Genomic DNA, 57,671 nt, shown 5'->3' with positions numbered 1-57,671 from the left:
ACGTGTGCCTCAACGACGGCGCGCTCGAAGGCTTCGCCTGTCGCGACCTGCCCGCCTTCTGCGTGCAGTATCACCCCGAGGCGAGCCCCGGCCCGCATGACTCGCGCTACCTCTTCGATCGCTTCGCCGACCTCATGTCGTCGTTCTGGGGCAGCGCTCGCCGGCCCAACGGTGCTGCCAGTCGTCTCGGAGGACGCGCCGATGGGTGAACCCTCTCGTTGCCGTGCCTACTGTTTCGCGCTCTTGTTCGCTGTCGCTCACGGGCCGCTCGGGCCACGGCTGTGCCTGTCGGCGCAGCCTCTTGGGGGATCGAACTGATGCCGCGCCGCGACGACATCAGCTCGATCCTCATCATCGGCTCGGGGCCGATCGTGATCGGCCAGGCCTGCGAGTTCGACTACTCGGGCACCCAGGCTTGCCGTGTCCTGCGCGAAGAAGGCTACCGGGTGGTGCTGGCCAACTCGAACCCGGCCACGATCATGACCGACCCCGAGTTCGCCGACGCCACCTACATCGAGCCGCTCGACGCCGCGGTGCTCGAGGCGATCATCGCCCGCGAGCGCCCCGACGCGCTGCTGCCCACCTTGGGCGGTCAGACGGCACTGAATCTCGCCACCGAGCTCGCCAACAGCGGCGTGCTCGACCGCTACGGCGTCGAGATGATCGGGGCGTCCGAGCAGGCCATCGACACCGCCGAGGACCGCGACCGCTTCCGCCACGCGATGACCGAGATCGGCCTGAAATGCGCCCGCTCGGCCATCGCCCACAACATGGACGAAGCCAGCGAGGCCATCGACGAGATCGGCCTGCCGGTCATCATCCGCCCCGCCTACATCCTGGGCGGGGAGGGCACCGGCTTCGCCACCACGCCCGAGGAGTTCGCCGCAGCCGCAGCGGCGGGCCTCGACGCCAGCCCGATCAGCGAGATCCTCATCGAGCAGTCGGTGAAGGGCTGGAAGGAATTCGAGCTCGAGGTGATGCGCGACCGCGCCGACAACTGCGTGGTGATCTGCTCCATCGAGAACTTCGACGCCATGGGCGTGCACACCGGCGACTCGATCACCGTCGCCCCCACACAGACCCTGTCAGACGTCGAGTACCAGGAAATGCGCGACGCGGCCTTTGCCTGCATCCGTCGCATCGGCGTCGAGACCGGCGGCTCGAACGTGCAGTTCGCCGTCAACCCCGCCAACGGCACCCAGATCATCATCGAGATGAACCCCCGAGTCAGCCGCAGCTCGGCCCTGGCGTCGAAAGCCACAGGCTTCCCCATCGCCAAGATCGCCGCCCGACTCGCCGTGGGCTACACGCTCGATGAGATCACCAACGACATCACGGGCGAGACGCCTGCCAGCTTCGAGCCGACCATCGACTACGTCGTGACGAAGATCCCGCGCTGGGCATTCGAGAAGCTGCCCGGCGCGTCCGGTGTGCTCGGACCGCAGATGCAATCGGTGGGCGAGGTGATGGCCATCGGCCGCACATTCCCTGAGAGCCTGCAGAAGGCGCTGCGCAGCCTCGAGCAGGGCCGCTTCGGCCTCAACGCCGACGCAGGCGAGGCGCAGTACGCCAAGCGCTCCACTGCCGAGCTGGCAGATGCGATCTGCACGCCCACGCCCGAGCGAATCTTCGAGATGGGGGAGCTGCTGCGCCGCGGCGCTGATCCCGACGAGATCTGCGCCGCCACCGGTGTCGACCCGTGGTTCGTCGACCAGATGCTCGCCATAGTCGACGAACGTGCCGCGCTCGAGGCCGCCGGCAGCCCGGGCAAGCTCGGGCGCCGCGCTTGGCGCCGGGCCAAGCAGCTCGGCTTCGCCGATGCGCAGCTCGCATGGCTGTGGGGAGTGAGCGAAGCCGACGTGCGCGCAGCGCGCCTCGATGCGGGCGTGCGCGCCACGTTCAAGACCGTCGACACCTGCGCAGCCGAATTCGACGCCCGCACGCCGTACCACTACTCCACCTACGAGGACGAGGACGAGATCCGTCCCGGCACCCGCCCCCGCATGATCATCCTGGGCTCAGGCCCCAACCGCATCGGCCAGGGCATCGAGTTCGACTACTGCTGCGTGCATGCCAGCTTCGCCCTGCGCGAGGCCGGCTATGAGACCGTGATGGTGAACTGCAACCCCGAGACGGTCTCCACCGACTACGACACCTCCGATCGCCTGTACTTCGAGCCGCTCACAACCGAGGACGTCCTCAACATCATCGATGCGGAAGACCCGGTCGGCGTCATCGTGAGCCTCGGCGGCCAGACGCCGCTCAAGCTGGCCGCTGAGCTCCCTGCGGCGCTGGTCTGCGGCACACCCGCCGACTCCATCGATCTGGCCGAGGACCGCGAGCGCTGGAACGCGCTGTGCGCGGCGCTCGCCATCCCGCAGCCGCCCGGCGGCACCGCGGCGGGTCCGGCCGAGGCGGCGGCGATCTGCGCGCAGATCGGCTTTCCGGCGCTCGTGCGCCCCAGCTATGTGCTGGGCGGTCGGGCCATGACCATCGTCTACGACCACGACGAGCTCGCCGCCACCATGGCCGAGCTGGCGGAATTCTCCTCGCTCGGGCGCGAAGGCGGGCTGTCGGCGCAGCGGCCGGTGCTCGTCGACCACTTCCTCGAAGACGCCATCGAGGTCGACGTCGACTCGCTGCGAGACCGCACCGGCGCCTGGATGCTCGGCGGGATCATGGAGCACGTCGAGCAGGCCGGTGTGCACTCGGGCGACAGCGCCTGCGCGATCCCGCCGCAGAGCCTCGGCATCGAGACCCAGCAGACCATCGTCTCCCACACCCGCCAGCTTGCCGAGGCGCTGGGCGTGGTGGGGCTGCTGAACGTGCAGTTCGCCGTGAAGGCCGGTGAGGTCTTCGTGATCGAGGCCAACCCCAGGGCGTCACGCACCGTCCCGTTTGTGGCGAAGGCAACCGGGGTGTCGCTTGCGAAGGCAGCGTCGCGCGTGATGGCGGGCGAGACGCTGGACGAACTCGAGGCGGCGGGGATGCTGCCCGGGTGGGCCTGCAACGGCCAGCTTCACGCCGCGGCGGGAGCGCCGCGCCATGTCTCGGTCAAGGAAGCCGTGCTGCCCTTCGGCCGGTTCCCCACGGTGGACACCGTGCTCGGCCCCGAGATGCGCTCGACCGGTGAGGTCATGGGCATCGACGCCAGCTTCGGTCTGGCATTCGCCAAGAGCCAGATCGCTGCGGGAGACGCACTGCCCTCGAGCGGCACTGTGCTGCTCACCCTCGCCGACCGCGACAAGCCCGAAGGGCTCGAGGTGGCACGCGTGCTGATCGGGCTCGGCTTCGAGATCGCCGCCACATCGGGCACTGCGGAGTACCTGCGCTCCAGCGAGGTCAGCGTCGCTGTCGAAGTGGCGAAGCTGTCGGTGGACGGCCACGAGACTTCGCCCGGCGAGGACGCTGTCCAGCTGATCTCAGCCGGCCGGATCGATCTGATCGTCAACACGCCACGCGGCCGTGGCGCCCAGCTCGACGGCCGCCACATCCGCGCGGCGGCGAGAGCCCACCACATCCCCTGCCTGACCACGGTCGCCGCCGCCCGAGCCGCTGCGACTGGCCTGCGCGAGTGGCTCGCCAGCGACTTGCAGGTGCGGCCGCTGCAGGAATTCCACGCAGAGTTCGATGCGTCGATGCGGCGCGACCATGCCTAGAGGGCGGGCCGCCCTGCCAATCGACATGACCGTGCGGATCGGCAGCGTGGAGCTGCCCAGCCCCGTCATGACTGCCTCTGGCACTGCCGGCTACGGCACCGAGATCGGCGCCTACGTCGACCTTGCCTCGCTGGGCGCGGTCGTGACCAAATCGCTGTCCCCGTTCGACTGGGCAGGCAATCGGGCGCCGCGGGTGGTGGGCACGCCTGCGGGAATGCTCAACGCGGTGGGCTTGCAGAACCCCGGCGCGCAGGCATGGCTCGAGCATGAATTGCCGCGCCTGCAACGCACGGGCGCACGCGTCGTAGCCAGCATCTGGGGCCGCACCGTGAACGACTACGCCGCCGCAGCCCGAACGCTCGCGGGCGCCGGCCTCGCTGCACTGGAGGTGAACGTGAGCTGCCCGAACCTCGAAGGCCGAGGCCAGATGTTCGCCTGCGACCCCGTCGCCACCGCTGAGGCCGTCAGCGCATCCGGCGCGGCAGGCGTGCCGGTGTGGGCCAAGCTCACCCCCAATGTCACCGATCTCGTCGAGATCGCTGAGGCGGCCCTGGGCGCAGGCGCCGAGGCGCTCACGCTCGTCAATACCGTTCTCGGGATGTCGATCGACCCCGAGACCGCGCAGCCCACGCTCGGCAATGGCGGCGGCGGGCTGTCGGGCCCGGCCATCCGGCCCGTGGCGGTGAGGGCCATTTACGACGTGCGGGCGACGCTGGGCGACGTGCCGATCGTGGGTGTGGGCGGAGTGGCCAAGGGGGAGCACGCCGCCGAGCTCATGGCAGCCGGCGCCAGCGCCGTCCAAGTCGGCACCGCATCGTTCTGGGACCCCAGGGCGCCTCGAAACGTGGCAAACGAGCTGGCTCGCTGGTGCCGGCGCCACAAGTTCTCCCGCGTCGCGAGCCTGACCGGCCGCGCCCACCGGCCCGGCATCGAGCCGCAGCCGTGAACTTGACCGCACGCGACCGCTTGGCGCTTGCGCTCGACGTTCCCGACCACGCCGCCGCCATGGCACTCGTCGAGCGTTTCGGGTCCGACTTCGGGGTGATGAAGGTCGGCCTCGAACTGTTCGTCGCCGAAGGCCCCAGGATCGTGCGCGACATCGTGGCGTCGGGCAGTCGGGTGTTCCTGGATCTCAAGCTGCACGACATACCCAACACGGTGGAGCGGGCGGCTCGACGCGCGGGGGCATTGGGCGTGTGGCTGCTCACCTTGCACACCCAAGGCGGCCCCGACATGGTGGCCGCCGGCGCCCGCGGGCTGAGCGAGGGCGCCGCCGGCGCCCGCCGGGGCGCGGCCGACTCCGAAGCGGGCTCGGGCGCCGTTGTGCCGATGGCGCTCGGCGTCACGGTGCTCACTTCCGACGCCGAGGCGCTGCCCGACGCACTGGCCGAACGCGCCACGCTGGCCGAGCGCGCAGGCTGCGGCGGCGTCGTGTGCGCGGCGCCCGACCTTGCGACGGTGTCGAGTGCGGCGCCCGGACTGCTCCGTGTCGTGCCGGGCATCCGTCCGGTCGGGGCGCAACAGGCCGACCAGCGCCGAATCGCAACCCCAGCCCAGGCGCTGGCCGCAGGAGCCGACCTGCTCGTCATCGGCCGGGCGATCACCGAGGCACCCGATCCCGACGCTGCGGCAGCGGCCATCGTCGCCGAAGCGGCCGCCGTACATGCTGAGTCGAGCCCGGTCGCAGGCTGAGCCGACAGGCGAAGCCGTGGCCCGGCCAGCCCGTGAGCGGCAGCGAACACGAGCGGGAAACAAGCAGACCTGCGAGAGCACGGAATCGGGCGCGCTCGTGCGTATCGTCCCTGAGGTCGCGAAAACTACAATCGCCCTTGCGTGAGCGCCGGGGGCGGTTACAACATCTGTCCCCTCGCTTCGGTGGCCCCGCATCGAGAACGGAGATGCCCGCAATGAGCAACTCTGAGAACTGCCCGCAATGAGCAGCTCTGAGAACACAGACAGCTTTGCTTCGCCGAGCGATGGGCGAGATGCCTCCGGCGCGGCGGGTCACTTCGGCGACGCTGAAGAAGGGGGTTTGCCGACGGCGCCCCCAGCACGCAGGCGTGCCCGCAGGGCCATGTCGCCGACGACGCGTCGGCTGTTGCTGATCCTCGTCGGTGTGGTGCTGTGCGGCGCCAGCGTCACGGCGTTCATGGTGACGGCGAGCCGACTCGACGACCGAATCCAGGTGGTCGTCGCTGCGTCGCACATCGATGCCGGCCAAACCGTCGATGCGTCACATCTGACCTCGGCGCGGGCGGTCCTCGGCGACATCCCCCATGTCGAGTGGTCGTCGTCGGCGGTCGAATCGTTTGCGGGGCTGCTCGCTGCCCGCCCGATCGCAGCAGGAAGCCCGATCACCGCGGACGACATGCTCTTCCCCGATGAGGGGCCCACCGGCGGCCAGCTCGAGGTCATCGTGCCGCTCGACACCGCCTTGGCGCCCGACGGCGTCGTCGAAGGCGACGAGATCTTGCTGGTCGCTCCGGCGACGGAGGCCACCGACGACTCCCCGGCACGGCCTCGCCGAGTGCTTCGCTCGTTCCAGGTCGTCAACTTCGACGGCGAGTCGATGAGGATCTTCGCTGAGCCGGCCGAGTACCAGGCGTGGCGCAACGACCTCGCGGACGCCGGCGGCCGGTTCGAGGCCATTCCGCTGACGGTGGGCCAAGACGCCGAACAGCTCGCAGTCGAGCTCAACGCCGTGTGGTTCGAGGAGTTCCAGCAACGAGCGCCGGTGATCGTCGAGACCGCGGCGCCGGTGGATCCCGCGCCCGGCCCGGGTCAGCTCGAAGCCGTGATCGAGCTCGACTTGCGGTATGCGCCCTCGGGCATCGCGAGCGGCGACACGGTGCTCATCGTCGACCCCGGCGCCGAGCCCACGCCCGACTCCGAAGGCCGGCCCCCTGCGGTGCTGCAGTCATTGACGATCGAGCACCTCGAAGGCAACGCGCTGACGCTGTTCCTGCCGCCCGATGCGTGGGCATGGTGGCTCGGCCTGCCGAGCCGATTGGGCGCAGCGCCCCAAGCATTGCCCGTCCCCGAGGGCACCGACATCGAGCAGATGTCCCGAGATCTCGACGCAGTCTGGGCTGCCGCTTGGGGGGACCGAGTGAGTGCGGTCTTCCAAGGCAGCTTCGGCGCCGATGCCGGTTCGGACTCCGGATTCGGCTTCACGGTGCAGGACCCGGAGGAGTGATGCCCCAGGCGAATGGCGACTGCGGCACTATGCAGGCCGGCCGATGATCACGACCCTGCTCACTGCACCGCTGGCGGCGACCAGCGCCGCTTCTCTGGCGATTGCTTACGCGCGGCGGCTCAGTGCTGCCGGCGAGCGGACGCTGGTGATCGACGCCGATGCGTCCGGCTCGACGCTCGCCGGGCGGCTCGGCGAAGCCACCGGCGAGAGCTACAGCGCAGCGCGTCGCGGGCTGCCGTCGCTGATTGCCAGCCGCAGCGAACTGTCGCCGGAGTTGCTCGGCGCCCATGTCGAGTTGCTCGACTACCCGTCGGCGACGGTGCCGGTCCTGCTGGGGGCGTCGCACCCCAACGGCGGCCGCTACGGCATCGAGTGGCTTGCGGGCCGAGTCGGCGAGCTGGCAGCCGCACTCAGCTCGGCAGGCGTCCACGCCGTGATCGCAGCCACGCTGCGCACTCCGGTGCCCGAGCTCGGCATCCTGCTGCGGGCGGGGCACACCCTCCTTGTCGCTCCGGCGACACCGCTGGACCTCCTGCGAGGCGCGGCGGGCTTGCTCCGTTTCGTCGTGCCCGAAGCCGGCCACGAGACCGGTGCGCCGACGATGCTGGTGGTCGAGGGCCTTACGAAGATCGCCGGTGACCATGTGCATGCCGCTGTGGGTCTGGAGGTCGCCGGAGAGATTCCGCTGGTGAACGACAACATGCTGCTGGCGCGCAACGCCGGGCGCAGGGGCCGGGAACTGACCCGCTCGCTCGACTCGGTGATCGAGACGATGCGGGCGAGCATGCTGCGCGCAGCCGAGGCCACCCGATTCCGCGCTGACGCGTTGACGCCGAGCGAGCTGCCCGCAGAGGTCGACGAAGTGTGCGCCGCGCCGTCGGCTGGCGCACCATTGGGCGAGACCGCTGTCCGCGGCAATTCTTGAGGTCGCACATGTCGCTGCGAGACGAAATCTGGGCTGAGGTGTATCCCCAGATGCAGCTGCTTCGGCTCGAATTGTCGAGAACCGGCGAGGTGCCGCACGAAGCTTGCGCGAGGCTGCTCGACCGCGAGGTCCGGCGGCTCGAGGCAACGGCACTCGATGAGCACGGGCACAGCCTCGACGACGCCGACATCGACTGGCTGCGCGGCCAGGCCGACATGCTGCTCGGAGCGGGCCCCCTCGAGCCGTTCCTGCAGCGTGCCGACGTCGAGAACATCTACTTCTTCGGCCCGCACTTCGGCTTGCTCGGGCTCAGCGGCGGACGCAAGGAGCGCATCTCCGAGCAGGTGTTCGCCGACGAGGCGGAGATGATTCGGTTCATCGCTCACTTGGCGTCGACCCACGGGCAGACTGGCCGACGCTTCGATTCGGGCGCTCCGATGCTCGATCTGCGCCTCAGCAGCGGCGAGCGGCTCTTCGCCGCAATGGAAGTCAGCCAGGAGCCGTACCTCACGGTGCGCTGCCATCGGCACCGCCGGGTCCGTCTCGAAGACCTGGTGGAGGCCGGCTCGCTGACTGACCAGGCCGCAGACTTCCTGCGAGCTGCTGTGCGTCCGCCTGCGCCGGCCAATCTCGTGGTGGGCGGGGCCTTGGGCGCGGGCAAGACGACCATGCTGCGGGCACTGCTGGCCGAGATCGGGCCGTCGGAGATCGTGTGCACGCTGGAGCAGACCTTCGAGCTGTTCCTTCACGAGTCCCATCCCCTGACGTTCGCAGCCGAGACGCGCGAGGCGAACAACGAGGGCCTCGGCGCGGTCGAGATGCCGGAACTGTCGGTGCGCAGCCTGCGCTCGGGCGTGGATCGCGTCGTGATCGGCGAGATCCGAGGACCTGAGGCGGCGGCATTCCTCGCAGCGTGCGGCACCGGCTCGGACGGATCCATGAGCACCATCCACGCATCGACGCCCCGCCAGGCGCTCTCGCGCTTGCTGCGCTATTGCCTGGCGGGCTCGGGCGCCGACCTGCGGATGTCGCTGACCCAGGAGATTTCCGACGTCATTCATTTGGTCATCTTGATGCGCATCGACATGCGCTCGGGCTTTCGCGGGGTTCATGCGATCGCCGAGGTCGTGCCCAGCGACAGCGGCCTCGAGACGCGCGACATCTTTCGGCGCACTGATCGCCGCGGCGGGCTCGCCTATGTGGCTGCGCCGCGCAACGTCGAGCTGCTCGAGCGTCTGCGCGAGGGCGGGCTGGACATGTGCGACTGGCAGCCGGAGTCATGATGCCCGCAATCGGGCTGTCTGCAATCGGGAAGGCCGCAATCGGGAAGGCCGCGGGGTAGCAGGTGACGATCGTATTCGGCGTACTGTGCGCGGCGGGGCTGTTCGCCATCGCGGCATCGGGGAGGCTCAGCCGCCTGCACCCATTGCGCAGGGCGCGCCGTCGCCGCGCCGAGCGCGATGCGCCGCGCGTGTCGCTGCTTCGCCGGGTCCGCGCCGGCTTGCGGATCGGGCGGCTGTGGCCGTCGCAGATCGCCGCAGCGACGCTGGGCGCGCTGGCCGGCTGGCAGGCAACCGGGCTGGCCGGCTTCAGCGTGCTGCTCGGCGGCCTGGGCGTGCTGCTGCCGCCCTTCATGGCGGCGCCGTCGCGTCGCCGGCGTGAGACCCGCATCGCTCTGGCGTGGTCCGTGTGGGCTCGCCAGCTCGCTGAGCTGGCACGCGCCGGCTTGGGGCTGCCCGCCGCGGTGTCGGCAAGCGTGCCCCATGCGCCCGTGGAGATCGCTCGAAAGGTGGCTGATCTGGCTGCGACGGCGGCGACGCAAGGGCTCGGCCCGGGGCTGCGCGACCTCGCTGCCAAAGGGCCGGTCTGGGAGCCCGAGATCGCTGCGGGCCTGCAGATGGCGGCCACCTCGGGCGGCAGCGTGGCCGAGCCGTTGCTCGATCTGTGCGGGCGCATCGACGACGCGGTCGAGATGCACCGCACCCGCACCGAGGCCGTCGTCTCGCTGTGGGCCCAGACCATCGCGCTCTTGTCGCTGGCGGGGGGCGTGGTCGTGCTCATGTACCGGAACAATCCCGCGTACTTCGAGCCGTACCGAGTCGCGACGGGCCGCACGGTGCTGATCGGCATCGCTTGCGTCCTGCTGGTCTCGACGAGCGTCCTGGTGTTCAATTCGGTCGTGCGCACCAAGAACTCGGTGCTGATCCCGCCCAAGGGCCGCCGCAAGACCCCGACGCCGATCTGATGCCTTCGGTGCTGGTGATCTTGACGGCCATCGCCGCAGGCGCCGGCATGATGGCGATCCTCGTCGGGTTGGCCGGCTGGCGCTGGCCCGTCCGAGCCCCACAGCAGCCTCCGCGCTCCCGCCTCGGCGAGGGGCTCGTGAAGCGCCTTCCCGGACTGTTCGGCGGCGATGTCGCGAGCCTGCGACTGACGGGCACCACGCCGCAGCAGTTCGCCACCCAGCGATTTCTGGGTCTGTGCGTCGGCGCCGCGGGGGGGCTGATCGCCGGCACCGTGGCCGGCTGGGGCACGGCGGGGCGGATCGGGGCCGGACTGGCCGGCGGCGCCATCGCCTGGATCGTGCCCTTGCTGGGGCTTCGAGACTCCGCAATGCGCGCCCGCTCGGAGATGGACCAGACCGTGAGGCTGTGGATCGCCCTGGTCGCCCAGCAGGTCTCGGCGGGCACGACGCCCTCCCAAGCGATGCTGACAGCAGCTCGCGTGGGCCAGCGCGATTCGTGGGAGGTGCTGTACCGCCTGTTGCTGACCGCTCAGCAGGAGTCGCGCCCGGTGTGGACCGGTCTCGAGGAACTCGTAGACCGTTACGGCGTGCAGTCGCTGGCGCCGGTCGTCTCGTCGCTGGGTCTCGCCGCCCAGCGTGGCACGAGGCTGTCTGAGGCGGTGCTGGTGGCCGCGGACACGCTGTGGCGCGACGCGCTGGCCCGCGAGCGCGAGAAGGCGGCGACGCGCTCGCAGGTCATCGTGTTCCCCGCGACGGGCATCGCATTCGGGCTGGCGGCCATCTTGGTGTACCCGCCGTTCACTGCGCTGACGGGCGGCGGGCTCGGCGGGCCTTGACGCGCGCATTCGCCGGGTCCGGCGCAGTTCGTCGCGACAGCCGAGCAGGGCAGTCGACGCTGGACTGGCTGTTGATCGTCGGTGCCATCGCCGCGATTGCCGCAACCACGGCATTGGTCGCTCAACGCGTGTTCGATGAGGGCGCCGAGGTCGAGCGGCCCGAAGAGGCGCGCCGGGCGCTGCTGCTCGAAGCCGACATCCTGGCAGCGGAATACGAAGATGAGGCCAGCGACGCCCTGTGGCGGTTCTGCAACCCCAAGCAGGCAAAGTACACCGATCCCAATCCCAATTCCATTGTCAGGGACCCTGCTGAGGACGGCAGGCCCTGCGACGGGGTGCCGACGGACGACACCATGCCGTCTGACCTCGGACCGATGCAGAAGTGCAAAGAGCTCGCTGATCCCGACGGTCCGTATTCGAGCGTGGTCGAGAACGCGCAATGGGAGGAACCAGATCTAACCTTGAAACAGAGGTTCGAGCGAGAGCGGGACCGTCTAGAGTGGGAGGACCTAGAGCGGGAAGACCTAGCGTGGGAGGACAAGGGACCTTCGATGTCGCCGGTGCGTGCGCGCTGCCGGCTCACGAAACGGTGAGCAAGCTCACGCGATGAGCGGTGCGCAGCGATCCTCGGGTGCCCTGACTGTGCCCCTGCGGCTTCGACGCCCAGCCGTGGCCCATGCGGCCATGAAACTCAGCCGTGCGGCCGGTCAGCTGGGGCACACATGAAGACACGGCGTCGCATCCTGTGCGTCGGTGCATTCTTGGGGCGGCGTCCACGCCTCATCGCTGTCGTCTTGGCCTGGGCCGGCAGCTGCGAGTACTGCTGGCCCTTCGGCGACTGCGTAGACCGTGTCGAGGCGTCCCGGCCACAGCGCAGAGAGCGGGCCGTTCACGGTACCTTCGATCTGAACTCGAACCCAGCCGCTCTCCACCGCGTCGGTTGGGGCCGCGTCCCCGCCGCAGTAGGTGCTCCACACGGTGGCGATGTCGGGGCGCCACCAGCGCCATCCCTGCGTGCTCGCCGCGGCCTCCGCGACGGCTGCGTGGGCCGTTGCCGCCAGCGCGCCGCCGCCGTCGAGGTCCGGGTCGAGGCCGGTCGTGGAACGCCACGCCGCGCGCAGCCCTTCCGACGCGGCGACGGACGCCTCAGCGCGCGCGCTCGACACGATGAACGCGTGCACCAACAGCAGCAGGATGAGCACGATGAGCCCCGGCCACAGCACCACGAACGCCAGCGACTCCCCGCGCCGGTCGCTTCGGCGCCGCTGGATCGCAGCAGTGCGGCGACAGCCAAGCACCGTCGACCGGCGCGCACGCAGCATCATCGGCGCCGCGGCACGATGCGGTCTGGGCGGCACGATGCGGTCCTGCTGTCTGGTCTGTCCACTCCCAAGGCCCTTGACAGTCTCGCCCTGACCCGCCACATCGTGAACCAAGGATAGTTTCTAGCTATGGCACATCGACTGCGCGCGATGATCACGGCCGTCATGGCGACCTCGGCGCTGCGCGGCCCTGCAGGCGTTGTCGCCAGGGGGCGCGCCGCTGTCGGCCGAGGTGCGGGTGTGCGGGCCCGCAGCGGCCCCAGGCGTGGCGACCGTGGCGGGGCGGTGGTGCTGTGGTCAGCGTTGATGGTGCCGGTGGGCGTGCTGGGCGGCGTGGTGGCGCTGGCGGTGCCGCAGTGGCTGGCAGCCGATGTGTCGGCGCGCGACGCGGCGGCTGATGTCGCGGGTGTGGCGCTGGCGTTGAATGCGGGCGGCTCGGGGCCGGTGGTGTCGGTGGATGAGGCGTGCGATCCGGTGATGCTGGGCGACGACGCGAAACTTCTCGACGGTGTGGCCGAGCGCAATTCGAACTACGTGGCGGGATTGGCTTCCGGCGTCTTGGCATGGCGGCAGGCCGCGCTTGCGGAACTGGGTGCGAACCCGGAAGCCGTCGCTGCTGTATTCGATTTCTATGCCAGCGACGAGGATCTGACGGCTTGGCTGACGAAATGGGATCTGCCTGCCGACGCAAGCGCGTGGGAAGCCTTGCTGAGAGATGCGGCGGTACTCGATGACGCGGAGGTGCTTGGCGACGCCGACCCGAGCACGCTGGCAACCGTTCTGCAAACCTTCGACCCCCGCTTGAAGAAACTTGAAGATGGCAAGCTGAGCGCGCAGGAGTCGAGCAAGCGTTGGGATGAATTGAAGTCTCAGGCGAGCTTGCTGGGCACGCTGCTGGATCTCATCGGCGATGAACAGGTGGTGGGCGAAGATGCTGTTGTCCCTGTCGCCGCAGGTTCGCCCGCGCGCGAGGTGTCGGCGCGCAAGTGGCCCGGTCATCTGCCCGGTGAGAGCGACGGGAGTGGCGCGGAGTTCTCCTATGTGTGGGTCGACGACCCCAAACCGCCGTACGAGCACTGGTCGGCTCGGGCGCTGCTGGAGAATTTCTGGATCCATGAGGTCGAGCCGGCTCGCACGCTGGTGACCGCCGAGCAGGCGCATCTGTGCGTGGAGCTGATGGAAGCGGTGTACCGCGACCTGGGCTTCTCGGGCATCGACTCCGTGGGCGGCTATCACACGAATCCGCTGGGGGTGGCGATCTCGGCTGGAGCGCAGCGAGACTCGGCGGGCCGCTGGTACGTGTGCGGTAAGGACGACGCTGCTGCCGCGGTGTACGTGACATTGGCGGGGACGTGGGAGAGCGCGGGGTGGGCTGCTTCGCAGGTGTGGCCTGACGGCCGGCAGTTCAGTGCTGAGGGCGCAGCTGCGACCGATGTCAGCGAGAGCGGCGCCGACGACGGCGAGAGCGACGCAGGCGGCCAGGCGCCGTCGCAGGTGTGCCACAGCGCCGACTCCGGACTCGGGGGCGACGACCGCGTGTACGACGCCCGCGAATATGTCGCCGAACTTGCCATTGCGGATCGCTACCCCATCTCTGTGGTCGCCGCGGGCGCAGCGGACGCAGACCCCCTCAGGCAGCTGTACACCGACGGCCCAGGCGATCCGGGCGTCCCGCCCGAACGCCCCCCGGGCACGCTTGAGCTGAACGTGACCTGCCAGTCGGGCGACGAGCCGGCAAGCGCCACCGAGCCCCCCGATTCCTCCAACACCGTGAGGTGCGAGTTCGCAGCGCCGCCGACGCAGACCACAGGTGCGGTAGATGTGGCGTACACGACGATGGAGGCCGCGACCGCCACGTCGCCCGCGTCGCAGGCCGAGTCATGCACCAACACTGACGGCACGCACGACTATGTGCGCAAATCGGGGACCGCCAAGCTCGATCTCGATGCCGACCCGCAGGTCCGCACGGCGACCGTCGAGGTGAAGATCTGCCACGACACCGTCAGCGAGGGAAAGGCGCCCGAGACGCTGGCATTTCGCTGGACAGCCGAGAAAGCCGAGCCGACCCCCGCCGACATCGCGTGCGCGACCGCAGCGCCCTCAGTCCGCAGCACGGCCTGCACGTCGTCGGATCTCCAGAGCTGGAACATGGCCGCGGCGAGCATCAATGCCGACGCTGCGCCCACCCTGAGCGTGACCTGCGACGGCCCCCCCACGGAGGGCCAGGACGATCCGTTCGAGTGCGAGTTCACGCTGTCGGAAGGACTCGATCGCGATGTGCCCGTGGCTGTGACGGTCGGCGAAGGCGCCGACGACACGGCCAAGGTCGGCGCAGCGGGGCCGTGCCCCGCCAGTTCAAGCCCCTTTGACTTGTATGTCGCATCCCAGCCGGCAAAGTTCGCGGCGGCGAACTCCGCGGCAGACGACAAGCTCGCCGTCAAGATCTGCGACGTCGCAGACGACGACAACAAGACCTTCACCGTCGCGTGGACGGCGACGCTGGGCGGTGGCTGGGCCCCTCTCACCGGGAGCCGAACGTTCACCATCGGGGCGAATGTGATCTTCTCCTGCGACACATCGGTCAGCGAGCCGCCGTCGGGCCGCACACAGTCGCTCCGGTGTACGCATTCGACGAGGATCGGTTCGGGGGACAGTTCGACGCGAGCGTCCCGTGTCATGTACGTGACGCTGCCGAAGTTCCCGGCCTCTCAGCTGGCCTCCGCGCAGTCGCCTTGTACGCACAACTCGGCGGACATGCGCAAGAGTGCCGCCCATCAGGCCGTCTCGAGCAGCCAGAACGTCTGGCGGACGCTGGTGACGGTGTGCGATGACGATCTGCACGAGGGCGACGAGCAGTTCGAGTTGGCCCTCTACCGGCAGGCCGACGCCACCGCGCAGAGTCCTCAGGCACGCTGCGTCCAACAGTTCGGGGCGGGCACCACCACCGAAGCCTGCCTGGTCATGTTCGACACCTGGGACAAGCACACGGTCACGATCGTGGACACCGACCGGCCGTCCATCTCGATGTCGTGCACGCTCGCCGACGGGTCGGCTGTCCCGGCGGGCCAGCTGAGCGAGGGCGACGAGTTGGCGTGCGGGTTCTCGACGACGGTGCTCAGCGTTCATGACACGACGCTGTGGGTCTTTGTGGCCCCAGACGGGTCCGACAGCACCGCGGAGCGCGGAACGTGCGCCAACAAGAAGGACCTCGAGAGAGTGTCGTCCCCAGGGCAGATCGCAGCGATGTCACGCGATTCAGCAGCGAAGCTGCGGCTGCGGGTGTGCAGCGAAGACGGCTACGAATCGGCCACCGAGGAGTTCACGGTGAAGTGGGAGGCGAGGCAGGGCGTTGTCGTCGAAGCCGGCGAGCTCAAAGAGAGGGGCCACGTCATCGACAGCGGCACGCAGCGCTTCAGCATCGCCCCCAACGCTCCGTCGGTGACGGGGTGCGGGAATCAGGCGCTGATCGAAGGCCAACCGGCGAGGTGCAGTTTCACGCTGTCGGAGCCGGCCCAAGAACTTGTGTACGTTTCTGTGCGTGTCAATCCGCTGAGCGTCACGACAGGCAAGAGCTGCCGCGACGCGGGCGTCGATGTGCTGTACACCAAGACGAAAGAAGTCGAGATTCCCAAAGGAAGCACACAGTCCTTGACGGCGGCCATCATAGGGACATGCGCCGACAGCGACCTCGAGCCGACCGAGGCGTTCGATATGGCTTGGAACGCGACGTCCAGGGGAGGCGAGACGATCGGCACCGGCTTGGTTCGGGTGCAGCTGACCGATGCGCCTGAATTGACTGCCGCGGGGTGCGACAAGAACTCCTTCGCGTATGAGGGCGAGACGGTGCGATGCGAGATTGCGCTGGTCAACACCACCACCGAAGCGGCGACGGTGACGGTCTCGCTGACGACGGGGCCGGGCACGCCAGCCCAGGCCAAGACCCGCGAGGTCGCTGCGACCGCGGCGCTGCGCGGCGAGTGCGGCAATGCCGGCGTCGATTACGAGCAGCTCTACACGGGAACCGCCGCAGCGGTGACGGTGCCGGCGAGAGCGCTGCATCTCGTCAGCGTCGATGTGGTCGAGGTGTGCGTGGATGACGTCCACGACAACAGGGAACTGGTGGACGTGACCTGGCAGGCGCAACAGGTCGACGAGACGCCGGGAACGCCGATCGGCCGGGGCCGGCGCACACTGACCCTGATGGCCAAGCCTGCTCACAGCGGCTGCCAATCCTCGGCGCTCGAGAGCGTCGGCGAGCTCCAGTGCTTTTATGTGCTCACCTTCGGGGATACCGGCGTGCCTACGACGGTCAGCAAGACATCCCGCATTGATGCGAGGCTCGAGTCCATCAACGCTGAGGTCAAGCCGTGTGACGAGGGCGGCGATGTCGAGCCCGAACCCGACCCGGACGGCATCATCAACGAGGCAGGCGAATACCGGGCAATCATGACCGTGTACCTCTGCGACGACGACGCAGAGGAATCGCTCGAGCAGTTCTGGATTTATTTCGATGTTTCGCTCGAGGCACAGGAACAAAACATCGTACTCGGCGAGAAGCTTCGATACCGCTGCCTCGAGGGTCCGGGCTGCGACTGCGCCGTGAAAAGGGCCTGCGACCAATTGCATGGCCGCCAGAAAATCACCATCCGCGACGACGACATCGACCGGCCGACCGAACCGGGTTCGTGACGGCCACCAGGGATCACGAGCGCCCCGAGCCATGCGACAGCCCGCAGCGCTGCGTCGGCAGTGATGCCGTGACGGCGCCGAGGTGTCTGGTCCGTCCGGGGCCACGCGCCGCCAGCCGAGGTTCGGTCGGCTTGGAAGTGGTGCTCATGGCGCCGCTGCTGTCGCTGCTGGTGCTGTTCGTCGTATGGGCGGGCCGCACCGGCAACGCCGAACTGGGCATCGAGCTCGCCGCCGAGGAGGCCGCCGCTGCCGGCGTCATGGCCGCAGAGAGCTTTTGCCTGCTGGACCCCGCCAAGCCGGACGATCCGCTTCACGAGAGCGACGAGCGTCGAACATGTGTCGACGACGTGGTCGCGCAGGTGCTGGAGTCTCATCCGGCCACCTGGGCCTGCTTGGGGGGCGCTCGAGGCGCCGCAAAGCCCGCCGACGGCAGCGGCGAACCTCTCTTCGTCGATGATGCGAGCGGGGCCGTGATCGTGCGGGTGGAGTGCGACAGCGATGTCGCCGTCGCGCCCCTCCAGGGGCTGTTCCCGGTCGTGCCGCTGAGCGCAGAGGCGCTCCAGGTGCGCACAGGCTCTGTCGCCGTCACAGCAGCGAGTCCGGGCACTCCGGCCGATCCCTCCGACACGCCGGTGGTGCCGCAGGTTTCCGTCACTGCCGGCGGCGGTGTCACCGAGGGCCAGGACGCGACGTTCAGCGTGACTGCCAGTCCGGTGCCTGCCGCGTCGCTCGCGGTCAGCGTCACGGTGTCCCAGTCGGGGGACTTCGGCGTGACCACCGGTGCGTACACGTTCATGGTGGGTACGGGCGGCACGGCGAGGTTCATCGTCGCCACGGTGGGCGACGGCACCGATGAGCCTGACGGTTCGGTGACGGTGTCGCTAGACGCGCCCGCTGCCGATGCGGGCTACACGGTGTCTTCGACGAGAGGCACGGCGACGCTCGTGGTGGCCGACGATGACGGCCCGCCGCAGGTCGTGCCCCAGGTTTCCGTCACTGCCGGCGGCGGTGTCACCGAGGGCCAGGACGCGACGTTCAGCGTGACTGCCAGTCCGGTGCCTGCCGCGTCGCTCGCGGTCAGTGTCACGGTGTCCCAGTCGGGTGACTTCGGCGTGAGCACCGGCAAGCGCACGGTCACGGTCGGTACGGACGGCACCGCGGCGCTCACCGTCGCCACGGTGGGCGACAGCACTGATGAGCCTGACGGTTCGGTGACGGTGTTGTTGGACGCGCCCGGGGCCGATGCCGGTTACACGGTGTCGGCGACGCGCCGCATCGCCGCGGTCGCTGTGGCCGACGACGACGGCCCGCCGCAGGTCTCTGTCACTGCCGGCGGCGGTGTCACCGAGGGCCAGGACGCCACGTTCAGCGTGACTGCCAGTCCGGTGCCTGCTGCGTCGCTCGCGGTCAGCGTGACGGTGTCTCAGTCGGGTGATTTCGGCGTGAGCACGGGTGCGCGCACGGTCACGGTCGGTACGGGCGGTACTGCCACGCTCACCATCCCCACGGTGGGCGACGGCACAAATGAGCCTGACGGTTCGGTGACGGTGTCGTTGGATGCGCCTGGGGCAGATGCGGGTTACACGGTGTCGGCAACGAGCCGCACCGCCACGGTCGCGGTGGCCGACGACGATGTGCCAAGCATCACCCTCACTGCCGGCGTCGCAGTCACCGAGGGCCAGAACGCGACGTTCACCGTGGCTGCCAGTCCGGTTCCTGCCGCGTCGCTTGCCGTCAGCGTGACGGTGTCCCAGTCGGGCGACTTCGGCGTAAGCACCGGTGCGCGCACAGTCACCGTCGGTACGGGCGGTACTGCCACGCTCACCATCCCCACAGTGGGCGACAGCAACGACGAGCCCGACGGATCGGTCTCGGTGACGCTCGCTGCGGGCCGCGGCTACGAGGTCGGCACCGTCGGCGCAGTGACCGTGAGCGTCGCCGACGACGACGACCCACCGCCCGAGCCCGAGATTCCCAACTGCCAAGGCACAACCAAGCCGACGGTGAGCGTGGCCGATGCGACGGCCCGCCGAGGCGAGGATCTCGAGTTCGTGATCAGCTTGAGCTGCCGGTCCTCGGAAGATGTCGGGTTCATCTACGCCGTCGCTTACAACACGGACTGGGACACCGGCCCCAGACTCGACATTGCAAGCGGCGAAACCCACGCGACCGTCGCAGTGCCCACCGCAGGCGTCGGCGCCGGCACGGTCATCAGGTTCCACATCGTGTTCACCTTCGGTGCCGCGAACGTCTCAACCTCCGCCAATGCCGAAATCATCCCCTGACACCGCGCGCCAGCCACCATCCTCGGCGCTGCGCCGGGCGCCCGAACCCGACAGCGATGTACGGCGTGATTCCACTGACCGACGCTTCGGCGGTATTCTGCCGAACATGGCATCACACGAGACCCGGATTCCCGCAAGCGGCCACGACGCATCGGTGCCCGCGCCCCAGGTCGATACAGCGGCACCCGAAGCCCGACACGAGCCTGGCCCCGATCCGGTGTGTGCTGCGTCTGACTTCGCGCGACAGGCGGCGGGCGACCGCCGTTCACCTGCGGCGAAGCGGAAGGCTCGAAACGAGCGTGGCCTGACCACGCTGGAGTGGCTCCTCATCGTGGCCGCCGTGGCCGGCATCGCCGCACTAGCCGTAGTGCTCGTCCAAAACGTAGTCTCCGACGTCTCCGAACAAGTAGCCGGCAGCAACGCCCGCTTCGTAGCCGCTCAACTCGCCGGCGAACAGATCGTTGTCGAGGCCAAGCGCCCGAAAGACGATCAGCCTCGATCAGTGGAGGATTGGGGTGATTGGGAGCGTCACTACGAGACGAAGTGTGATCGACTCAGGATCACCTACGGTGACGCAGGGGTGGAGGAGGAAGATGTGGCAAACATGTTCAAAAGACCCACTGACGAGAAGCGGACTGATCCTCTTGACGACGATGATGTGCTCTCGGCTGCGATCTCCGGGGTGCCAGAGGCCGGTAAGCCCCAAGCAGTGTGCACTATCTCTGAGTAAGAGTTGCATCCACTCGTGGTCCAGCACACCCTGCCGATTCCCTGCGCGTGGCGGCGTTGTGCTTGATGGCGGCGGCAGCGTGCTGAGGCAGGGGTGCGACGGCTGGATCTGCCGCTGGTGCGCCTGAGAGGCCGCGCGGATAGGTGAGGCTGCATTCGGCGAATTTCGCGCGAGTCATCGGGAAGTCCAGCAAGGTCACAGGCCAAGGCATCGTCCCCGCCGCCAGCCAGTCGGACGTTGCCGCGACCAGCAGCCAGCGGGATGCTTCCGCAGGTCAGCTGCCAGTCAGACGTAGCCGCAGGTCAGCGCCTACCCGCTGACCCGCTTGTCTGCCGAGTGACGGTGGCAATGAACAGAGCCGTCCCTGCGGGCTCCGGCTCACCTTGCCGGTCCCCGGCGGGCGACTCGTGAGTCCTTGACTGCAGCCAGGTCGTGGTCTTGGGCGTGACGCTCGAATCTTGGATGAAGAGCCTCGCGCCTGATGAGGATTCTGCCCGGAGGTTGCAGCAGGGGCGGAAGTCGTGGCCATCGCCGTTGTGCGCAGCACCGACGACGATCTGCAGCGGTTGCTGCAGATGCGGGCGGCGAAGCGATCTCCCCCAAAAGCACTTGCGCCGTTCCTCGCGTCGCGTATTCTTGACCCATGGAGTGGGCGAGCGTGCCGCCGTTGATCACCGTCTTCGCCACGATTGCGATCGCATTCGCTGGCGGGGTGTGGGCGCTGATCAGATGGGGCTTCGGAGGAGTCACCGATCTCGTTAATGCTCGTTTCGACGCTGTGGATCAGCGATTCGAAGACCAGAACGGTCTGATCGACGCTCGTTTCGACGCTGTGGATCAGCGATTCGAGGACCAGAACGGTCTGATCGACGCTCGTTTCGATGCTGTGGATCAGCGTTTCGTGGATCAGAGCGGTCTGATGGAGGCGCGTTTCGAGCAGGTCGACGCTCGTTTTGATGCCGTGGATCAGCGGTTCGAATCGGTGGATTCGCGGTTCGACTCGGTGGATTCGCGGTTCGACTCGGTGGATTCGCGGTTCGACTCGGTGGATTCGCGCTTCGACTCGGTGGATTCGCGGTTCGACTCGGTGGATTCGCGCTTCGATGCCGTAGAAGTCAAGATCGACGCTGTCGACAAACGCGTCGACGGCGTGGATCGTCGCATCGACGAGCTGCGGGTGGATCTGCGGGCTTTGGTGAACCGGGTCGATGCGTTCCAAGCGGCCGTCGTGCACTCAGCAATCGGACCGGCGTGAGACCCACCGGCTGAGCGAGGCCACCGCAGCCCAGAAACCGGATTCTGCTGTCGTCACCAGCAGGCTCGGTTCATCGCAGCATTCCTTGGGCGTCCAAGCTGCTCACGCCGGATCCTTGCCGATGTTCCGAGCTGCGCCCCGGGCCGTCTGGGCCAGTTCTGCCTTCGGCGCGTGCCGCCGACGAAGCTTGCCCTCCGGCGCTGGATGTGGCCGCGTTGCCGCGAGGGGCGATGTCCGCAAGAAAAGCGCTTGCGCCGTTCCTCGTATCGCGTATTCTTGACCCATGGAGTGGGCGAGCGTGCCGCCGTTGATCACCGTCTTCGCCACGATTGCGATCGCATTCGCGGGCGGGGTCTGGGCGCTGATCAGATGGGGCTTCGGAGGAGTCACCGATCTCGTCAATGCTCGTTTCGACGCTGTGGATCAGCGATTCGAAGACCAGAACAGTGTGATGGAGGCGCGTTTCGAGCGGGTCGACGCTCGTTTTGATGCCGTGGATCAGCGTTTCGAACACCAGAACGGTGTGATCGACGCTCGTTTTGATGCCGTGGATGAGCGGTTCGAACACCAGAACGGTGTGATCGACGCTCGTTTTGATGCCGTGGATGAGCGGTTCGAACACCAGAACGGTGTGATCGACGCTCGTTTTGATGCCGTGGATGAGCGGTTCGAACACCAGAACGGTGTGATCGACGCTCGTTTTGATGCCGTGGATCAGCGGTTCGAATCGGTGGAATCGCGGTTCGACGCGGTGGACATCAAGATCGACGCTGTCGACAAACGCGTCGACGCCGTGGATCGCCGTATCGACGAGGTGCGGGTGGATCTGCGGGCTTTGGTGAACCGGGTCGATGCGTTCCAAGCGGCCGTCGTGCCCTCGGCAATCGGTCCGGCCTAAGGCTCAACGGCTGAGCGAGGCCACTGCATCGCACCGGTTTGTGCAAAAAGTGCGGGCGAATCCCTCAGCCAGCGGCTGCGGCCGGCCGGTCATGGCTACCCGAGCGGCACTGTGCTGTCACGGCACGGGGCCGTCGACTGCGAGTCGGTTGGCGATGATGAGCGCGGTGCCGGCACAAAGTGCGGGTGCCCATGCGATGGTGGCGCTGCTCCCGTGGCGGACGCGGGCGAGCACTGCCTGCGGCACCGAGATGACGGCCCCGAGCGCAAGCGCCCACCAAGGCCATTGCGGCCCCCACCACGCAGTGAGGATGCTGCTGGCATTGATGAGCCTGATATCGCCGTAGCCGATGGCATCGGGCTTGGCGCGATACAGAACCTCTCCAGTGATCAGCACGCCCGCCGCACCTGCGGCGACGAGCAGCAGGTGCCTCGCCTGCGCCTCGGCGAAGGCCGCCGCGGCGAGCAGGACGGCGATGAGCGCGGCCGCCGCCCAGCAAGAGCGCCGCGAGATGACTCGATGACGGATGTCGGTGACGGCGGCGTGCAGGGCTAGGAGCGCCCAGATGCCTGCCGCTGTCCAAACAGCAGTCGTGCCCACCCAGTGAGCGCCGGTCACTTCGCTCCCGGCGCGGGCGCTGAAGTGCTGCTGCGCCGATGCGGCCGGCGACGGCATCCGCGTCCAGGCCTGTCTGGGGCGACGGCGAACGCCGCATTGCTGCTGCACCGGTGAAACCGGCCGCTCTCAGCAGGGGGCCGTCGGCAAGAACCGCACACGCTGACAGTGTGCAGCCTGTCAGCGACCGCCGAGCGCGTTGCGACGGTCGATGCCGGCGAGACAGTCGGCCGAGAGCCTTCCAGCGCTCTCGGCGCGCGTCGCCGCGTGCGTCGAGAGTAGGGTTTGGCGCAATGAGTCCGCTGCCTGAACTGAGTGACGAGCAGCGTGCCGAGGCGCTGTCCAAGGCCAAGGAAGCCCGCGAGGTCCGCGCAAACGTCAAGCACCGGTTGAAGATGGGCCTGCTCACCTTCGACGAGTTGCTGGCCGAAGCAGACACTGTCGAGAACGTCGGCAAGCTCAAGGCACTCACTGCCTTGGAGTCGATGCCGGGTCTCGGCAAGGTCAAGGCCCGCCGCCTGATGGCCGAGATTGGCATCGCCGACAATCGGCGACTGCGGGGTCTCGGCGAGACGCAGCGGCGCCGTTTGAGCGAGCATTTCGCACAGGATTCCGCCTCAGGCGCGTGAAGACAGTCCCATGACCGACCCGGCGCCCGTCGGCGCTGCGAGTCCCGCCGCGCCTTGGGGCGTGACCCTCTATGTGGTGTGCGGGCCGGGCGGGGCGGGCAAGGGCACGATCGTGGCTGAGTTGGTGGCCACCGATCCCACGTTGCTGCTGAGCCGGTCCTGGACGACCCGGCCCCGTCGTGTCGGGGAGCTCGCCGAGGCCTACACCTTCGTGTCTGTCGAAGAGTTCGACGCCCGAATCGCCTCCGGGGGGTTCTTGGAGTGGGCCGACTTCTTCGAGTACCGCTATGGCACCCCGATGCCGCCGCCCGACCTCAACAAGGATCTCGTGCTCGAGATCGACGTGCAGGGCGCTGTCTCGGTGCGCGACCGCGACCCCAGCGCGCTGGTGATCATGGTGCTGCCGCCGAGCCGGGCCGAGCAGGAACGGCGAATGCGCCGGCGTGGCGACCCCGACGAAGAAGTCGCGCGCCGGCTCGCCAAAGCAGACGAGGAGCTGCCGGTCGGCTACCGGATGGCCGACCTCATCGTGGTCAACCGCGACATCTCCAGCACCGTGGGCGAAATCGCGGCGTTCGTCGATCGCACCCGCTCCCGGCCCCCGCCGGAAACCCCGGTTTGAGCGAGTGTGTCTGTGCGCTTCGACCCCGAGAGCGAAGGCGCCACACGGTCTCGGGGGAGCGAGGAGGGTGTCTCGATAGCCTGCTAACTGCGATGACTGAGTCAACCGACACCATGATCACACCCGGGCTCGAAGACCTGCTCTCCAAGGTCGACTCGAAGTTCACGCTGGTGAGCCTCGCCGCCATGCGCTCGCGGCAGATCAACTCGTATTACAACCAGCTCGACGGCGGCATCGGCTCGGTAGTGCCGCCGCAGGTGGCTTCGGTCGCCCGCAAGCCGCTCTCGATCGCATTCGAGGAAATCGACGCCGACAAGATCACCTTCGAGCGATTCGACCCTGAAGAGCGGGCACGGCTCGAAGCCGAAGCGCTCGCTGCTGCGGAGGCCGACGCGGCGATGCTCGAAGTCGTCCCCGACCCCGACGAGTAGCCAGTTCCGTGTTCGCAGGGCGCCGCGTCGTGCTCGGCGTCAGCGGCGGCATCGCCGCGTACAAGGCCGTGCTCCTGTGCCGGCTGATGATGGACGCCGGTGCACACGTCGTCCCCGTGATGACTGCCGCGGCGCAGCGCTTCGTCGGCAGGGCCACGTTCGATGCCCTGGCCAGCGAGCGAGTGCTGACGTCGATCTTCGGCGAGGACGATCCGATCCCGCACACCACGCTGGGCCAGACGGCCGATGTGATCGTCGTGGCGCCCGCCACAGCGCGCGTCATCGGCAGCTACGCCGCTGGCATCTCCGACGGCTTGCTCACCGCTGCGCTGCTTGCGACGCGAGCACCGGTCGTGGTCTGCCCAGCCATGCACACCGAGATGTGGGAGCACGATGCCGTGCAGCACAACATCGAAGTGCTGAGAGGCCGGGGAGTGCACATCGTGGTGCCCGAGGCGGGCCGTCTGGCCGGCGGCGACATCGGCACGGGCCGCCTTGCCGAGCCGGCCACGATCTTCGCTGCCGTCAGCGCGGTGCTGGCGGGGCTTCCCGAACGTGACCCCACCGATGAGGCGATGCCCGCACGCCGCGACTTCGCAGGAGTCAGCGTGACAGTCACAGCAGGCGGCACTCGCGAGGCCATCGACCCGGTTCGGTTCATCGGCAACAGGTCTTCGGGCAAGCAAGGTTACGCCATTGCCACCGCCGCCCGCGACCGCGGCGCGGAGGTCACACTGGTCACGAGCGCCCCGCTCCCGCCCCCTGAGGGAGTTCGGGAGATTCGCGTCGAGTCTGCGGCTGAGATGGAGGCCGCCACCGGCGCGCACGCCGACGCCGATGTCATCGTCATGGCTGCAGCGGTGGCCGATTTTCGACCCGCCGAGGTTGCGCCGGACAAAATCAAGAAGGGCGGCCCTGCCGGGAGCGCCGATGCCCCGACCATCGTGCTCGAGCACACCAACGACATCCTCGCCGGTCTCGGGGCCACAAAGCCGCGCGGACAGGTGCTGGTCGGCTTCGCCGCCGAGACAGCGAACGTGCTCGACAACGCCGCTGAGAAACTGGCGCGCAAGAACCTCGATGTCATGGTCGCAAACGACGTGTCGGCGGCAGGCGCCGGTTTCGCGCACGACACCAACATCGTCACCATCCTGCTGGCTGACGGAACGGCGAGCCCGCTGCCTATCTGCTCCAAGCGCGAGGTCGCCGATGCCGTGCTGGACACGGTTGCCGAGCTGCGCCGGTAGTTCTGCGATCTGCCGCGTCCAAGCGCGAGGGCGCGGCCAGCGGGTGTCTGCACGCCCTTTGCTGCGTCGCGACCTCATTCGTCTAGCCTTGCCGCGCTGCTGCCCTCAGCAGCTCCGACAGGCCGAACACGATCGAATCTGGAGCCACGGTGAGCCAGTGGACTTTCACCTCAGAATCGGTGACTGAAGGCCATCCCGACAAGATGGCCGACCAGATCTCCGACGCCATCTTGGACTCGCTGATCGCCGAGGACGAAGAGGCCAGAGTGGCAGTGGAGACGCTGGTCACGACGGGTCTGGTGGTCGTCGCAGGCGAGGTGTCCACCAAGGCATACGCCGACATCCCCCGCGTAGTGCGCGACACCATCGTCGGCATCGGCTACGACCACGGCGAACTCGGCTTCGACGGCAACACCTGCGGCGTGATGATCGCACTCGACGAGCAGTCCCCCGAGATCACCCAAGGTGTGTTCGGCGGCGACGATCAGGGTGCAGGCGATCAGGGAATGATGTTCGGCTACGCCTGCCGGGAAACCGATGCGCTCATGCCGCTGCCGATTCACGTCGCGCACCGCATGGCCGAGCAGCTCACCGAGGCCCGCCGCTCAGGCCGCATCCCGTACCTGCGCCCCGACGGCAAGACGCAGGTGAGCTTCGAATACCAAGACGGTGAGCCGGTCGCGCTCCGCACGGTTGTCGTGTCGGCGCAGCACCGGGACGGCATCGAGATCGACGCCATGATGCGCCCCGATCTGGCAGAGCACGTCATCAGGCCGACACTGCCCGCGCGATTCGCCGACGACGAATTCGAGCTGCTGGTGAACCCGTCGGGCAGCTTCGTCAGCGGCGGGCCCGTCGCCGACGCCGGACTGACCGGGCGCAAGATCATCGTCGACACCTACGGCGGCTACGCACGTCATGGCGGGGGTGCCTTCAGCGGCAAGGACCCTTCCAAGGTGGACCGGTCGGCGGCATACGGCGCCCGCTGGGCGGCGAAGAACGTCGTGGCCGCCGGCGCAGCGGACCGCTGCGAGATCCAGGTGGCGTACGCCATCGGCCGTGCCGAACCGGTCTCGCTGCTCACCGAGACGTTCGGGACGTCGGCCGTCGATCCTGACGCCATTGCCTCAGCGGTGGCCGAAGTGTTCGACCTGCGCCCCGCTGCGCTGCTGAAAGACTTGAATCTGCGCCGGCCGATCTTCCAGACCACAGCCGCATACGGCCACTTCGGCCGGGAATCCAGCGGTGGGACGTTCCCCTGGGAGCGTCTTGATCGCGTCGACGAATTGAAGTCGGCACTGGGTCTGTAGGGGGCCGCGCTGGTAGGTGCGCCCGCTGGGGAGGCGGCATGAGCCTCTGCTCCCGCGATCCGGCAGGCGAGAGATTTGCACCGCACCGCATTTCTTGGACGGCGCCATCGCCGCTTCGCCGTGCATCCGATAGGGAACCGGTCGCAACGTCGCAGAGTCTCCTACCGCCTCCCCAGCTTTGGCATTTGTGCCTAGCCGAAACTGCCCTCGGGGCCTGAGCGAAGCCGGGCAGACTGCAGCGATGGGGCAAGCGGTGCAGGTGCTGGTGGACGAACCGGCCATCGACCGCGACTTCACCTACCTCGTGCCGGACGAATTGGCCTCTGGTCGCGTGCCGGTCGAGGTCGGGACTGTCGTGCGGGTCCCCCTGGGTGGTCGTTCGATCCGCGGTTGGGTGACTGACGTCGACCCACCCAGGCCTGCGGGCGTGGAACTGCTCGCCGTGAAGCGAGTGTCGAGCATGGGGCCGCCGCCTCACGTGGTCGAGTTGGCGAGATGGGCAGCTTGGCGCTGGGCGGGCACATGGGCTCACTTCCTGCGCGCCGCCAGCGCCGACCGGGTTGTCGCTGGGTTGCCGAGCGAACCCGCACAGTGGCCGGACATCGCACCGTCGGGACCGCCAGGCGGGCCCGCAGCTCGGGGTACGCCCGAACCGTCAGGGGAGCCCAGCGTTGTCGGCACGCCCGATTGGGTGAGCGCGGCATGGGTGCCTGATCAGCGGGTGCTCACGGTGATGCGGCTGGGTCCGTGCGCCGACGAGTGGCCGCTGGTCACCGCCGCACTGCGACAGGGTCGCTCGCTCGTGCTTGTGCCCACGGTGGCCTGGGCAGCGCGGCTCGCGGGCCGCTTGCGTCACGCAGGCGTGTCGACGGCGCTGGCCCCACGAGACTGGGCGGGGGCAGCCTCGGCGCATGCTGTCGTGGGGACCCGTGCCGGGGCATGGGCGCCATGTGGCCGGCTCGATGCAGTCGTCGTGCTCGACGAGCACGACGAGGCCTACCAGTCGGAAGCCGCGCCCACCTGGAACGCCCGGGATGTGGCCGTCGAGCGGGCGCGCCGCGACGGCGCCCGCTGCCTGCTGGTGGGGCCGATGCCCTCGCCCGACGCCGTGCACATCGCCCACGCCGCAGGCGGGACTGCCGCTGCGGCAACCGGCTCTGCCCCCGCCAGCATGTTGCCGGCATCCACGAGCATCCCGACGACAACCGCAGGCGAGCTCACGACGCCGGCGTTCACCACCGCACCTCGCTCGCACGAACGCCAGGCATGGCCGCACGTGGACATCGCTGATCGCCGGCGGGATGATCCCGCGACGGGGGAGTGGTGCGGTGAAGCCCTCGCCGATCTGCTGCGCAGCGACCGCACAGTCGTGTGCGTGCTGAACAGGAAGGGCCGAGCACGACTCGCCTACTGCGCGTCGTGCGGCGATCTGGCCTGCTCGACCGAGACCGGACGCGCCCTGCGGCTGGACGGCCACCAACTCGCCGATCCCCACAGCGGCGAGGCACGCCCCGCGGTGTGCGAGGCCTGCGGCGCCACCCGATTCCGTCGCGTGCGCGTCGGCGTCAAGGGCGTCGCGGAGGAAATGGAGCGCTTGGCTCGCCGGCCGGTCGTCCAGGTCGTCGGCGAACCTGCAGCCGGCGCCGCTGACGACACGGCCCACTCATCGTCTCGGCGCGAGCACGCGGGGAGGCGCCAGGCCGAGGGGCCGGCGCTCTACATCGGCACCGAAGCGGTGCTGCACCGGGTGCCGTCGGCCGACGCCGTGGCGTTCGTGGACTTCGACCAAGAATTGACCGCGCCCCGCTACCGGGCCGGCGAGGAGGCCTTCGCGCTGCTCGTGCGCGCTGCCCGGCTGGTGGGGCCCCGCGCTGGCGGCGGCAGCATCCTCGTGCAGACCCGCCTGCCCGCCCATCCGGTCCTGACGGCGGCGGCCACAGCCGATCCGAGTGCCTGGGCGGTTGCCGAGGCTGAACGCCGTGCGATGATGCGTCAGCCTCCGGCGGCTGCATGGGCACTCGTGTCGGGCGCCGCGGCCAGCAGTTACATCGACAACCTGTCAGCGGGCCGTCTCGCGGGCATGCTCGACATTGCCGGGCCGGCCGACGGAACCTGGCGCATCCGCAGCGAAAACTGCGACACGCTGCTCGATGCGCTGGACGCCGCCGAGCGACCGACAGGGCGGCTGCGGGTGGCTGTCGACCCGATGCGGGCGTGATGGCGCCCGTATCACGGCCCGATCGGGCCGTACGAGACCGCGCCGGTAGCCTCCGAAACCCATGGGAAGCGCCTACGAGATCCGGCTGATGGGCGATCCGGTGCTGCGTCAGCGCGCCGCCGAGATCACCGACATCGACGGTCGGGTCGCGCGCATGGTCGACGACATGCTGCCGGCCATGTACGAGGCCGAGGGCATCGGTCTCGCGGCCCCGCAAGTGGGCATCCAGCGCCGCCTGTTCATCTTCGATCTCTATGAGGGCGACGGCCCCCAGACGCTCATCAACCCCGAGATCGTTGAGAGCGACGGCGAGTGGAACTACACCGAGGGCTGCCTGTCGGTTCCTGGATTGACCTTCGACATCGTTCGACCCAAGGAAGTCCACATCGTGGGCCTCGACCTCGACGGCAACGAAGTCAGCATCGAGGCCGACGAGCTGCAGGCGCGGCTGTTCCAGCATGAGCTCGACCATCTCGACGGTGTCCTGCTCGTCGATCACCTGGAGCGGGCCGAGCGCAAGCAAGCCCTGCGGGAGTGGCGCACCCAGCTCGCGCAACTGCAATCGGGCACCAACGGCCCGGCGGCAAGCGGCCCCGTCCCGCTCCTGGGCCGCAGCACTGCGGACGGCTGAAGCAGTTCGAGCCCCCCAGGTGCCATCCGTGGACAGCGAAACCTCCCAGACGCGGCACTTGCCATCGGCCCCGTCGCATCCGCGCAGTGTGTCCTTCGCGGGCACGCCCGAAGATGCCGTGCCCGCCCTGCGCGCCCTCGCCATGGCCGGATTCGAGATTCCGGTCGTGGTCACCGGCACCCCACGCCGCCGGAGCCGGCGCGGCAGCGATAGCCCAAGCCCAGTCGCGATGGCAGCAAATGAGCTCGGTCTGCCGATCAGCTATGACCCCGACGACCTCGCCGAACGCGCTGCCGACTGTGCCGTGGTTGTCGCATTCGGCCGGCTCATCAGCGCCCACCTGCTGGCGCGGTTGCCCATGCTCAACCTGCACTTCTCGCTGCTGCCGCGCTGGCGCGGCGCGGCGCCGGTGGAGCGGGCGCTGCTGGCGGGCGACGCCTTCACCGGCGTCAGTCTGATGGCGCTGGAAGCGACGCTCGACACGGGTCCCGTCTACTGGCGCCGCGAAGCGCCGATCGGCCCAGCCGACACCGCAGCAAGCCTTCGCGACCGCCTCGCGCACGAAGGTGCCGAGCGACTCGTGGCTTCCCTCACCGAAGGGCTCGGCACTCCTGGGCTCCAGCAGGGAGAACCCACCTACGCGCGCAAGCTGACTGCGGCGGACCGCGAGATCGACTGGTCGCAGCCGGCCTCCCGCATCGACCGCCAGATCCGTGTCGGCGGCGCGTGGACCACGCTCGATGGGCAGCGTTTCATCGTGCGTGCCGGCATCCCATTGGCGACGACGCAGCAGATGCCGCCGGCAACGCTGGTCGGCGACAGCGTCGCCACCGGCGACGGCCTGATACGACTGGGCGTTGTCCAGCCAGCGGGCCGCCCGGCCACCGATGCCCGAGCTTGGCTGCACGGCACCCGTCTGCCGCCGGGCACTCGGTTCACCCAGGCAGCTTCTACATAGAAACAAAAATTCTGCAAAGAAACAAAAACTCCACATAGAAACAAATAGGAAGACCAATCCAGCGATGTACGCTGGTGCCGTGTCGCAGCGTCCGCGTTACTTTCCCGACGAATCAGACACAGCAGCGCTCCGTCCGTTCACGCCGGGATTCGGACGAACGCCGCCGTTCTTGGCAGGCCGTCGTTCGCTGATCGAAGAGTTGTGCGCCGGGTTGGATGCAGGACCCGATGATCCACGTTCGATCTCTGTTCTGCTCGGCGCACGAGGCATGGGCAAGACTGTGGTGCTCAACGAGGTGGAAGATGCCGCAGCCGTCGAGCGAGGCTGGGTCACTTTGGCGGTCGCGGGCACCGACGGGGACCCGCTCGTCGAGATCCACAAAGCCGTCCTTCGCGCCCGCAGTGCTTTGGACCAGCAGGCGACATTGCCCGCGCAGAGCCGCCGTTCCACCGGAATGAAGTTCGGGGCCGCGGCGTTCGGCGCAGGCGTCGAACTCGGGGCGACCTGGGACATCGATCCCGCTGCGGCTGCACCGCCGTCCTCACGCCTTGGCGACGGCCTCCGCTATGACCTCACCGATTTGGCTTCGTCGGTGGCGGATCGCGGAGGCAGGGTGTTGGTGACACTCGACGAGATGCATGCCGTGCCTGCTGCTCACATGCGCCGGCTCGGATCGGTCCTCCAGCACGTTGTGATGCGAGAGGGTCGTGCAGTGGCGTTCGTCGGTGCCGCGCTGACCTACGTCGTCGATACCTTGCTGTCCCATCGGTCGGCGGCAACGTTCCTGAGCCGGGCGCCGCGACTGCACGTGACCCTGCTCCACGAAGACGACGTGGAACTCGGGCTGTCCGAGCCTGTCCGTCGGCATGGCGGCACGTTTGATCGCGCCGCGCTGGGTGAAGCAGCAGCGGCAGTTCGAGGCCATCCGTATCTGCTGCAACTGGTCGGCGCGCACGCATGGCAGGCAGCGGCAGGCGCTGCGGGAGCCGGCAGGCGGATCGGGCTGGGCCATGTTCGTGAAGCGGTGCGACGTGCCCGGCTCGAGCTCGACGAGCATCTGATGAGACCCTCGTGGAACGCGCTGTCCGAGACCGACCGGCGATTCGTGCTGGCCATGGCCGTCGACGACGGACCGTCTGAGGTTGCACGGCTGCGCCAGAGGCTCGGCATGTCGAGCCAGCAGGCCAATGCGTACCGGCATCGCTTGATCTTGTCGGGCATGGTGCGACCAGCCGGACGGGGACGGTTGGCATTTGCCTATCCAGAGACGAAGAACTGGCTTGCCTCGTCGGTCGCCGGTCACGAAGTGTCCTGAGAGCTCGGCTGCATGGCGCGCACGGAGCCCGACTGCCGCCCGGCACTCGCTTCGGCTGACCACGCGAGATCTACTCGCCGCCCAAACGATCGGTCTCCTAGCGTGGCCCGATGCGCATCGGCCTGATCTCCGACACCCACATTCCTGAAGCGGCGCCAAAGCTGTGGCCTGAGGCCTACGCTGCGATGGAGGGGTGTGACGCCATCCTCCATGCGGGCGACATCTACGACATCTCCGTCGTGGATCGGCTGCACGAGATCGCACCGACATGGGCGGCCCGCGGCAACGGAGATGACGGCTCGTCGGGCCGCGATGTCCAGCCAGATCATCCGCTGCTGGCGAACGCCTGGGCGCACACGTTCGGCGGCGTGCGGGTCGGGCTCACCCACCACCTGCCGGTGCCCGAGCTGTCGTTCTACAGCGTGGCGGACGCCATCGCGCGCCACTTCGGCGCCGAGGAACGGCTCGACGTGTGCGTGTACGGCGATACCCACGTACACCGCATCGACACGCTGTCAGGCGTGCTGTGCGTCAATCCCGGCTCGCCGACCTTCCCCCGCAACCTCAGCGCGCAGTTCGGCACGGTCGGCTACCTCGACATCGTCGACGGGGTCGCCACGCCGTCGCTGTGGCAGCTCACCGCCGACGGCCTCGAGCCCACCGAGTCCTGGGACCGCGTGATCTGAAGACTACGTCCGACGCACTGAAGCGATGTATCTGACCGCCGGTCACTTGGAGTGGGACTGCGTGATCTGAAGACGACATCCGGCGCCGCCTACAGTGCCGCGGGCAAACGGTTCGCCACGACACAGGGGGAGCAGCAGTGGCCGACGACTCAGCAAGCGACAAAGACGCACGGCTCGCAGCCACCGTCGAGCAGCCAGTCGACGCCGACGAGGAAATCGTCGACCCGCACCACCACCTGTGGGACTTTCCGGCCGGCACCTATCTGGTGCCTGAACTGCATGCCGACACCGGTGCAGGGCACAACGTCACCCAGACCGTCTTCGTGGAGTGTGCCGCCGGCTACTACACGAGCGGGCCGCAGCACATGCGGCCTGTGGGCGAGACGGAGTTCGTGCGTGAGCAGGCACAGATATCCGCTGAGGCCGATGGTGCGACGATCTCGGCGATCGTGAGCTTTGCCGATTTGACGCTGGGCAATGCAGTCGAAGAAGTTCTCGCAGCGCACGACGAGGCCGGAGGGGGCCTGTTCCGGGGCATCCGTCACGCCAATGCATGGGACGGCAGCGACCAGATCCGTGAGAGCCACACCAAGCCGCCGCCCGAACTGCTCGCAGATCCGGATTTCCGGGCGGGCTACGCAACGCTGGGCCGGATGGGCTTCAGCTTCGACGGCTGGATGTTCCATACCCAAGTCGCTGAGTTGGTCGATCTTGCCCATGCGGTGCCCGACACACCGGTCGTGCTCGACCACCTCGGCGGGCCGCTCGGCATCGGCCCCTACGCCGACCGGCGCGATGAGGTGCGCGCCGTGGTGCGCCCGGCGCTTGAAGCGCTGGCTCGCCACCCCCAGGTCACCGTCAAGGTCGGCGGCATCGGCATGAGCATCTACGGCGTGGGCTTCAAGCGGCTGCCCCAAGCGCCGTCGTCGGAGCACGTCGCTGCCACCTGGAGCGACGACATCCGTCACTGCATCGAGACCTTCGGTCCCGACCGGGCCATGTTCGAGAGCAACTTCCCGGTCGACAAGCAGGGCTGCTCGTACACCGTGCTGTTCAACGCCTTCCAGCGCATCTGCGACGAGGCGGGCTACACCGCCGCCGAGCGCGCCGACCTGTTCGCCGGCACGGCGCGGCGCTTCTACCGCGTGGCGCCGCCGGCGTAGCCCCTGGGCTGGGCGGGCTAGGTCAGCCCGAGCCCTTCGTGGGGGAGCGTCGCCCATTGGGTGTCGTCGTGGCCGTAGAGCAGGCGGCAGCCCTCGTCGTCGCGCAGTGACTTCAGGCGGCGCATCGAATCGAGCTGCATGTCGTGGTCGTAGCCGAACGGCGGCAGCAGCATCCGGTCGAGCACGTCCTCCCAGTAGACGCAGTCGCCCGTCAGCACCACCGGACCGCTGTCGAGTTCCACCCGCAGCGACTGGTGGCCCGCGGTGTGCCCCGGCGTGGGAATGCACGTCACCGAGCCGTCGCCGAACACATCGTGGGTCCCGTCGATGAGCAGCAGGTCGTGGCCGAGGTCGAAGTCGTCAGGCTTGTACACCTCGTACTCGATGAGCTTGGGGTGATGGCCGGATTCCCATTCGGCTCGCTGGCAGATCAGCCGGGCATTGGGCAGCAGCTCAGTGCCGCCGCAATGGTCGAAGTGCAGGTGGCTGAAGATCGCAAACGTCAGCTCATCGGGATCGACATCGACGCTGCGCAGCCGGGCCGAGACTTCGTCGTTCGCCGAGTAGTCCGCCGTGAACGACTTGGCCAGCAGCGGGTAGCGCGCCCCGACGCCTTGCTGCACTTGGGGGTGCATGCCGGTGTCGAACACCAGCGTCTGCCCGCTGGGGTGACGAACCAGCCAGCTCGGGATGGGCAGCCGCACGTTGCCGGGCGCGTCCTTGATGACCGACGCAGTGGGGGTGGACAGCCAGCCGCATTCGAGCGGGACGAGTGACAGTTGAGTCATGCGCTGTTTCTCCTGCGCGCCTTGTCAGGCGCCGATTCTGCTGCGCGCCCTTGCAGGCGCTGTGTTTTTTGCACGCCTTCTCAGGCGCCCAGGCCCGTGTCCAGGGGGCGGTGGTCGGGGAACTCGGGTTCGCGACGGTCCATCTGGGCCCGGAAGGCCTCGCCCATGTCGTCGGTGTCGAGCATCGCGGCGTTCCAGGTGGCGATGTACTCCAGGCCGTCGGCCACAGAATGGTCGCGGCTGAAGTTCATCGACTGCTTCGTGCCCCAGATCGCCATCGGGCTCTTCGCGGCAATCTGGGCCGCAATGTCGTCGACTGCTTCCATCATCGACGCGTGGTCGTCGTACACCGCATTCACAAAGCCGCGGTCGAGCGCCTCCTGCGCACCCATGCGGCGACCGGTGAACGCCAGCTCCCGCACGATGCCTTCGGGCACCAGCTTGGGCATGCGCTGGAGCGTTCCCACATCGGCGGTCATGCCGATGTTGATCTCCTGAATCGAGAAGAACGCATCCTGGGTGGCGTAGCGCAGGTCGCAGGCTGAGACCATGTCGACACCGCCGCCGACGCACGCACCCTGGACGGCGGCGATGACCGGCAGCCGGCTCTGCTCGAAGGCGTTGAAGGTCTGCTGCGCACGCAATGCGGTGTTGCGGATCAGCGCGCGTGTGCGGCTGCTGTGCCCGCCGCCGAGGCCGCCGGACGGATCCTCGAAGCCGCCGAACACCGCGAGGTCCATGCCCGAGCAGAAATGGCGGCCGATCGCTGACAGCACGACGACCCGCGCGTCGGTGCCAGACGAGATCTCGTCGGTGATCTGGGGCAGCTCCCGCCAGAACTCCAAGATCATCGAGTTGGCCTTCTCGGGGCGCTTCATGACCAAGCTGGCGACCTGGTCGCGCACCTCCACGTCGAAGCAGGTGTAGTCGGATCCGGTCATCGGCTCGTCCCTTCCGTCTCGCAAGCCCGCACAAGTCAAGCGCGTGAACGACGACGCTGCTCCCGGCGTCGGCGCTAGAGCATCACGCCGAACAGCAGCGCGGTCAGGCCGCACAGCAATGACACGCCTGCTCCCGCACCTCGTTTCGCCACGTTGTCGCCGGCGTTCTGATGCACCAGCGCGCCGACGCCGGAGATGAGCACCAGCAGCATCTTGATGCCGAGCAGCATCGACCAGCCCGAACTCGTCTCCTCGCTGGGAATGGCGAGCATCGACCACAGGCCGGTCGTGACCGCAATGCCGAATGCCGGCCATGCCACCCGCGAGAACGCCTTCGCGGCAACCTTGCCCGAGCCCGGGTAGGCACGGCTGACGATCGGCACGACGGCGCCCACCACGATCTGGCCGCCGATCCACACCGTCACCGCCAGCACATGCAGCACGACGCGGACGGTGTCGAGATCGAAGGCGACCTCACGGGTCACTTCGCTGAGGGCTGTCATGTGTGATCTCGATTCTGGGTCAGGGCTGGGGGAGTTCGGGTCGCGGGAATACCACGGATGGGGCGTGTCGCGGTGTCAGGACCGGGCTTCGAGCAGGTCGGCCATGTTGTCGGCGTAGAAGCGGTCGAGCACGTGGCCGTCGAATCCCTCGAGCGACGCGTTGAAGCGGCCCAGCGGATTGCGGCCGCCCTCGATGTGGGGGTAGTCGCTCGAGAACAGGTACAGATTCTCGTTGGAGTCGCGGATCATGGCGCCGACATCCTCGAACGGGTACGGCGTGAATGCCATCTGCCGGGTGATCTGTTGCGACGGCGCATCACCCAGCGCAGCCAGATCCGGCTCTGACCGCTTCCAGATCTCGACGACCTGATCGAGCCGGCGCAGCATCTGGGGCACCCAGCCAGCGCCGAGCTCGATGACGCCGCCGCGCAGGTTCGGGTGGCGGGCGAGAACCCCGTCGAGCACCATCACGCCGACGAAGGTCTCCGCCGCTTGATGCAGCGCAACCATGTCTTTGCCGCGCACGTTCTCGCCGCCGCCGAGCCAATCGGTCGGCACCGGGCGGCCGGTGTCCATCCATTCGGGCTTGATCTGCAGCGGATTGCCGCCGACATGGAGGACGAACGGCACGCCCGCCTCGGCCATCTGCGCCCAGACCGGATCGAGATCGGAATGTCCAGGCGACGCGCCGCCGCCGGGGCGGTGGGGGACCCACATCGCGCCGAGCCCGAGATCGAGCGCGTGGCTCATCTCCGCTGCGGCCATCTGGGGATCGTCGAGCGGCAGCAGCGCCACGCCGATCAGCCGGTCATCGCCGGCGCAGAATTCGGCCATGCCCCGGTTGTGCGCACGGGCGGCGCCATAGCGAATGTCGAGATCAGCGGTGGGATCGAACGCAACGCCGACGCTGAACGTCGCGAATACGAACTGCTGGGCGAATCCGAGCAGGTCCAGCGCCGTGGAGCGCTCGGCAGCGTTGAACGCACCCAACGCCTGGTATCCCTTCGGCCCCGCGATCAGGTCGTCGCCCAAAGCGGTGAGTTCTTCGACCGTCTCAGGCGGGTGAGCACGCTGGCGCGCCGCCAGCTCCATGTCGTCGGTGAGACGACCGCCGTTGGCGAAGTCGATGTCGGGCATGCGGTCCCTGATACCGGGATCGGCATGTGCCCGCAGGAAATCCGGTAGCTCCATCAGGTGGCTGTCGGCATCGAGATAGGTCCGGTTGCGCGCGTAGGACATGGTCGCAGACTAGTGAGCGGGCGCGGCCAGTCGCCGGGCCCGCTGGCGCTCGTAGCGATGTGACCAGCGTCACGCTCAATTGGCCCGATGGTCCGGTGGTGCCGCCCATGGGGCCTCCTGCGGATCGTGACGTTGTCGCAGTCACGCCCAAATGACCGTCGGTAGCGTGGAGCGATGGCCGGGTCGCACGCTTCACACGATCACGCCCGCAGCCCCTCAGACGGCGCGCACCAGCTTGTCGCCAAGGTGCTGACGGTCTCTGATGGGGTGATTGCAGGAACCCGTGAGGACCGCAGCGGCGAAGCGCTGGCCGCAGTACTGAGTGCCGCGGGCTACGAGGTGGCTGAGCGCCGCGTGGTAGCCGACGGCGTCGAGACGGTGGCCGATGCCCTGCGGGCCATGACGGACGGTTTCGAGGGCCTGATCGTCACCACCGGCGGCACCGGTTTCACCGAGCGCGATCTCACCCCCGAAGGCACCCGCGCAGTCATCGAACGCGAAGCCCCGGGCCTTGCCGAGGCCATGCGGCTGGTGAACCCCTTGGGCAGGCTGTCTCGGGGAATGGCGGGAATCATCGGCCGCGCAATCGTGCTGAACACCCCTGGCTCCACCAAGGGCTGCGTGGAGTGCTTCGAGGCCGTGGCGGACGTGCTGCCCCACGCATTGGCTCTGCTGGCAGGCGAACGGCTCCACTGATGGCGCCGCGACGCACTCAACGGAGACCTGCACGATCGGCGAGAGCATCGTCGCCTGCCGTCAACCCGCAACAGGCGGCGGACGCAGCGGCCAAAGCGTTCTCCCCCGGCATTCGACGGCAAGATCCGCTACAAGACGACCTCGGCCGGTCGCGCCACAATCTTGACAACGATGCGTCCCATGAGTCCGCAATGGCGCGGGCCGTTGCGTTGGGAGAGGGCGTTCGGGGCACGACCGCACCGAATCCGTGGGTCGGCGCAGTGCTGGTCACAGCCGACGGCACCGCCTTCGAGGGCGCAACCGAGCCGCCACCGGGGAGGCACGCCGAGATCGTGGCGCTTGATGCGGCGCGCGCAGCGGGCGCGGACCCCGAAGGGGCGACGCTGCACACGACGCTGGAGCCGTGCTCGCACACCGGTCGGACGGCCCCGTGCGTGGAAGCCGTGATCGAAGCCCGAGTAGCTCGAGTCTTCGTCGGCGTCACCGATCCGGACCCGCAGGTGTCGGGCCGTGGCGTCGCCGTATTGACCGACAGCGGCATTGAGGTTCATGGAGGACAGTGCGGCGACGAGGTCTCCGCTTCGCTGGGTCCTTACCTCCACCAGCGCCGCACCGGCAGGCCCTGGGTGGTGCTCAAGCTGGCTGCGACCCTCGACGGGCGCATTGGCGCGCCTGACGGCACCTCGCAGTGGATCACGTCGCCGGAAGCCCGCGCCGATGCTCATGCGTTGCGTGCCCGTTGCGATGCAGTGCTGGTGGGCGCGGGAACGGTTCGAGCCGACGATCCTCGATTGACGGTTCGGCAGTTGCCTGAAGATGATCCCCGGCGCCCGCTGCTGGCATTGCGTGACGAACGTCGCGAGCCAGCCGGTCTGCCTGTCGGTCATGCCGCGGCGGCCCGCCTCGATCCCCGCCGAATTGTCCTGGGCGAAGCACGCCGCAGGGCGAAGGTGCAACCCTGCGCTGAAGAGAGCGGGCCGCTGCCTGAGTTGCTCGAGCGCCTAGCCGCCGACGGCGTCGTCGAATTGCTGGTGGAAGGCGGGGCTCACGTAGCTGGCGAGTTTCATCGCTCCGGGCTCGTCGACGAGTACGTCATGTATCTCGCGCCTGCGCTGATGGGCGGCGATGACGGTCTGCCATTGCTGGCAGGCGCCGGCGCAGCGAGCATCGACGAGCTCTGGCGCGGCGAGGTCGCCGAAGCGTGCCCGGTCGGTCCCGATTTGCGCATCACGATGTTCCGCGCTGCGCGCTCCAGCGAGTAGCGCGCCGCTCGGACCCGGCTCGGCCTCGCTGCGGCGCCCGGGCCGAGCCCCACAGGGCGCACGACCACGCGCCTCCCCGGTACCGTTCGGCATCTGCGGGCGCCGGGCAGTGTCCGCAGGCGGCCTGCGCTGGAAGGACGCGCGATGTACACAGGACTCGTCGAAGAACTCGGCAGCTTCGCCGGCCGCGACGGCGAGCGCTACCGATTCAACGCCGACCTGGTGCTCTCCGATGCCGCCATCGACGACTCGATCTCGGTGAACGGCTGCTGCCTGACTGTCGTCGAGATGGGCGACGGCTGGTGGGAAGCAGACGTCAGCGCAGAAACCGTCAAGCGCACTGCACTGGGCTCGCTGGCACACGGCGATCCCGTGAATCTCGAGCGCTGCATGCGCTACGCCGACCGGCTCGGGGGTCACCTCGTGCAGGGCCACGTCGACGGCGTCGCGACCATCGTCCAACCTGCCCCCGACTTGCGCGTCGCCATGTCGCCAGAGGGCGGCCTGCGCCGGTACCTGGTGGAGAAGGGCTCGGTCACCCTCAACGGCATCAGCCTGACCTGCTTCGACATCACCGACGACGACGAGGGCGGATGCGAGTTCTCGGTGGCGCTCATCCCGCACACGATGGCCATGACCACCATGGGCACCGCACAGCGCGGCGACCTCGTCAACCTCGAAGTCGACGTGCTCGCCCGATACGTCGAGCGCCTGCTCGGGCACAATGGTGCCGAAACCGACGATGAGTGAGCCCGCCGTGCCCGATCGCCCAGCAGCCGACGACGCATCTGCAGCGTCGCCGTTCGCGGCCATTCCTGATGCCATCGCGGCTGTCGGCCGGGGCGAGATCGTGGTGGTGGTCGACGACGAAGACCGTGAGAACGAAGGCGACCTCATCATGGCTGCCGAGCACGCCACGCCCGAGGCCATGGCGTTCTTCGTGCGGTACACCTCGGGCGTCATCTGCGCGCCATTGATGGGGGAGCGGCTCGACGAACTGGCGCTGCCCCTCATGGTCACCGTCAACACCGAGTCGATGCGCACGGCGTACACGGTCACCGTGGACGCCTCCGAAGGCACCACGACGGGCATCTCCGCGGCCGATCGGGCCCTGACGCTCAATCGCCTCGCCGATCCCAAGTCTGTGCCGAACGACTTCAACCGCCCCGGCCACGTGCTGCCGCTGCGCTACCGCCCCGGTGGCGTGCTCAAGCGGGCCGGCCACACCGAAGCAGCCGTCGACCTCGCCCGCCTCGCCGGCTGCCATCCCGCCGGCGTGCTGTGCGAGGTGGTCAACGACAACGGCACCATGGCCCGCCTGCCGGATCTCGTCGAATTCTGCGAGCGACACGATCTGATGCTGATCTCCATCGCCGATCTCATCCGCTACCGGCGTGCCAACGAGCGACTGGTGGATCCCATCTCGGCGGCGCGCATCCCGACGATCTACGGCGAGTTCACCGCCCATGTCTTCCGGGATTTCGACGACACCGAGCACCTGGCGCTGAGTCACGGCAACGTGATGGGCGCGGGGCCGGTGCTCGTGCGGGTGCACAGCGAGTGCCTGACCGGCGACATCCTGGCCTCGATGCGCTGCGACTGCGGCGCCCAGCTGCACTTCGCGCTCGAAGCCATCGCCGAGGCAGGCGCCGGTGTGCTGGTGTACTTGCGCGGACACGAAGGCCGAGGCATCGGCATCGGCCACAAGATGGCGGCGTACTCACTGCAAGACCAAGGCCGTGACACCGTCGACGCAAATCTGGAGCTCGGCCTGCCGGTGGACAGCCGCGAGTACGGCATCGGCGCCCAGATCCTGGTCGAGCTCGGCGTGCAGAAGATGCGGCTCATGACGAACAACCCGAACAAGATCGGCGGCTTGGCCGGCTACGGGCTCGAGATCGTCGAGCGGGTGCCAACCGCACTGCCGCCCAACCTGCACAACAAGGCCTACCTGCGCACCAAGAAGATGCGCCTAGGTCACCTGATCGACGACGACATCATCGACGGCTGACTTCTCGGAGACGACTGATGCTCGGTGCTGGCCTCGGCAACAGGCGGCGCGAGCAAGGGCTGTCGTCGTTGGAGTGGCTGCTGCTGGCGGCGGCGTCTGCTGCGTTCGTGGCGACGGCGGTGGTGGTGGTGCAGTCGGTGGTGCGTGATGTCGGGATCGATGCGGGCGGTTTCAGTGCTCGTTTTCGGGCTGCGCGTATCGCGTCGGACACAGTGACGCGGGAGTGGCGGGCGCATCGTCCTGCGGGTCAGTTTGAGGCTGATGTGCTGAATCGGCGCTATGGCGAGCGTTGTGCCCGCTTGGGGATCACGTTCGCGGATACCGAGGCGTTGCCGGTGTGGAAGCCGGGTGTGGTGGCGGCGGGGGGCGGTTGGTTGGAGGTGCACAAGCTGCCGGTGTGCAGTGTGCGGAACGTCCGTGGCGAGCGTGAGCGTTTTCGTCCGTTCCGGACGATCGTCGATGGGTCCTCGTCGGGTGTGCCGGGCCGAGTTCAGATGGAGTGACGGGGGGTCAGCTTCTGCGTCTGCAGAAGGCTTGGGGCTTGCCGCTGGCGGGTGCCTTGATGTCTGCCTTGTTCAGTTCGGTGGTCGTGGGTTGTGTGGCGTCGGTGGCGCCGGTCGGCTTCTTGAAGATGGCTTCGACGTCGAGGTTGGTGTCGCTGTAGAGGATTTCGAGGCGTTCGCAGCGGGCGGTGAAGTAGAGCTCCCATCTTTGCCAGGTGTTGTAGCGGGCGTCGTCGGGCGATGCGGTGCGGGCTTCGCGGATGACGGTGTCGGCTGCGACGTTGGCTGCGGTGGCGCGTGCGCTGCTGCCGCCGAGTTGTTCGGCGGTGTCGTCGACGACGTTTTGGACGAGCACGACGGCGAGCGCGGCGAGTCCGGCGACGGCGGCGACGATGAGCAGCCATTCCAGGGTGGTGAGGCCGGCTTGGTCTCGGCTGGGGGTTCGGCGGGTCTGGCGGTGGGTGGTTGGTTTGGTCATGGGGGTGTTCCTTTGGTCGGTTTGTGGGTGGTTCATGGGATCGGTCCGGTGGCGGCGAGCCGTGTGGTGAGGACGAGCGCTGCGCCGAGCGCGAGGGCCGGTGCGCAGCGGACGCGTGCGCTTCGGCCACGGCGCAGCGCGGCGGCGAGCGCTTGGGGCCATGCGGCGATTGCTCCGGCCGTCAGTGCCCACCACGGCCACGCGGGTCCCCACCAGCTCGCCAGCAGGCTGTTGACGATGATGAGGCGGATGTCGCCGTAGCCGATGGCGTCGGGGCGGGTTCGGTAGGCGATCTCGGTGGCTGCGGTCACTGCGGCGGTGCCGGCGAGGGTGCGCAGGCCGCGGCCGGGGTCGCCGAGCGCGACGGTCGAGCATCCGAGCAGCGCGGCGATTGCGATGCCCGCGGTCCAGCAGGCTCGGCGGCTGATGATGGCGCTGCGCAGGTCTGTCCATGTTGCGTGCGCGGCGAGCAGCGACCAGATCCCGGCGGCGGCCCACACTGCGGCGGCGGCGTTCACTGGGTCTCGTTCTTGCTGTTGGGCGTGGCGGCCGAATCGTCGGGTGACGCGGCGGCGGCGTCGGGGTTGTCGGGGTTGTCGGGGTTGTCGGGTGTGTTGGGGTGCGGTTCGGGTGGGTGGGCGATCACTGCGACGTGGGCGCCGTGGCCGTGCAGTGTGCGGGTGCCGAACAGTCCGTGGGCGGGGGCTGTGGCGCCGTCGGTGAGGCAGGTGAGGTGGGTGGTGACGATCAGCACTCGTTGGGCGATGCCTGTGGCGGATTGAGCGGCGGTCACCTGCGCCGCGGTCTCGGTGACGATTCGGGTGCGTCGCGGTGCGGGCCCTGGTTCGTCGAGGCAGAGGTAGTCGAGGCCGGGCCGGGTGCCGATGACGGCTTGGGCCATGAGTTCGCGGCGCGTCGCGCTGTTGGGGTCCTCGGCGGGCTCGCCGTCGGCGGCTGTGTGTGCGCGCGGGTCGTTGCAGCACAGCGCGGCGGCGACTGCGGCTTCTTGTGCGGCGAGGCTGGTGACGAGCTCGGCGCGGGCGCTGCGTCCGGCCCACAAGATGAACAGCACCCCCAGGGCGAGCATCGGGGTCAGCGCCATCAGTTCCAGTGACGACGTCGAGCCGTGGTCGCCGCGGCCGGTTCGGCGTCGCCGTCCCGGCTCGGGTCCGGTGTCGTCGAGGCGGCGTTGTGGCCGGAGACGGGCAGGTGTCGTGACGCGCATCGGGTTGGTCAGTGGCCGAGGTCGGGCAGGTGTCGTGACGCGCATCGGGCCGCTCAGCTGCCGAACGCGGTGCGGGTGGGGAGCGATTCGGCGAACTGTCTTGCCGTGGCGCCGCCTCGGGGGTGGGCATGGAGCGGCTCGAGGTTGAGCAGGCTGCCGCAGGCCGGATCGGCAATGGCCTCCGCACCGGCGGTGACGCGAGTCGCCGCGACGGTCTCTGCAGCGATTCGCAGGCCGCGTGGCCACACCTGCGAGGCGGCCCAGTCGGCGGTCGCCCAGTCGGCCGCTAGCCCGAGATGGACGGCGTCGGTGACGAGGGTTCGGCCTCCTGGGTGGCACGGCAGACTGACCGGGTGATTGCTGTGGGAATTGGTCGCAGATGTGTATGCGCTGCTGTAGAAGCCGGTGAGCGTGTTGCCGTCGAGACCCCGTGCGGACAGGCCTGCGAGCAGGGACTCTGTGAGTGCTTCGCAGGCAGGCCGCAGTTCAGGTTCCAGCGCCGCCAGCTCGTCGTCGGGCGTGTCCCCCCGAGACGGGGCGCAGTCGGGGAAGAACCAGCCGACGTCGCCGTGGGCGCGTGCTTGGGCGTCGCGCCACACCACAGCGAGCGACGCAAGGTTGTCCGCGGCGGCATCGACCGCCGATTCGGCTGCGAGCAGTCGCGGTGCCGCAGCGGCAACCACTGCGGCGAGCACGAAGACCGGCACCATCAGCACGACCAGCAGCGTCACGGCGCCGCCGGTGTGGTCACGGCCGCGCCGTGTGCGCGGCGCCGATCGAACCCAGGCGATCATCGGCGGTTTCGGGGCGCTCGCAGCGATGAGCGCGGCGAACTGCTGCCGCTGCTGATCCTGTGGCCCCCGATCTTGGTGCTGCTGCTGATCCTCGCAGCCCACGCGTTCTTGGTCACGGGGGCGAGGGCGCAGGCTGACGCGGCGGCCTCTGCGGGTCTGCGCGCCGCATGGGAGGCGGCCGGCGACATCGGATTGGCGTACGCCGACGACGGCAGCCCGTTCGTCGGCGCCGAACCGCATCCGCGTGTTTCGGTGATGTCCGCTGCAGCGAACGATGCGGTCGCGCGGACGGCATCGGGCAGTGCCCCAGGGTGGCGATGGTGGACCCCTGGCGCGGTGACGGTGCGCAGTGATTGGTGCCACGGCGGCGCCGACGCGGGTTTGCGGCCGGGCCCGGGCGAGCCGGGCTGGCTGCGCGTGGTCGTGTCGGGCGATGTGTTCGGGCCGTTCAGCGCCCTGTGGCCAGGCCGGCTCGACCAGGTCCATGCCGCGGCGGCGGGCCCAGCCGTGCTGGTGCCGCCGTCGGCCGATTCGGCGGGCGTCGACGGCGAGCTGCTGGCGTCGGTGCCCGCCGAGCTTCCCGCGTGCTGAGCGGCGGTCATGGCGCGCGATGGCCGATCTGGCACACCCAGCGTCCGTCGGTGAGCGCCGGCGCGCCGGCGTCGTCATCAGCAGGTGCCGGCGCGGTCTCGACTGTGGGCGCCGTTATGACAGGTTCTCGGGTTGTCCCCGAATCGACTGTGATCGGCGGCGGCTCGATGTCGGCCGCGGTGGCTGGCGTGAGAGCTGGAATGTCGACCCCCACGGCCACCCAGACCCAGTCGGCGGACCCGACGACATCGGGGTAGGCAGTTTCGAGGGTCTCGCATTGCGCGGAGAGCGTGTCGAGCCGTGCTTGGGCGGCTGCCTCGCGTCCGGGATCGCCTGACGCATGCTCTAGGGCGATCAGCGCGGCGATCGCGTTGTCGGAGATGCGGGCTGCGGCGATGCCGGCGTCGATGAGCCTCGCGTCGGCGTCGGCGTCGGCGTCGGCGCTGTGGTGGGCTGAGGCCGTTTGGTCGATGAGAGCGTGGAACCCGATGGCCATGGCTGCGGCGAATCCGCCTGCGGCTGCGACGACGAGCAGCCATTCGAGGGTCACGAGGCCTGCGAGGCTGCGTTCGGGAACGCCGCGGGACTCATCGCAGAGTGCGGCGCGGCCCGCGTCGGCGGCTTGGGGGCGTGGTGTCATTGCTCAGGGGGTGGGGGTGACGGTGCCGCCGGTGAGCGACACGAACGGCGGGTAGATGAGGATCGCTGCGAGCGCGAGCGCCACAGCGGTGGCGGGCAGCACGATGATCTGGTTGCGGCGCTCGGCGGCTTCTCGTTCGCGCTGCATCGTGTCGCGCCATAGGTTGTCGGCTGCGGCCAGCACGGCGTCGGCCATGCGGGTGCCGCGGCGGGCGGCGAGCCCGAAGGCGCCGACTGCTTGGCTGAGGCTGGTCAGGCGGTAGCGCTCGACGAGTCCGGCCAGGCCGTCGGATGCGGGACGGCGATCGTTCTGGGCGCCGAGCAGGTGCCGGTGCAGCAGCCGCCACGTAGGGCGCCGGCCGGCCTGGGCGGCGATCAGCATCGCGTTGGCGGGTTCGGCGCCTGCGGCGACCTGCTGGGCCGCCAGCACGATCCACAGCCGGACGACTTGATCGAATTCGGTGCGAGCGCGTTTGGCGGCGTCTTTGACCCCTTGGCAGGGCACCAGCCATCCCGTCAGCGCGAACGCCGTCACAGCGGCGATCGCCGCCGTGGTCGTGTTCGTCCGCCATGCGGCGGCGACGGCGCCTGCGCTCAGCCCGCCGGCCAAGCCGGCGATGCGTTGGGCCAGATACTTGGGCGGGGTGACCCCGGCGAGCAGCAGATCGGCGGCTCGGTTCGGCTTGGGCTGGGGCACCAGTTCGCGGATGCGGGCGGCTGTTGTGCGCAGCGGTCTCGTGGTCGGCTGTGGCAGGAGTGCTGCGGCCGCGAGCGAGACGCCGCAGGCGAAGCCCGTCGCGCCCAGCGCTGCTTCGAGAACGGTGTTCACAGCGGATCAGGGGCGCGTCGGGTGCGCTCGGGAGCGACCAGCGCCGACGGCTCGGCGCGCACGACTGAGTGGCGCACCAGGAACGCAGTGGCGCCCAGGAGCACGAAAGCGATGAGCAGCAGCACTGCTTGGCCGGTGGGGGTGCGGTAGGGCTCGAAATAGGCGGGGTTGTTGCGGTACATCAGCACCAGCACGGCGCCGGCGAGCGCGAGCAGCGCAATGGTCTGGGTCCACAGCTGCACGACGGCTTCGGTGCGTGTGCGGTGCAAGGCGACGATGTCGCCGATGCGCCCGGCGAGGTCGCCCAGCGGCCCTGCCAGCGGCCCGCCTGATGACGCGGCGATGCGCAAGCCGGCAGCCACCTCGGGTTCCCACGCCCGCCCGAGGGCCGCGAGCTCGTCCATTGCAGCGCGCAGGCCGACCAGGCGGGCGGTCCGCGCAGCGCGGGTGACGGTGTCTGCGATCTGCGGCGGGGCGTGCTCAGTGCTGGCCGCCAGCGCATCCCCGAGCCCGGCGCCCGAGCGGGCCAGCTCGGCAAGCTGCCGTGTCCAGGTCTGCCATGCCAGTGCTTCTGCGGTCTGGCGCCGCCGCCGCGCCGGCGCCGCGACGAACGGCGGCAGCAGCGCCCCGAGGCCGCCGACGAGCACGGACATGCCCCACAGCCGCGTCGCCCACCAGCCGACGCCGATGCCGCCGGCCGTGGCGACGGCTTGGACGACCCACAGCCTCGCGAAACCGGCATGAGTCGTCGCCCGCTTGTGCTGTTGCGGCTCGCTCGGCGCCGACCCGCAGGACTCCTCGGCGAGCGGCTCTGTCGCCGAGACCGAGTCGGCGCCCCATGGCGGACGGCGCCGCAGGGCCGCCGCGGCCAGCACGGCGCCGAGCGCGAACGCCACGCCGAATCCCGCCACGCCCGCCGTCACCGCTCAGGCGTCCTGGGGCCGGGCCGTGGCGTCGGCGCCGCTGCCGGAGAGACGCTCGGCCAGCTCGGGGCTGCGGGGGCGGCCGACCGGCTCGAGCGGGCCGGTGCGATGGCGGCGCGCGTAGAGGTCGTGGGTGTCGAACCGGTCGTCGGGTGCGCCGAGCACTTCGGTGATCCGGCGGACGCCTCGGAAGCCGGTGCGGGGGTCGGCGCCCATGTGCACGACGAGGTGGATCACGTCGGCGGTTTCTTGGACCAGCGCCGACTGGGCGCCGGCCAGTCCCGACGCCATGCAGTAGCGGACGAGACGCGCGAGGGCCTGGCGGGGCGACGACGCGTGGATGGTGGCCATGGATCCGTCCGAGCCGGTGCCGCATGCCGACAGGAACGTGGCAGCTTCGGGTCCGCGCAGCTCCCCGACGATCACCCGGTCCGCGCCTGAGCGCAGCGACCGGCGGGCGAGCTCTTCCATGGTGATCTCGCCCTCGCCGTCGCTGTTGGGCTCGCGGGTCTCCGCGGCGAACGTGTAGGCGTGGGTCTCGTCGAGGAACAGCTCGAAGGTCTGCTCGAGGGTGCACACCACCTCATGAGCGCCGATCTCGCCCAGCAGCGCACGCAGCAGCGTCGTCTTTCCCGACCCCAGCGCCCCGCAGATCAGCACATTGGCCGGCGCCGGCGGGCGAACCGCCGCAGCCAGGAACTCTGCAGCCTCCGCGCTCAGCGAGCCGCCCGCCGCGAGGTCGTCGAGGCGCACCACCCGGTGGCGATGGCGCCGCACGGTGAGATACGGGGCGCCGCACACCTCCATCGCGGCGAAGATCCGCTCGCCGCTGCGCAGACGCAGGTCCAGCAGCGGCGCGGACGCATCGAAGCGCCGTCCGGTCTGCCCGTGGGTGACCGCCAGATGCGCGACGAACCCGATCATCTCCTGCGCGTCCGCGAACAGCGGCGCCGCGATCTGCTCCTGGCGGCCGCCGGTGAGGCCCAGCAGGCCGAGATGCGGCCCGAACAGCCAGATGTTCTCCACGTCGTCGCGGCGCAGCAAGCCCTCCAGCGGTCCCGCGCCCAGCAGCTCTTCGAGCCGGCTGTCGAGCCACGACGCCTCCTCGTCGCTCAGCGACTCGCCGCGGGCATCGAGCGCTTCGGCCTCTCGCTCGCGGGCGATGCGCGCCGCGATCTGCCGGCACGCCTCGTCGACCGCAGCCAGCGGCCCGGCCGCGTCCAGCCGGTAGCTCTGGACCTCGGCGTGCACTTCGCTCCAGATCGACGCTGCCAAGCTCATCCGCGCGCTCCCATCGCCGCTGCGCCCGCAGTCGCGCTGCCCACGGTCGCCGCAACCGCCGCCGCACATTCCTGCGACGCCGATCCGTTGGCGCCCCTGTGCCGCGGTGCGGCGCGCTCTGCCACGGCCCCCAGACGTTCGGCGACGTCGGCGACGCCGTCGAGCAGCACCCGGTCGCGGCCGCGAGGGCGTGCCCCCAGCAGGCAGGCCGGACGAGCCCGGCCGACGCCGCCGACCAGCGGGGCGCTCGACGCCGCAGCATCACACCAGAGGCCGCCCGGGCCTGCCCATTCGGTCCCTGCCGTGCGCAGCGTGACCTCGGGGTCGGGCGCGAATCGCAGCCAGAACGCAGCACCCACGGCGCGCAGCCCGCCCACAGGCACAGTGCCCGGCGTCACCGCCAGCACCACACGCTGCGATGCCGCGCGGATCAGCGGCTCGTATGACCGAACCGTCGGCCCCGGCATCGACACGATGACTGCCCAGCGCAGCGCCAGCCCGGCCAGTTCGGTGCAGCGGTCAGCAAGCCAGCCCGCCGCGCGACGCGCGCCGTCGGGATGGGCCGGCGCCCCCAGCAGACGCACCGAGCCATCGCCGCGAGCCGGCAGATGCCAGCTATGGCCCATGACGCTGTCGGCGCACAGCGGCGTGCGCGAAGCGATCAGCGACGGCAGGCCCCGCCGCGCGGGCGGCAGCGCCACACGGGCCGCGGCGCCGACGCGCTCACACAGTCCGGTGCCGTGCGCGTCCGCGTCCACCAACAGCACGTCTCGGCCGGCGCCGGCCCACAGCCGGGCGACCGCCACCGCCACTGCGCCGGCATCCAGCCCCGCCACGACAGGGCCCGTGCCGTCCGCGTCGCGGACTGCCAGCATCAGCCCTGCTCCCATGCTCGCCGCCACCGCTCGTCGAGCTCTTCGGCGACAGCGTCGGTGTCGGTGCCGGCCGGAACGCGCAGCACCATCGGGGCCGCGCCCAGCCGCTCGGGCAGCGAGCGCCACCACACCCACTCGGCTGGCTGCGCCCACACACCCACCACACCGTCCTGGTAGTGCTCCAGGCGCATGGCGCGCAGCACCGAGCGAGGCCGCCCTCCGTCTGCGCTGCCACGGGGCGCTCCGGGGTCGATCAGCAGCACCAGGTCGCCCTGCGCGACGCTCGAAGGGGCCAAGCTCAAGTCGACCGGCGTCAGCACTTCGAGCTCGCCCGGCGCTGCCCGGTCGCGCCATCCCGCGCCGAACGGCTGCAACGCGGCGGCCTCCTGGCTATAGGAGGCCGCCCACAGCGCGTCGAGCTCGGATGCCAACCCGGCCGAGTCGCCGCCCAGCGGCACCGGCAGCACCATCGGCACAGCGCCCAGCTCTGTAGGCAGTGCCCGCCACCACACCCACTGCGCGGGCGGCACGAACAAGCGCATCGCGGACCCGTCGAAGGCGGTGAGCTCGAGCGCGCGGATCACCGAGCGGGGCCGTCCCGGCCGTTCTCGTGACGGCGCCGCGCCGGGATCGACGAGCAGCACCATTTCGCCTTCGCGCACACCCGACGGCGCGAGGCTGGTGTCGATCTGCACCACGACCTCGAGCAGGTCCCCGAACGCGCCGACCGACGGCTCGACCAACAGATGAGCGCCCACCAGCGACCCCGCCGGCACTGCATGCGTGATGGCGAGCCCCGCCAGTGCCTCCGGCGCACCAGGAGTCCACCGCAGGTGGGGGACGTCTCCCACCAGAACCTCAGCCGCCGCCACATCGGCGACGCTGAGCACATGGCCCCGGGGCAGATCCCGGGCTGTGACCACCACAGCTATGCGCTCGTCGAACGCAGCAGCGGTCGCCCAGAACCCCGCCGCGCTGGCTGTCATCAGCGCCGCACCGGCGAGCCCCAGCAGGGCCCGCTTGGCCGCGCGCGACAGACGCCGGCGTGTCCGCGTCGGCGTAGCAGCCCCGCCAGCAACAGCCGGCTGCGACGGCGCCACGACAGCCTCAGCCATCACGCAATGCAGCCGCTGCGACGCAGCCGAAGCCGAGTCCGCGGAACTCTGGGTTGTTGACAGCGATGCTGTCGCGGGTTACCTTGCTCCGCTCATGACACGGACCCGCCGAACAACCGACCCCAATTGCGGGGGGGGGGGGGGGTCATAGAAATTCCCCGCCGCGCCGCGCGAGACGTCCGCGTCCGCGGCGCGACAGCCGGCTGGGCTGGGCCGGCCGGCTGCTGATCGCGACCCTCGCCGCGACCTCGGTGATCTCCGGCATCGGCGCGGTGCCGACCCTCGAGCGCACCGACAGCGACGGCGACGGCGCCGAGGAACTCGGCATCGAAATGAGCAGCCTCGCGGGCGCAGCGGGCGCGGCTGTGTCGTCGGGGACGCCCGGGCTGAGCTGCCCCGCCGGCATGGTGCTCGACGGGAACCTGTGCAAGACCCCGGTCACCGAGTCCGTCGAGGCGGACCGCGTCTGCGCTCAGGACGGCTACGTGCTGGTCACCGAGACCGCCGAGGGGCTGACTTCTCATAGCTGCCAGAAGACTGTACCGGCGCACTGCACAGACGGCAAGATACTGCACGAGGGCCAGTGCCAGACCCGCACCGTCGACCAGCGCGACGCGAACTGGACGTGCAGCGAAGGCACCCTCGAGACGACGTTCCTGGACCCCGGCTACGCCTACTCGTGCAAGATCGCCGTCTCCCCGCCCCAGTGCCCCGACCCCCAGAGCTACCGCACCGCGCCCAGCGTCGGCTGCTACGAGCAAGTCTCCTTCCACGAGACGCAGGACTACACATGGGCATGCAGCGCGGGCACTTTGGTGTCGACGTTCCTCGATCCCGGCTACAGCCATTCATGCAAGATCGCGCACGCGAAGCCGCAGTGCCCCGACGGGGAGACCTACCGCAACAGCCGCTGCGAGACCCAGGAGGACTACTACCGCACCCGCGGCTATGAATGGACCTGCGGCGTCGGCACCAAGGTGACGACATCGGGCGAGCACGGGACATCGTATTCGTGCAAGATCGCGCTCAGCCCGCCGACATGCCCCGACGGGGAGACCTACCGCAACAGCCGCTGCGAGACCCAGGAGGACTACTACCGCACCCGCGGCTATGAGTGGAGGTGCAGCCAGGGCGTGCGGGTGGTCACCTCGGGCGAGCACGGCACGGCCTATTCGTGCAGGATCGCGCTCAGCCCGCCGACGTGCCCGGCCGGGGAGACCTACCGCAACAATCGCTGCGAGGAACAGCACACCTATTACCGCACCCGCGGCTATGAGTGGAAGTGCAGTGTCGGCACGCGGGTGACGACGTCCGGGGAGCACGGGACGTCGTATTCGTGCAGGATCGCGCTCAGCCCGCCGACATGCCCCAACGGGGAGACCTATCGCAACAATCGCTGCGAGACCCAGCAGACCTACTACGACTCGCGGCCGTACCGGTACACGTGCCCGTCGGGCTACACGCTGAAGACAACCACGATCCCTCCGACGTGCACCAAAACCGAGACCTACCGCAAGAAGGTGTGCAGCTACGACCCGATCGCCGGCCAGCAGTGCTGGTGGGAGAACCGCACCCGCACCCTCACCAAGCCGGCGGCCCAGACGTGCCCGTCGGGCTACTCGCCCGACGGCACCGGCTGCACCGCGGACCGTGCCTCCAAGCGATGGGTCAAAACCGCCAGCGCCCCGACCAGGCACCGCTACGTGCCGGCCGTGCGATCGTGCATCGCGGACTACTCGCCTGCGGGGTCGCTGTGCCGGGCCGACAAAGCGTCGACACGATGGGTCAAAACCGCCAGCGCCCCGACCAGGCACCGCTACGTGCCCGCCGCGAAGTCGTGCATCTCGGGGTATTCAGACAACGGCGTCCAGTGCCGGGCCGACAAGGCGTCGACACGATGGGTCAAAACCGCCAGCACCCCGGCCAAGTTCCGCTATGTGCCGGCTGCGAAGTCGTGCCTGTCGGGGTATTCAGACAACGGCGTCCAGTGCCGGGCCGACAAGGCGTCGACACGATGGGTCGAGACTGGCAGCGCCCCGGCCAAGTTCCGTTATGTGCCTGCCGTGAAGTCGTGCCCGGCGGGCTGGTCCGACAGCGGCGCCCGGTGCGAGTCCGACACGGCGTCGGCGCGGTGGGATCGCACCTCGAGCGTGCCGGTCACGAGCCGCACCGCAGCGGCGGTGCGTTCTTGCGACGCGGGGTTTGCGTGGAATGCCGCTGCGGGCAAGTGCGACAAGACGACCTATTCGGACCCGACCGGGCCGCTGACCAGGCTGGTCGGCGATCCTCCGCAGGTGTCATGCCGCGACGGCTACAGCCCTGCGGGCGGCGGGCGCTGCACCCGCACCACCCTGGGCGAGCCCACCGCGGTGCCGACCGGCGCGGGCTGCATCAGCGACCTGGGCACCCTCGCAGCAGGCAGCATCTCGCGCAGCGGCACGCTGGGCGCGGGCTGCACGTCGCTGCGCCGCGGCGACGCGCAGTCCCCGCACTGGGCGCGCCGGTTCTCGCTGCGGGTCGCCGCGGCGTCGACTGCGACGTTCACGGTGTCGTCGTCGTCGGCGGACGTGTTCGTCTATGTGCTGTCAGGGTCGGGCACCGCGGTCGTCGAGGTCGCGTCCGACGACGACTCGGGCGCAGGCACCGACGCGAAGGTCGCAGACGTCGCTCTCGCCGCGGGCGTCACCTACACCGTGGAGGTCACCACCCCCACAGCCAACATCGCCGGCGCGTTCGCTCTCACTGCCGCGATCGCCGCTGTCGAGGCGCCGGTGGCGATCAGCGGCCTCGCCGACACCACCCGCTCCGGCGCAGGCACCGTCGCGGTGGCCGCCGCGTTCGCCGTGGAGCCCGCCGCCGCTGTTTGCACCGCCACAGCCGACGCAGCCGGGGTCGCCCCGAAAGTGGCCGTCGGCCCTGCCGCGCACCAGCGCACCGTCACGGTGACCGCGGCGGCGCCGTTCAGCCACACTGTCACGGTGACCTGCGACGCGCCGGGCCGCACCGCCACAAAGGCGGCTGTGACGCTCGCCGCGGTCGCGCAGCAGGTGCGCATCAGCGGCCTCGACGACAGCGTCCCCTCCAGGGCCACCACCACCGGCGGCGTCGCCTACGCCGTCGACGTGTTCACCGTCGAGCCCGCCTCAGCACGCTGCACCGGCACCGCGAACGGCCGCGGCGCGGCCGCCCCGCAGGTCAGCAGCCGCGGCGGCACCGGAACCGTGGTGGTACGCCTGTCGCCCGCCGGCGCCGCCACCGTCACGGTCACCTGCACCGCCCCCGGACACAGCCCCGGCGTCGCCCGGGCACTGTTCTCCTACAGCCCGCGTCCCCGCATCGCCAACGTCACCGCAGCATTCGCCCCCAACAGCGCCTGCACCACGACCGCACCCGACCGACACGACACCACCGACACTGATGCCGATGCCGTGCACTGGTGCACGCTCGCCCGAGGAGCAGCGCTGGTTGCGACCTTGACCGCGGTCGCCGACCACGCCACCATCGCCGCCGCATGGGACACCGACAGCGCCGTCACCGCCACGCCCGCACCGGCGGCAGCCGCCACACCGGTCATCGGCCCCGACAACACCGCCACCGGCGACTGGCACACCACCGCCACAGCCACGCTTCGCTGCACGACAGACGGCGCCGCCACCGCGACCCTCACCGCCGGCGTCCGCCCCGCCGTCGGCACCCACACCACCGCCGTCCATATCGACTGCCAGGCCCCCGTGCGGATCGACGGACTCGACGACGCCGCCGGCTACGGCAAAACAGGCGCCGCCGTGACGGTCGCGGAGGAGTTCACCGTCACCCCCGCCGACGCGCAATGCACCGCCGCCCCTGCCGGCACGGTCACCGCGCCCGACCCTGCCCTGCCCCAGCACCGGCTGCTGAGCGCCGAGGTGACCGCCGGCGCCACGGTCACGGTCACCGTTGCCTGCACCGCCGACGGCTACGCCGACAGCAGCCAGGACGTCGAGCTCGCTGTTGAGGAGGCGACGCTGAGCGTGGTGGTCAGCGCGAAGACCTGCGCTGAGGTGTCGCCTGCGCCGGCGGATGCCGATGCGGGGTATCGGTGCGTGCTGTCCGACGGGCACCGGCTGACGCTCACCGCGACCGCGGATGCCAGCGTGCGCGATGTGTCGATCGGCTGGTCCGCGGCGGCGGGGGCGACGCTGAGCCGACGCGTCACGAACGCAATCGCGGCGGTCGCGGCGCCCGGCGGGGAGCTCACCGGGACCTGGCGCCGCGTCGGCACCGCGGCGGTCGAGTGCTCTTCGGACGCGGAGGTCACGCTCACCGTGACGCTGGGGTCGGGCGCCGCTGTGGTGACCCGCACGACCGTGGTGGCCGTGGACTGCGAGCAGCAGGGCTCGATCTCGGGTTTCGAGGACGCCGCGGCGGCAGGCACAGCCACGGTGACGGCCGCTGACGGGTTCACTGTCAAGCCCGCGTCCGCGAAGTGCACAGCGGAGCCGGCGTCGGCGAAGGTGACCGCTGGGATCGGCGGCAGCCGCACGGTGTCGCTGGGCCTGTCGGCGGTGCCCGGCGAGGACGTGTCCGAGGCGGTGCGCGTGGACTGCACCCCGCCCGGCCACGCCCCGGTCACCGCCACGGCGACGTTCACGGCGGCCTACGCCGACTCCTGCGACGACCCGCTGGGAGCGCTCGCGGACGGCCTCACGGCCCGCTCGGGCACGGTCGCGAGAAACACGGCGTGCATCTCGCCTCAGCGGGTGCGCGACGGCGGCAGCGCCAAGCGGTACTGGGCGCGCCGCCACACGTTCACCCTCGGCCTTCCCGCGGTGCTGCGCGTCGACGCTGCCTCGCCGACCCGGAACGGCCTCGACGCCTACGTGCTGGTGCTCGAGGGCCATGCCCAGGACGGCACCGGAACCGTGCTGGGCCGCGACGACAACTCAGGGCTCCGCAGCGGCGCCCGCGTGGCTGGGCTGCGGCTCGAGCCGGGCGACTACACCATCGAGGTCACCACCGCCAAAAGACGCCACACCGGCGACTACCGTCTGCGGGTCCAGGCCCGCCTCGGGGTGCTCATCGACGACCTCCACGGCAGCTCCCGCATCGGGACCGGCACTGCTGTGGACCATTTCACGGTGCTGCCCCCCGACGCGGCATGCACCCCCGACACCGGCACCGTCACCGACCTCGGCGACGGGCAGCGCGCCCTCACCGCGGACCTCGCCGCTGTGGGCAGCACCACGATCACGGTCACCTGCCGCCGCGCCGGCTACCGCACCGCTGCCGCCACTGCGACGCTGACCGCTCTCGACCCCATAGACGACGTCGCCGTCAAGGCCGCTTCCGGCGGGACATGCACCGAGCACCACGGCACGCTCGATGACGGCGTCGACAGCGAATACATGTGCACCATGACCCGCGGCGAGACCATGACCCTGCAAGCCGACGCCACGAGCCCGTCCACGCGGACCGTGCTGGGCTGGGCCGCCGCCGGGGTGCGGGCAGTCCCCGACCTGGGAGACCTCGACGCGTCGGTGGTCGGCGACACGGTGACATTCACACGCACCGGCACCGCTACGGTGACCTGCACCGACCACGGCCGCATCACCATCACAGCGAGGATCGGCGTCGCCGTGCACCACACCACCGAGGTCGCCGTCACCTGCCAGCCTCCCGTGCAGATCACGAACTACACCCCGGGCATCCGCAACGGGCCCGGCCCCGTCACCGGCACCTACAACGTCACCCCGCCCAGTGCACACTGCACGGCCCGCAACGCCGGCGGCATCACAGGAACACCCACACCAGGGGGCACCGGCACCGCCCGCACCGTCACGGTGACCACCACCGCCACCGGCACGCTCGACATCGAAATCGAATGCGAAGCCGACCATCACACGACCACCACAGCCACCGCACAATTCCGGGCCGACGACCAAGCCGCGTGCAGCACCGCTCTGGGGGTGCTGTGGCATGGCTCCATCGCTCGCACGGGGACGCTGAGCACGGCGAGCTGCGTGTCGGACAAGCGGACGCCGAGCTCGGGGACGTTTCACGCGGACCGCTACACGTTCACCATGGCAACCGCAGGCTGGGTCACCATCGACATGGAGGGCACCGGGACGGGCGCGGACAAGCTCGACACCTACCTGGTGGTGCTGTACGGGCACGGCTCGGGCGGCGTCGAGCGCATCCGCGACGACGACTCAGGCGGCGACGGCGACGCCCGAGTCTCTGATGTGCTGCTCGCCGCGGGCCGCTACACGATCGAGGCAACCACCGCCTCCAACACAGCGCAGGGCGCGTACCGGCTGCGCGTCCAAGGCGACTTCGCCGTGCGCGCCCCCGACCAGCCTGTGCGCCCCCTCGTCATCGACGCCCGAGTCGGCCAGCCGATCACCCGCACCTGGGCCCACCAGCCCGCAACCGCCGCGGTGACCGTGCAATCAGTGAGCCCCGAAGGGCTCGACGCGTCAATCGTCAGCGACGACGGGCAAGCGACCCTCACCGCCAGCCCCGCCCTCGCAGGCGAATACACCGTCACCGTCGCCTACACCGCATCAGGACACACCAGCACCCAAACCACGATCATCGACGCCGACTGCCCGCCCAGACACATCGAGACCAAAACACGCACCTGCATACCCATCGCCACCGCACTCCCCACCGGCTGCACCCCAACAGCGCTACACGACGGGAGAATTTGGGGTCGGAAGTTGTGGGGGACTACGTTCGGGTCCTATAGCTCCAGCGCCTTGGAACAATGCATGTCGCTGAGCCAGGACGGGCGGGCGCTGTATCACAGTTTCTCGATTCCACGTCGGCTGCCGGTCAGCTTTCGACTGGACGCGCTCAAGCCCGACGATCCGCCCAATCACCTGGCGCCTCTCGGCGGGACTGCCTATCTGCATGAGGGCGGAGGCGCTCCCTCGATGACGCTCTGGCTCCAGATGGGAGCAGGCGACGCGTCCAGCCTGAGATTCAAGGCCACGTCGAGATCAACATCCAGCAGGACCCCGTTACTGGAACAGACACTGGGTGCGGGCGATTACATTCTCGAACTCGCTCCATCCAGCACAGTCGCAGCACACGGCCAACTTCAGCTGAGAACCACAATGCCGACGGCTGAAA

49 protein-coding genes (2 of these 49 running past the window's edge) are annotated in these 57,671 nt (G+C 69.3%); 33 read left to right on the top strand and 16 right to left on the bottom strand.

From position 1 onward, the window contains the following. The 10 genes from carA to ACOGJB_RS04320 form a co-directional block, all read left to right on the top strand. On the top strand, positions 1-209 hold the final stretch of the coding sequence (gene carA, locus ACOGJB_RS04365; protein WP_419839594.1) for a glutamine-hydrolyzing carbamoyl-phosphate synthase small subunit. It extends 970 nt beyond the left edge of the window; only the last 209 of its 1,179 coding nucleotides appear in the window; its start codon lies off the left edge, out of view; its stop codon occupies positions 207-209. 108 nt (positions 210-317) lie between these two features. After that, on the top strand, positions 318-3,659 hold the full coding sequence (carB, locus tag ACOGJB_RS04360; RefSeq protein ID WP_419839593.1) for a carbamoyl-phosphate synthase large subunit: 3,342 nt from the start codon (positions 318-320) through the stop codon (positions 3,657-3,659). Between the two features lie 25 nt (positions 3,660-3,684). Next, positions 3,685-4,605, top strand: a complete 921-nt coding sequence (locus ACOGJB_RS04355; RefSeq protein WP_419839592.1) for a dihydroorotate dehydrogenase — start codon at positions 3,685-3,687, stop codon at positions 4,603-4,605. Positions 4,606-4,607: 2 nt separating this feature from the next. Beyond that, positions 4,608-5,351 (top strand): orotidine-5'-phosphate decarboxylase, encoded by a 744-nt coding sequence (pyrF, locus tag ACOGJB_RS04350; RefSeq protein ID WP_419840679.1) that lies wholly within the window; start codon positions 4,608-4,610, stop codon positions 5,349-5,351. 382 nt (positions 5,352-5,733) lie between these two features. After that, positions 5,734-6,855: an SAF domain-containing protein gene (locus tag ACOGJB_RS04345; RefSeq protein WP_419839591.1), complete on the top strand. Its 1,122-nt coding sequence runs from the start codon at positions 5,734-5,736 to the stop codon at positions 6,853-6,855. A 43-nt stretch (positions 6,856-6,898) separates the two neighbouring features. Further along, positions 6,899-7,780, top strand: a complete 882-nt coding sequence (locus ACOGJB_RS04340; RefSeq protein ID WP_419839590.1) for a hypothetical protein — start codon at positions 6,899-6,901, stop codon at positions 7,778-7,780. 8 nt (positions 7,781-7,788) lie between these two features. Next, positions 7,789-9,063 (top strand): CpaF family protein, encoded by a 1,275-nt coding sequence (locus ACOGJB_RS04335; RefSeq protein WP_419839589.1) that lies wholly within the window; start codon positions 7,789-7,791, stop codon positions 9,061-9,063. Between the two features lie 62 nt (positions 9,064-9,125). Then, the gene (locus tag ACOGJB_RS04330) at positions 9,126-10,025 is read left to right on the top strand and encodes a type II secretion system F family protein (RefSeq protein ID WP_419839588.1); all 900 of its coding nucleotides are present in this window, start codon (positions 9,126-9,128) and stop codon (positions 10,023-10,025) included. Beyond that, entirely contained in the window at positions 10,025-10,861 is an 837-nt protein-coding gene (locus ACOGJB_RS04325; RefSeq protein WP_419839587.1) for a type II secretion system F family protein, read from the top strand. Before ACOGJB_RS04330 ends, ACOGJB_RS04325 begins: the two co-directional genes overlap by 1 nt. Next, positions 10,858-11,454: a hypothetical protein gene (locus tag ACOGJB_RS04320; RefSeq protein ID WP_419839586.1), complete on the top strand. Its 597-nt coding sequence runs from the start codon at positions 10,858-10,860 to the stop codon at positions 11,452-11,454. The genes ACOGJB_RS04325 and ACOGJB_RS04320 overlap by 4 nt, the downstream gene beginning before the upstream one ends. A 114-nt stretch (positions 11,455-11,568) precedes the next feature. Here ACOGJB_RS04320 and ACOGJB_RS04315 read toward each other — a convergent pair whose 3' ends face one another. Next, the gene (locus ACOGJB_RS04315) at positions 11,569-12,219 is read right to left on the bottom strand and encodes a hypothetical protein (RefSeq protein ID WP_419839585.1); all 651 of its coding nucleotides are present in this window, start codon (positions 12,217-12,219) and stop codon (positions 11,569-11,571) included. Positions 12,220-12,333: 114 nt separating this feature from the next. Here ACOGJB_RS04315 and ACOGJB_RS04310 point away from each other — a divergent pair, with 114 nt between their 5' ends. From ACOGJB_RS04310 to ACOGJB_RS04290, 5 genes are all read left to right on the top strand, one after another. Continuing rightward, positions 12,334-16,872, top strand: a complete 4,539-nt coding sequence (locus ACOGJB_RS04310; RefSeq protein ID WP_419839584.1) for a hypothetical protein — start codon at positions 12,334-12,336, stop codon at positions 16,870-16,872. A 146-nt stretch (positions 16,873-17,018) separates the two neighbouring features. Then, entirely contained in the window at positions 17,019-19,157 is a 2,139-nt protein-coding gene (locus ACOGJB_RS04305; RefSeq protein WP_419839583.1) for a hypothetical protein, read from the top strand. Between the two features lie 106 nt (positions 19,158-19,263). Next, positions 19,264-19,887: a hypothetical protein gene (locus tag ACOGJB_RS04300; protein ID WP_419839582.1), complete on the top strand. Its 624-nt coding sequence runs from the start codon at positions 19,264-19,266 to the stop codon at positions 19,885-19,887. 643 nt (positions 19,888-20,530) lie between these two features. Beyond that, on the top strand, positions 20,531-21,142 hold the full coding sequence (locus tag ACOGJB_RS04295; RefSeq protein ID WP_419839581.1) for a hypothetical protein: 612 nt from the start codon (positions 20,531-20,533) through the stop codon (positions 21,140-21,142). Between the two features lie 283 nt (positions 21,143-21,425). Further along, positions 21,426-22,040 carry a hypothetical protein gene (locus ACOGJB_RS04290; RefSeq protein WP_419839580.1) on the top strand — a complete coding sequence of 205 codons (615 nt, stop codon included), beginning with the start codon at positions 21,426-21,428 and terminating at the stop codon, positions 22,038-22,040. Between the two features lie 117 nt (positions 22,041-22,157). On the opposite strand, the gene ACOGJB_RS04285 is transcribed toward ACOGJB_RS04290, so the two are convergent. Further along, positions 22,158-22,715, bottom strand: a complete 558-nt coding sequence (locus tag ACOGJB_RS04285) for a prepilin peptidase (RefSeq protein ID WP_419839579.1) — start codon at positions 22,713-22,715, stop codon at positions 22,158-22,160. 233 nt (positions 22,716-22,948) lie between these two features. Between ACOGJB_RS04285 and mihF the strand changes: the two genes are divergently transcribed. The 11 genes from mihF to ACOGJB_RS04230 all read left to right on the top strand — a co-directional run bounded on the left by mihF (position 22,949) and on the right by ACOGJB_RS04230 (position 33,865). Further along, the gene (mihF, locus tag ACOGJB_RS04280; RefSeq protein WP_419839578.1) at positions 22,949-23,284 is read left to right on the top strand and encodes an integration host factor, actinobacterial type; all 336 of its coding nucleotides are present in this window, start codon (positions 22,949-22,951) and stop codon (positions 23,282-23,284) included. Positions 23,285-23,294: 10 nt separating this feature from the next. Next, a complete protein-coding gene (locus ACOGJB_RS04275; protein ID WP_419839577.1) occupies positions 23,295-23,906 on the top strand; it encodes a guanylate kinase in 612 nt (203 codons plus the stop codon). A gap of 92 nt (positions 23,907-23,998) precedes the next feature. Beyond that, positions 23,999-24,337, top strand: a complete 339-nt coding sequence (gene rpoZ / locus ACOGJB_RS04270) for a DNA-directed RNA polymerase subunit omega (protein ID WP_419839576.1) — start codon at positions 23,999-24,001, stop codon at positions 24,335-24,337. Positions 24,338-24,345: 8 nt separating this feature from the next. Then, entirely contained in the window at positions 24,346-25,584 is a 1,239-nt protein-coding gene (gene coaBC / locus ACOGJB_RS04265) for a bifunctional phosphopantothenoylcysteine decarboxylase/phosphopantothenate--cysteine ligase CoaBC (RefSeq protein ID WP_419839575.1), read from the top strand. Positions 25,585-25,733: 149 nt separating this feature from the next. Beyond that, on the top strand, positions 25,734-26,894 hold the full coding sequence (gene metK, locus ACOGJB_RS04260; protein WP_419839574.1) for a methionine adenosyltransferase: 1,161 nt from the start codon (positions 25,734-25,736) through the stop codon (positions 26,892-26,894). A 241-nt stretch (positions 26,895-27,135) separates the two neighbouring features. Further along, a complete protein-coding gene (locus tag ACOGJB_RS04255; protein ID WP_419839573.1) occupies positions 27,136-29,112 on the top strand; it encodes a hypothetical protein in 1,977 nt (658 codons plus the stop codon). A 61-nt stretch (positions 29,113-29,173) separates the two neighbouring features. After that, complete coding sequence (gene def, locus ACOGJB_RS04250; RefSeq protein WP_419839572.1) at positions 29,174-29,743, top strand: peptide deformylase; 570 nt, start codon at positions 29,174-29,176, stop codon at positions 29,741-29,743. An 88-nt stretch (positions 29,744-29,831) separates the two neighbouring features. Then, the gene (locus ACOGJB_RS04245) at positions 29,832-30,701 is read left to right on the top strand and encodes a methionyl-tRNA formyltransferase (protein ID WP_419839571.1); all 870 of its coding nucleotides are present in this window, start codon (positions 29,832-29,834) and stop codon (positions 30,699-30,701) included. A gap of 79 nt (positions 30,702-30,780) precedes the next feature. Continuing rightward, positions 30,781-32,016: an ATP-binding protein gene (locus tag ACOGJB_RS04240; RefSeq protein ID WP_419839570.1), complete on the top strand. Its 1,236-nt coding sequence runs from the start codon at positions 30,781-30,783 to the stop codon at positions 32,014-32,016. 110 nt (positions 32,017-32,126) lie between these two features. Then, positions 32,127-32,702: a YfcE family phosphodiesterase gene (locus tag ACOGJB_RS04235; protein ID WP_419839569.1), complete on the top strand. Its 576-nt coding sequence runs from the start codon at positions 32,127-32,129 to the stop codon at positions 32,700-32,702. A gap of 137 nt (positions 32,703-32,839) precedes the next feature. After that, complete coding sequence (locus ACOGJB_RS04230; protein ID WP_419839568.1) at positions 32,840-33,865, top strand: amidohydrolase family protein; 1,026 nt, start codon at positions 32,840-32,842, stop codon at positions 33,863-33,865. A 17-nt stretch (positions 33,866-33,882) separates the two neighbouring features. Here the strand turns inward: ACOGJB_RS04230 and ACOGJB_RS04225 are convergent, their stop codons facing one another. The 4 genes from ACOGJB_RS04225 to ACOGJB_RS04210 all read right to left on the bottom strand — a co-directional run bounded on the left by ACOGJB_RS04225 (position 33,883) and on the right by ACOGJB_RS04210 (position 37,336). Continuing rightward, a complete protein-coding gene (locus ACOGJB_RS04225; RefSeq protein ID WP_419839567.1) occupies positions 33,883-34,653 on the bottom strand; it encodes an N-acyl homoserine lactonase family protein in 771 nt (256 codons plus the stop codon). Between the two features lie 80 nt (positions 34,654-34,733). Beyond that, positions 34,734-35,594, bottom strand: coding sequence for a crotonase/enoyl-CoA hydratase family protein (locus tag ACOGJB_RS04220; protein ID WP_419839566.1), 861 nt, complete (start codon positions 35,592-35,594; stop codon positions 34,734-34,736). 74 nt (positions 35,595-35,668) lie between these two features. Further along, complete coding sequence (locus tag ACOGJB_RS04215) at positions 35,669-36,097, bottom strand: hypothetical protein (RefSeq protein ID WP_419839565.1); 429 nt, start codon at positions 36,095-36,097, stop codon at positions 35,669-35,671. A gap of 75 nt (positions 36,098-36,172) precedes the next feature. Next, entirely contained in the window at positions 36,173-37,336 is a 1,164-nt protein-coding gene (locus ACOGJB_RS04210; protein ID WP_419839564.1) for an amidohydrolase family protein, read from the bottom strand. Positions 37,337-37,510: 174 nt separating this feature from the next. Between ACOGJB_RS04210 and ACOGJB_RS04205 the strand changes: the two genes are divergently transcribed. From ACOGJB_RS04205 to ACOGJB_RS04185, 5 genes are all read left to right on the top strand, one after another. Continuing rightward, positions 37,511-38,032 (top strand): MogA/MoaB family molybdenum cofactor biosynthesis protein, encoded by a 522-nt coding sequence (locus tag ACOGJB_RS04205; protein WP_419839563.1) that lies wholly within the window; start codon positions 37,511-37,513, stop codon positions 38,030-38,032. Beyond that, positions 38,032-39,294 (top strand): bifunctional diaminohydroxyphosphoribosylaminopyrimidine deaminase/5-amino-6-(5-phosphoribosylamino)uracil reductase RibD, encoded by a 1,263-nt coding sequence (gene ribD / locus ACOGJB_RS04200; protein ID WP_419839562.1) that lies wholly within the window; start codon positions 38,032-38,034, stop codon positions 39,292-39,294. Before ACOGJB_RS04205 ends, ribD begins: the two co-directional genes overlap by 1 nt. Positions 39,295-39,438: 144 nt before the next feature. Next, positions 39,439-40,044, top strand: coding sequence for a riboflavin synthase (locus tag ACOGJB_RS04195; protein WP_419839561.1), 606 nt, complete (start codon positions 39,439-39,441; stop codon positions 40,042-40,044). Next, positions 40,037-41,305, top strand: coding sequence for a bifunctional 3,4-dihydroxy-2-butanone-4-phosphate synthase/GTP cyclohydrolase II (locus ACOGJB_RS04190; RefSeq protein WP_419839560.1), 1,269 nt, complete (start codon positions 40,037-40,039; stop codon positions 41,303-41,305). The genes ACOGJB_RS04195 and ACOGJB_RS04190 overlap by 8 nt, the downstream gene beginning before the upstream one ends. Positions 41,306-41,322: 17 nt before the next feature. Beyond that, entirely contained in the window at positions 41,323-41,808 is a 486-nt protein-coding gene (locus ACOGJB_RS04185; RefSeq protein ID WP_419839559.1) for a hypothetical protein, read from the top strand. Positions 41,809-41,815: 7 nt separating this feature from the next. Here the strand turns inward: ACOGJB_RS04185 and ACOGJB_RS04180 are convergent, their stop codons facing one another. From ACOGJB_RS04180 to ACOGJB_RS04165, 4 genes are read right to left on the bottom strand one after another with little or no spacing between them, the layout of a single operon-like run. Further along, complete coding sequence (locus ACOGJB_RS04180; protein ID WP_419839558.1) at positions 41,816-42,286, bottom strand: hypothetical protein; 471 nt, start codon at positions 42,284-42,286, stop codon at positions 41,816-41,818. A 32-nt stretch (positions 42,287-42,318) separates the two neighbouring features. Then, on the bottom strand, positions 42,319-42,804 hold the full coding sequence (locus ACOGJB_RS04175; RefSeq protein WP_419839557.1) for a hypothetical protein: 486 nt from the start codon (positions 42,802-42,804) through the stop codon (positions 42,319-42,321). Continuing rightward, positions 42,801-43,511 carry a hypothetical protein gene (locus ACOGJB_RS04170; RefSeq protein ID WP_419839556.1) on the bottom strand — a complete coding sequence of 237 codons (711 nt, stop codon included), beginning with the start codon at positions 43,509-43,511 and terminating at the stop codon, positions 42,801-42,803. The genes ACOGJB_RS04175 and ACOGJB_RS04170 overlap by 4 nt, the downstream gene beginning before the upstream one ends. 53 nt (positions 43,512-43,564) lie before the next feature. Next, entirely contained in the window at positions 43,565-44,242 is a 678-nt protein-coding gene (locus ACOGJB_RS04165; protein ID WP_419839555.1) for a hypothetical protein, read from the bottom strand. Between the two features lie 12 nt (positions 44,243-44,254). On the opposite strand from ACOGJB_RS04165, the gene ACOGJB_RS04160 reads away from it, so the two are divergent. Beyond that, positions 44,255-44,896: a hypothetical protein gene (locus ACOGJB_RS04160; protein ID WP_419839554.1), complete on the top strand. Its 642-nt coding sequence runs from the start codon at positions 44,255-44,257 to the stop codon at positions 44,894-44,896. A 7-nt stretch (positions 44,897-44,903) separates the two neighbouring features. Here the strand turns inward: ACOGJB_RS04160 and ACOGJB_RS04155 are convergent, their stop codons facing one another. The 6 genes from ACOGJB_RS04155 to ACOGJB_RS04130 are packed head-to-tail and all read right to left on the bottom strand — an operon-like array spanning position 44,904 to position 50,558. Then, entirely contained in the window at positions 44,904-45,536 is a 633-nt protein-coding gene (locus ACOGJB_RS04155) for a hypothetical protein (RefSeq protein WP_419839553.1), read from the bottom strand. A gap of 3 nt (positions 45,537-45,539) precedes the next feature. Further along, a complete protein-coding gene (locus ACOGJB_RS04150) occupies positions 45,540-46,364 on the bottom strand; it encodes a hypothetical protein (RefSeq protein WP_419839552.1) in 825 nt (274 codons plus the stop codon). Then, positions 46,361-47,287, bottom strand: a complete 927-nt coding sequence (locus tag ACOGJB_RS04145) for a type II secretion system F family protein (RefSeq protein ID WP_419839551.1) — start codon at positions 47,285-47,287, stop codon at positions 46,361-46,363. Before ACOGJB_RS04145 ends, ACOGJB_RS04150 begins: the two co-directional genes overlap by 4 nt. Before the next feature lie 3 nt (positions 47,288-47,290). Continuing rightward, positions 47,291-48,568 (bottom strand): CpaF family protein, encoded by a 1,278-nt coding sequence (locus tag ACOGJB_RS04140; protein WP_419839550.1) that lies wholly within the window; start codon positions 48,566-48,568, stop codon positions 47,291-47,293. Beyond that, positions 48,565-49,443, bottom strand: a complete 879-nt coding sequence (locus ACOGJB_RS04135; protein ID WP_419839549.1) for a hypothetical protein — start codon at positions 49,441-49,443, stop codon at positions 48,565-48,567. The genes ACOGJB_RS04140 and ACOGJB_RS04135 overlap by 4 nt, the downstream gene beginning before the upstream one ends. Further along, positions 49,443-50,558 (bottom strand): SAF domain-containing protein, encoded by a 1,116-nt coding sequence (locus ACOGJB_RS04130; RefSeq protein WP_419840678.1) that lies wholly within the window; start codon positions 50,556-50,558, stop codon positions 49,443-49,445. The genes ACOGJB_RS04135 and ACOGJB_RS04130 overlap by 1 nt, the downstream gene beginning before the upstream one ends. A gap of 251 nt (positions 50,559-50,809) precedes the next feature. On the opposite strand from ACOGJB_RS04130, the gene ACOGJB_RS04125 reads away from it, so the two are divergent. After that, positions 50,810-57,671: the 5' portion of a phospholipase A2 gene (locus tag ACOGJB_RS04125; RefSeq protein ID WP_419839548.1), read on the top strand. Its footprint extends 521 nt past the window's final position; 6,862 of the gene's 7,383 nt are visible here — the first part of the coding sequence; its start codon is at positions 50,810-50,812; its stop codon lies off the right edge, out of view.

It is taken from the genome of Candidatus Poriferisodalis sp., assembly GCF_965208895.1.
Classification (GTDB): Bacteria; Actinomycetota; Acidimicrobiia; order Acidimicrobiales; family Poriferisodalaceae; genus Poriferisodalis.
The sequence above is the reverse complement of the archived record's forward strand: the minus strand, read 5'-3'. Positions and strand labels throughout refer to the sequence as shown.

What these genes read in the sequence shown, in the direction of transcription:
- ACOGJB_RS04305 (WP_419839583.1), top strand. Translation starts at nt 17,019, where the DNA reads ATGGCGCCGCTGCTGTCGCTGCTGGTGCTGTTCGTCGTATGGGCGGGC.
- ACOGJB_RS04310 (WP_419839584.1), top strand. Translation starts at nt 12,334, where the DNA reads ATGATCACGGCCGTCATGGCGACCTCGGCGCTGCGCGGCCCTGCAGGC.
- ACOGJB_RS04210 (WP_419839564.1), bottom strand. Translation starts at nt 37,336, where the DNA reads ATGTCCTACGCGCGCAACCGGACCTATCTCGATGCCGACAGCCACCTG.
- ribD (WP_419839562.1), top strand. Translation starts at nt 38,032, where the DNA reads ATGGCGCCGCGACGCACTCAACGGAGACCTGCACGATCGGCGAGAGCA.
- carB (WP_419839593.1), top strand. Translation starts at nt 318, where the DNA reads ATGCCGCGCCGCGACGACATCAGCTCGATCCTCATCATCGGCTCGGGG.
- ACOGJB_RS04155 (WP_419839553.1), bottom strand. Translation starts at nt 45,536, where the DNA reads ATGACACCACGCCCCCAAGCCGCCGACGCGGGCCGCGCCGCACTCTGC.
- ACOGJB_RS04285 (WP_419839579.1), bottom strand. Translation starts at nt 22,715, where the DNA reads ATGCCGTCGCCGGCCGCATCGGCGCAGCAGCACTTCAGCGCCCGCGCC.
- ACOGJB_RS04130 (WP_419840678.1), bottom strand. Translation starts at nt 50,558, where the DNA reads ATGGCTGAGGCTGTCGTGGCGCCGTCGCAGCCGGCTGTTGCTGGCGGG.
- ACOGJB_RS04190 (WP_419839560.1), top strand. Translation starts at nt 40,037, where the DNA reads ATGAGTGAGCCCGCCGTGCCCGATCGCCCAGCAGCCGACGACGCATCT.
- ACOGJB_RS04170 (WP_419839556.1), bottom strand. Translation starts at nt 43,511, where the DNA reads ATGCGCGTCACGACACCTGCCCGTCTCCGGCCACAACGCCGCCTCGAC.
- ACOGJB_RS04290 (WP_419839580.1), top strand. Translation starts at nt 21,426, where the DNA reads ATGGAGTGGGCGAGCGTGCCGCCGTTGATCACCGTCTTCGCCACGATT.
- ACOGJB_RS04345 (WP_419839591.1), top strand. Translation starts at nt 5,734, where the DNA reads ATGTCGCCGACGACGCGTCGGCTGTTGCTGATCCTCGTCGGTGTGGTG.
- mihF (WP_419839578.1), top strand. Translation starts at nt 22,949, where the DNA reads ATGAGTCCGCTGCCTGAACTGAGTGACGAGCAGCGTGCCGAGGCGCTG.
- ACOGJB_RS04235 (WP_419839569.1), top strand. Translation starts at nt 32,127, where the DNA reads ATGCGCATCGGCCTGATCTCCGACACCCACATTCCTGAAGCGGCGCCA.
- rpoZ (WP_419839576.1), top strand. Translation starts at nt 23,999, where the DNA reads ATGACTGAGTCAACCGACACCATGATCACACCCGGGCTCGAAGACCTG.
- ACOGJB_RS04205 (WP_419839563.1), top strand. Translation starts at nt 37,511, where the DNA reads ATGGCCGGGTCGCACGCTTCACACGATCACGCCCGCAGCCCCTCAGAC.
- ACOGJB_RS04325 (WP_419839587.1), top strand. Translation starts at nt 10,025, where the DNA reads ATGCCTTCGGTGCTGGTGATCTTGACGGCCATCGCCGCAGGCGCCGGC.
- ACOGJB_RS04140 (WP_419839550.1), bottom strand. Translation starts at nt 48,568, where the DNA reads ATGAGCTTGGCAGCGTCGATCTGGAGCGAAGTGCACGCCGAGGTCCAG.
- ACOGJB_RS04300 (WP_419839582.1), top strand. Translation starts at nt 19,264, where the DNA reads ATGGCATCACACGAGACCCGGATTCCCGCAAGCGGCCACGACGCATCG.
- ACOGJB_RS04135 (WP_419839549.1), bottom strand. Translation starts at nt 49,443, where the DNA reads ATGCTGGCAGTCCGCGACGCGGACGGCACGGGCCCTGTCGTGGCGGGG.
- ACOGJB_RS04225 (WP_419839567.1), bottom strand. Translation starts at nt 34,653, where the DNA reads ATGACTCAACTGTCACTCGTCCCGCTCGAATGCGGCTGGCTGTCCACC.
- ACOGJB_RS04220 (WP_419839566.1), bottom strand. Translation starts at nt 35,594, where the DNA reads ATGACCGGATCCGACTACACCTGCTTCGACGTGGAGGTGCGCGACCAG.
- ACOGJB_RS04255 (WP_419839573.1), top strand. Translation starts at nt 27,136, where the DNA reads ATGGGGCAAGCGGTGCAGGTGCTGGTGGACGAACCGGCCATCGACCGC.
- ACOGJB_RS04335 (WP_419839589.1), top strand. Translation starts at nt 7,789, where the DNA reads ATGTCGCTGCGAGACGAAATCTGGGCTGAGGTGTATCCCCAGATGCAG.
- ACOGJB_RS04295 (WP_419839581.1), top strand. Translation starts at nt 20,531, where the DNA reads ATGGAGTGGGCGAGCGTGCCGCCGTTGATCACCGTCTTCGCCACGATT.
- def (WP_419839572.1), top strand. Translation starts at nt 29,174, where the DNA reads ATGGGAAGCGCCTACGAGATCCGGCTGATGGGCGATCCGGTGCTGCGT.
- ACOGJB_RS04185 (WP_419839559.1), top strand. Translation starts at nt 41,323, where the DNA reads ATGCTCGGTGCTGGCCTCGGCAACAGGCGGCGCGAGCAAGGGCTGTCG.
- ACOGJB_RS04275 (WP_419839577.1), top strand. Translation starts at nt 23,295, where the DNA reads ATGACCGACCCGGCGCCCGTCGGCGCTGCGAGTCCCGCCGCGCCTTGG.
- ACOGJB_RS04215 (WP_419839565.1), bottom strand. Translation starts at nt 36,097, where the DNA reads ATGACAGCCCTCAGCGAAGTGACCCGTGAGGTCGCCTTCGATCTCGAC.
- ACOGJB_RS04355 (WP_419839592.1), top strand. Translation starts at nt 3,685, where the DNA reads ATGACCGTGCGGATCGGCAGCGTGGAGCTGCCCAGCCCCGTCATGACT.
- ACOGJB_RS04340 (WP_419839590.1), top strand. Translation starts at nt 6,899, where the DNA reads ATGATCACGACCCTGCTCACTGCACCGCTGGCGGCGACCAGCGCCGCT.
- ACOGJB_RS04180 (WP_419839558.1), bottom strand. Translation starts at nt 42,286, where the DNA reads ATGACCAAACCAACCACCCACCGCCAGACCCGCCGAACCCCCAGCCGA.
- ACOGJB_RS04195 (WP_419839561.1), top strand. Translation starts at nt 39,439, where the DNA reads ATGTACACAGGACTCGTCGAAGAACTCGGCAGCTTCGCCGGCCGCGAC.